This is a genomic window from Brevibacillus parabrevis, from assembly GCF_022701015.1.
Taxonomy (GTDB): Bacteria; Bacillota; Bacilli; order Brevibacillales; family Brevibacillaceae; genus Brevibacillus; species Brevibacillus parabrevis.
In genome coordinates this window covers 615,001-669,176 of sequence record NZ_CP064090.1, presented here as the reverse complement: position 1 = coordinate 669,176, position 54,176 = coordinate 615,001, and the positions used below count along the sequence as shown (strand labels likewise).

Annotated in this window: 73 protein-coding genes and 2 other annotated features (2 of these 75 only partly in view); of the genes, 69 read left to right on the top strand and 4 right to left on the bottom strand. The window is 49.5% G+C overall.

The window, feature by feature from the left end:
* Positions 1-269, top strand: partial view of a DNA integrity scanning diadenylate cyclase DisA gene (gene disA, locus IRJ17_RS03230; RefSeq protein ID WP_122966815.1) — the final stretch only. It extends 808 nt beyond the left edge of the window; the window shows 269 of its 1,077 coding nt (coding positions 809-1,077); the start codon falls outside the window, past its left edge; the stop codon is at positions 267-269.
* 117 nt (positions 270-386) lie between these two features.
* Positions 387-1,115 (top strand): CDP-diacylglycerol--serine O-phosphatidyltransferase, encoded by a 729-nt coding sequence (pssA, locus tag IRJ17_RS03225; RefSeq protein WP_063231134.1) that lies wholly within the window; start codon positions 387-389, stop codon positions 1,113-1,115.
* A gap of 93 nt (positions 1,116-1,208) precedes the next feature.
* Here pssA and IRJ17_RS03220 read toward each other — a convergent pair whose 3' ends face one another.
* Complete coding sequence (locus IRJ17_RS03220) at positions 1,209-1,604, bottom strand: nucleoside triphosphate pyrophosphohydrolase family protein (protein WP_063231133.1); 396 nt, start codon at positions 1,602-1,604, stop codon at positions 1,209-1,211.
* Positions 1,605-1,891: 287 nt separating this feature from the next.
* Between IRJ17_RS03220 and IRJ17_RS03215 the strand changes: the two genes are divergently transcribed.
* The 26 genes from IRJ17_RS03215 to IRJ17_RS03090 all read left to right on the top strand — a co-directional run bounded on the left by IRJ17_RS03215 (position 1,892) and on the right by IRJ17_RS03090 (position 28,651).
* Positions 1,892-2,980 carry a PIN/TRAM domain-containing protein gene (locus IRJ17_RS03215; RefSeq protein WP_122966814.1) on the top strand — a complete coding sequence of 363 codons (1,089 nt, stop codon included), beginning with the start codon at positions 1,892-1,894 and terminating at the stop codon, positions 2,978-2,980.
* Between the two features lie 38 nt (positions 2,981-3,018).
* A complete protein-coding gene (ispD, locus tag IRJ17_RS03210; protein ID WP_217023409.1) occupies positions 3,019-3,705 on the top strand; it encodes a 2-C-methyl-D-erythritol 4-phosphate cytidylyltransferase in 687 nt (228 codons plus the stop codon).
* Positions 3,706-3,708: 3 nt separating this feature from the next.
* Entirely contained in the window at positions 3,709-4,182 is a 474-nt protein-coding gene (gene ispF / locus IRJ17_RS03205) for a 2-C-methyl-D-erythritol 2,4-cyclodiphosphate synthase (protein ID WP_063231130.1), read from the top strand.
* 82 nt (positions 4,183-4,264) lie between these two features.
* Positions 4,265-5,731: a glutamate--tRNA ligase gene (gene gltX / locus IRJ17_RS03200; RefSeq protein WP_242773178.1), complete on the top strand. Its 1,467-nt coding sequence runs from the start codon at positions 4,265-4,267 to the stop codon at positions 5,729-5,731.
* Between the two features lie 25 nt (positions 5,732-5,756).
* Positions 5,757-6,018: a binding site (T-box leader), on the top strand.
* 88 nt (positions 6,019-6,106) lie between these two features.
* On the top strand, positions 6,107-6,772 hold the full coding sequence (gene cysE / locus IRJ17_RS03195) for a serine O-acetyltransferase (protein ID WP_063231128.1): 666 nt from the start codon (positions 6,107-6,109) through the stop codon (positions 6,770-6,772).
* Positions 6,753-8,159, top strand: coding sequence for a cysteine--tRNA ligase (gene cysS, locus IRJ17_RS03190; RefSeq protein WP_122966811.1), 1,407 nt, complete (start codon positions 6,753-6,755; stop codon positions 8,157-8,159). Before cysE ends, cysS begins: the two co-directional genes overlap by 20 nt.
* Positions 8,160-8,176: 17 nt before the next feature.
* Complete coding sequence (locus IRJ17_RS03185; protein WP_063231126.1) at positions 8,177-8,578, top strand: Mini-ribonuclease 3; 402 nt, start codon at positions 8,177-8,179, stop codon at positions 8,576-8,578.
* Between the two features lie 3 nt (positions 8,579-8,581).
* Entirely contained in the window at positions 8,582-9,337 is a 756-nt protein-coding gene (gene rlmB / locus IRJ17_RS03180) for a 23S rRNA (guanosine(2251)-2'-O)-methyltransferase RlmB (protein ID WP_063231125.1), read from the top strand.
* Position 9,338: 1 nt separating this feature from the next.
* Positions 9,339-9,863: an NYN domain-containing protein gene (locus tag IRJ17_RS03175; protein ID WP_122966810.1), complete on the top strand. Its 525-nt coding sequence runs from the start codon at positions 9,339-9,341 to the stop codon at positions 9,861-9,863.
* A gap of 82 nt (positions 9,864-9,945) precedes the next feature.
* Positions 9,946-10,596 carry an RNA polymerase sporulation sigma factor SigH gene (gene sigH / locus IRJ17_RS03170; protein WP_005828894.1) on the top strand — a complete coding sequence of 217 codons (651 nt, stop codon included), beginning with the start codon at positions 9,946-9,948 and terminating at the stop codon, positions 10,594-10,596.
* A gap of 293 nt (positions 10,597-10,889) precedes the next feature.
* Positions 10,890-11,039: a 50S ribosomal protein L33 gene (gene rpmG / locus IRJ17_RS03165; RefSeq protein ID WP_003392018.1), complete on the top strand. Its 150-nt coding sequence runs from the start codon at positions 10,890-10,892 to the stop codon at positions 11,037-11,039.
* Positions 11,039-11,287: a preprotein translocase subunit SecE gene (secE, locus tag IRJ17_RS03160; RefSeq protein ID WP_063231123.1), complete on the top strand. Its 249-nt coding sequence runs from the start codon at positions 11,039-11,041 to the stop codon at positions 11,285-11,287. The genes rpmG and secE overlap by 1 nt, the downstream gene beginning before the upstream one ends.
* Positions 11,288-11,332: 45 nt before the next feature.
* Positions 11,333-11,869, top strand: coding sequence for a transcription termination/antitermination protein NusG (nusG, locus tag IRJ17_RS03155; RefSeq protein WP_063231122.1), 537 nt, complete (start codon positions 11,333-11,335; stop codon positions 11,867-11,869).
* A gap of 183 nt (positions 11,870-12,052) precedes the next feature.
* Positions 12,053-12,478 carry a 50S ribosomal protein L11 gene (gene rplK / locus IRJ17_RS03150; protein WP_005828886.1) on the top strand — a complete coding sequence of 142 codons (426 nt, stop codon included), beginning with the start codon at positions 12,053-12,055 and terminating at the stop codon, positions 12,476-12,478.
* A gap of 90 nt (positions 12,479-12,568) precedes the next feature.
* Positions 12,569-13,252 carry a 50S ribosomal protein L1 gene (rplA, locus tag IRJ17_RS03145; RefSeq protein ID WP_122966809.1) on the top strand — a complete coding sequence of 228 codons (684 nt, stop codon included), beginning with the start codon at positions 12,569-12,571 and terminating at the stop codon, positions 13,250-13,252.
* A gap of 42 nt (positions 13,253-13,294) precedes the next feature.
* Positions 13,295-13,459, top strand: a sequence feature (ribosomal protein L10 leader region).
* A 24-nt stretch (positions 13,460-13,483) separates the two neighbouring features.
* A complete protein-coding gene (rplJ, locus tag IRJ17_RS03140; protein ID WP_063231120.1) occupies positions 13,484-13,999 on the top strand; it encodes a 50S ribosomal protein L10 in 516 nt (171 codons plus the stop codon).
* Between the two features lie 55 nt (positions 14,000-14,054).
* Positions 14,055-14,417, top strand: coding sequence for a 50S ribosomal protein L7/L12 (gene rplL / locus IRJ17_RS03135; protein WP_063231119.1), 363 nt, complete (start codon positions 14,055-14,057; stop codon positions 14,415-14,417).
* Between the two features lie 98 nt (positions 14,418-14,515).
* Positions 14,516-15,112, top strand: coding sequence for a class I SAM-dependent methyltransferase (locus IRJ17_RS03130; RefSeq protein ID WP_122966808.1), 597 nt, complete (start codon positions 14,516-14,518; stop codon positions 15,110-15,112).
* Positions 15,113-15,419: 307 nt separating this feature from the next.
* On the top strand, positions 15,420-18,959 hold the full coding sequence (gene rpoB / locus IRJ17_RS03125; protein WP_122966807.1) for a DNA-directed RNA polymerase subunit beta: 3,540 nt from the start codon (positions 15,420-15,422) through the stop codon (positions 18,957-18,959).
* Between the two features lie 29 nt (positions 18,960-18,988).
* Entirely contained in the window at positions 18,989-22,615 is a 3,627-nt protein-coding gene (rpoC, locus tag IRJ17_RS03120) for a DNA-directed RNA polymerase subunit beta' (protein ID WP_063231116.1), read from the top strand.
* 138 nt (positions 22,616-22,753) lie between these two features.
* A complete protein-coding gene (locus IRJ17_RS03115; protein WP_122966806.1) occupies positions 22,754-23,008 on the top strand; it encodes a 50S ribosomal protein L7ae-like protein in 255 nt (84 codons plus the stop codon).
* Between the two features lie 120 nt (positions 23,009-23,128).
* Positions 23,129-23,572: a 30S ribosomal protein S12 gene (gene rpsL / locus IRJ17_RS03110; RefSeq protein ID WP_005828873.1), complete on the top strand. Its 444-nt coding sequence runs from the start codon at positions 23,129-23,131 to the stop codon at positions 23,570-23,572.
* Between the two features lie 54 nt (positions 23,573-23,626).
* Positions 23,627-24,097, top strand: a complete 471-nt coding sequence (gene rpsG, locus IRJ17_RS03105) for a 30S ribosomal protein S7 (RefSeq protein WP_063231114.1) — start codon at positions 23,627-23,629, stop codon at positions 24,095-24,097.
* A gap of 71 nt (positions 24,098-24,168) precedes the next feature.
* Positions 24,169-26,247, top strand: a complete 2,079-nt coding sequence (gene fusA / locus IRJ17_RS03100) for an elongation factor G (RefSeq protein WP_063231113.1) — start codon at positions 24,169-24,171, stop codon at positions 26,245-26,247.
* A gap of 119 nt (positions 26,248-26,366) precedes the next feature.
* Positions 26,367-27,557 carry an elongation factor Tu gene (tuf, locus tag IRJ17_RS03095; RefSeq protein WP_122966804.1) on the top strand — a complete coding sequence of 397 codons (1,191 nt, stop codon included), beginning with the start codon at positions 26,367-26,369 and terminating at the stop codon, positions 27,555-27,557.
* A 161-nt stretch (positions 27,558-27,718) separates the two neighbouring features.
* Positions 27,719-28,651 carry a DMT family transporter gene (locus IRJ17_RS03090; protein ID WP_173598086.1) on the top strand — a complete coding sequence of 311 codons (933 nt, stop codon included), beginning with the start codon at positions 27,719-27,721 and terminating at the stop codon, positions 28,649-28,651.
* A gap of 8 nt (positions 28,652-28,659) precedes the next feature.
* Here the strand turns inward: IRJ17_RS03090 and IRJ17_RS03085 are convergent, their stop codons facing one another.
* The gene (locus tag IRJ17_RS03085; protein WP_122966802.1) at positions 28,660-29,058 is read right to left on the bottom strand and encodes a globin domain-containing protein; all 399 of its coding nucleotides are present in this window, start codon (positions 29,056-29,058) and stop codon (positions 28,660-28,662) included.
* A gap of 352 nt (positions 29,059-29,410) precedes the next feature.
* Between IRJ17_RS03085 and rpsJ the strand changes: the two genes are divergently transcribed.
* From rpsJ to IRJ17_RS02895, 38 genes are all read left to right on the top strand, one after another.
* Positions 29,411-29,719, top strand: a complete 309-nt coding sequence (gene rpsJ / locus IRJ17_RS03080) for a 30S ribosomal protein S10 (protein ID WP_005828858.1) — start codon at positions 29,411-29,413, stop codon at positions 29,717-29,719.
* A 151-nt stretch (positions 29,720-29,870) separates the two neighbouring features.
* Positions 29,871-30,500 (top strand): 50S ribosomal protein L3, encoded by a 630-nt coding sequence (gene rplC / locus IRJ17_RS03075; protein ID WP_122966800.1) that lies wholly within the window; start codon positions 29,871-29,873, stop codon positions 30,498-30,500.
* A 17-nt stretch (positions 30,501-30,517) separates the two neighbouring features.
* On the top strand, positions 30,518-31,141 hold the full coding sequence (gene rplD / locus IRJ17_RS03070) for a 50S ribosomal protein L4 (protein ID WP_063231108.1): 624 nt from the start codon (positions 30,518-30,520) through the stop codon (positions 31,139-31,141).
* Complete coding sequence (rplW, locus tag IRJ17_RS03065) at positions 31,141-31,431, top strand: 50S ribosomal protein L23 (protein ID WP_007716243.1); 291 nt, start codon at positions 31,141-31,143, stop codon at positions 31,429-31,431. Before rplD ends, rplW begins: the two co-directional genes overlap by 1 nt.
* A 32-nt stretch (positions 31,432-31,463) precedes the next feature.
* On the top strand, positions 31,464-32,294 hold the full coding sequence (gene rplB / locus IRJ17_RS03060; RefSeq protein ID WP_063231107.1) for a 50S ribosomal protein L2: 831 nt from the start codon (positions 31,464-31,466) through the stop codon (positions 32,292-32,294).
* 48 nt (positions 32,295-32,342) lie between these two features.
* Entirely contained in the window at positions 32,343-32,624 is a 282-nt protein-coding gene (rpsS, locus tag IRJ17_RS03055; protein ID WP_005828846.1) for a 30S ribosomal protein S19, read from the top strand.
* 29 nt (positions 32,625-32,653) lie between these two features.
* Positions 32,654-32,986, top strand: a complete 333-nt coding sequence (rplV, locus tag IRJ17_RS03050) for a 50S ribosomal protein L22 (protein WP_063231106.1) — start codon at positions 32,654-32,656, stop codon at positions 32,984-32,986.
* A 13-nt stretch (positions 32,987-32,999) separates the two neighbouring features.
* Positions 33,000-33,662, top strand: a complete 663-nt coding sequence (rpsC, locus tag IRJ17_RS03045; protein WP_063231105.1) for a 30S ribosomal protein S3 — start codon at positions 33,000-33,002, stop codon at positions 33,660-33,662.
* 2 nt (positions 33,663-33,664) lie between these two features.
* Positions 33,665-34,099, top strand: a complete 435-nt coding sequence (gene rplP / locus IRJ17_RS03040; RefSeq protein ID WP_063231104.1) for a 50S ribosomal protein L16 — start codon at positions 33,665-33,667, stop codon at positions 34,097-34,099.
* Complete coding sequence (gene rpmC, locus IRJ17_RS03035) at positions 34,089-34,286, top strand: 50S ribosomal protein L29 (protein WP_005828838.1); 198 nt, start codon at positions 34,089-34,091, stop codon at positions 34,284-34,286. The genes rplP and rpmC overlap by 11 nt, the downstream gene beginning before the upstream one ends.
* 22 nt (positions 34,287-34,308) lie before the next feature.
* On the top strand, positions 34,309-34,575 hold the full coding sequence (gene rpsQ, locus IRJ17_RS03030; RefSeq protein WP_005828837.1) for a 30S ribosomal protein S17: 267 nt from the start codon (positions 34,309-34,311) through the stop codon (positions 34,573-34,575).
* Between the two features lie 41 nt (positions 34,576-34,616).
* Complete coding sequence (gene rplN / locus IRJ17_RS03025; RefSeq protein WP_005828835.1) at positions 34,617-34,985, top strand: 50S ribosomal protein L14; 369 nt, start codon at positions 34,617-34,619, stop codon at positions 34,983-34,985.
* A gap of 49 nt (positions 34,986-35,034) precedes the next feature.
* Complete coding sequence (gene rplX, locus IRJ17_RS03020) at positions 35,035-35,349, top strand: 50S ribosomal protein L24 (RefSeq protein ID WP_005828833.1); 315 nt, start codon at positions 35,035-35,037, stop codon at positions 35,347-35,349.
* A gap of 26 nt (positions 35,350-35,375) precedes the next feature.
* A complete protein-coding gene (rplE, locus tag IRJ17_RS03015) occupies positions 35,376-35,918 on the top strand; it encodes a 50S ribosomal protein L5 (RefSeq protein ID WP_063231103.1) in 543 nt (180 codons plus the stop codon).
* A gap of 24 nt (positions 35,919-35,942) precedes the next feature.
* A complete protein-coding gene (locus tag IRJ17_RS03010) occupies positions 35,943-36,128 on the top strand; it encodes a type Z 30S ribosomal protein S14 (RefSeq protein ID WP_005828830.1) in 186 nt (61 codons plus the stop codon).
* Positions 36,129-36,155: 27 nt separating this feature from the next.
* Positions 36,156-36,554: a 30S ribosomal protein S8 gene (rpsH, locus tag IRJ17_RS03005; protein WP_047074701.1), complete on the top strand. Its 399-nt coding sequence runs from the start codon at positions 36,156-36,158 to the stop codon at positions 36,552-36,554.
* Positions 36,555-36,589: 35 nt separating this feature from the next.
* Complete coding sequence (gene rplF, locus IRJ17_RS03000) at positions 36,590-37,126, top strand: 50S ribosomal protein L6 (RefSeq protein ID WP_063231102.1); 537 nt, start codon at positions 36,590-36,592, stop codon at positions 37,124-37,126.
* A 32-nt stretch (positions 37,127-37,158) separates the two neighbouring features.
* A complete protein-coding gene (gene rplR / locus IRJ17_RS02995) occupies positions 37,159-37,521 on the top strand; it encodes a 50S ribosomal protein L18 (protein WP_063231101.1) in 363 nt (120 codons plus the stop codon).
* 18 nt (positions 37,522-37,539) lie between these two features.
* Positions 37,540-38,037, top strand: coding sequence for a 30S ribosomal protein S5 (gene rpsE / locus IRJ17_RS02990; protein WP_047074695.1), 498 nt, complete (start codon positions 37,540-37,542; stop codon positions 38,035-38,037).
* Positions 38,038-38,053: 16 nt separating this feature from the next.
* A complete protein-coding gene (rpmD, locus tag IRJ17_RS02985; RefSeq protein ID WP_007716270.1) occupies positions 38,054-38,239 on the top strand; it encodes a 50S ribosomal protein L30 in 186 nt (61 codons plus the stop codon).
* A gap of 33 nt (positions 38,240-38,272) precedes the next feature.
* Positions 38,273-38,713, top strand: a complete 441-nt coding sequence (rplO, locus tag IRJ17_RS02980) for a 50S ribosomal protein L15 (RefSeq protein ID WP_007716272.1) — start codon at positions 38,273-38,275, stop codon at positions 38,711-38,713.
* Complete coding sequence (gene secY, locus IRJ17_RS02975; RefSeq protein ID WP_122966799.1) at positions 38,713-40,008, top strand: preprotein translocase subunit SecY; 1,296 nt, start codon at positions 38,713-38,715, stop codon at positions 40,006-40,008. The genes rplO and secY overlap by 1 nt, the downstream gene beginning before the upstream one ends.
* A gap of 61 nt (positions 40,009-40,069) precedes the next feature.
* A complete protein-coding gene (locus tag IRJ17_RS02970; protein ID WP_063231099.1) occupies positions 40,070-40,714 on the top strand; it encodes an adenylate kinase in 645 nt (214 codons plus the stop codon).
* Between the two features lie 7 nt (positions 40,715-40,721).
* Complete coding sequence (map, locus tag IRJ17_RS02965; RefSeq protein ID WP_242773175.1) at positions 40,722-41,468, top strand: type I methionyl aminopeptidase; 747 nt, start codon at positions 40,722-40,724, stop codon at positions 41,466-41,468.
* Positions 41,469-41,585: 117 nt separating this feature from the next.
* Complete coding sequence (infA, locus tag IRJ17_RS02960; RefSeq protein WP_003333772.1) at positions 41,586-41,804, top strand: translation initiation factor IF-1; 219 nt, start codon at positions 41,586-41,588, stop codon at positions 41,802-41,804.
* A gap of 34 nt (positions 41,805-41,838) precedes the next feature.
* The gene (gene rpmJ, locus IRJ17_RS02955) at positions 41,839-41,952 is read left to right on the top strand and encodes a 50S ribosomal protein L36 (protein ID WP_003333770.1); all 114 of its coding nucleotides are present in this window, start codon (positions 41,839-41,841) and stop codon (positions 41,950-41,952) included.
* A gap of 21 nt (positions 41,953-41,973) precedes the next feature.
* Entirely contained in the window at positions 41,974-42,342 is a 369-nt protein-coding gene (gene rpsM, locus IRJ17_RS02950) for a 30S ribosomal protein S13 (RefSeq protein WP_063231098.1), read from the top strand.
* 16 nt (positions 42,343-42,358) lie between these two features.
* Positions 42,359-42,760 carry a 30S ribosomal protein S11 gene (rpsK, locus tag IRJ17_RS02945; protein ID WP_005828803.1) on the top strand — a complete coding sequence of 134 codons (402 nt, stop codon included), beginning with the start codon at positions 42,359-42,361 and terminating at the stop codon, positions 42,758-42,760.
* A 156-nt stretch (positions 42,761-42,916) separates the two neighbouring features.
* Positions 42,917-43,861, top strand: coding sequence for a DNA-directed RNA polymerase subunit alpha (locus IRJ17_RS02940; protein WP_005828801.1), 945 nt, complete (start codon positions 42,917-42,919; stop codon positions 43,859-43,861).
* Between the two features lie 127 nt (positions 43,862-43,988).
* Positions 43,989-44,348 carry a 50S ribosomal protein L17 gene (gene rplQ, locus IRJ17_RS02935; RefSeq protein ID WP_063231097.1) on the top strand — a complete coding sequence of 120 codons (360 nt, stop codon included), beginning with the start codon at positions 43,989-43,991 and terminating at the stop codon, positions 44,346-44,348.
* A gap of 181 nt (positions 44,349-44,529) precedes the next feature.
* Complete coding sequence (locus IRJ17_RS02930; RefSeq protein WP_242773172.1) at positions 44,530-45,381, top strand: energy-coupling factor transporter ATPase; 852 nt, start codon at positions 44,530-44,532, stop codon at positions 45,379-45,381.
* Positions 45,357-46,229 (top strand): energy-coupling factor transporter ATPase, encoded by an 873-nt coding sequence (locus IRJ17_RS02925; RefSeq protein ID WP_173599893.1) that lies wholly within the window; start codon positions 45,357-45,359, stop codon positions 46,227-46,229. The genes IRJ17_RS02930 and IRJ17_RS02925 overlap by 25 nt, the downstream gene beginning before the upstream one ends.
* 2 nt (positions 46,230-46,231) lie before the next feature.
* Positions 46,232-47,029, top strand: a complete 798-nt coding sequence (locus IRJ17_RS02920; protein ID WP_122966796.1) for an energy-coupling factor transporter transmembrane component T family protein — start codon at positions 46,232-46,234, stop codon at positions 47,027-47,029.
* Positions 47,026-47,760, top strand: a complete 735-nt coding sequence (truA, locus tag IRJ17_RS02915) for a tRNA pseudouridine(38-40) synthase TruA (protein WP_122966795.1) — start codon at positions 47,026-47,028, stop codon at positions 47,758-47,760. Before IRJ17_RS02920 ends, truA begins: the two co-directional genes overlap by 4 nt.
* A gap of 252 nt (positions 47,761-48,012) precedes the next feature.
* Positions 48,013-48,450, top strand: a complete 438-nt coding sequence (rplM, locus tag IRJ17_RS02910; RefSeq protein ID WP_005828789.1) for a 50S ribosomal protein L13 — start codon at positions 48,013-48,015, stop codon at positions 48,448-48,450.
* A 20-nt stretch (positions 48,451-48,470) separates the two neighbouring features.
* A complete protein-coding gene (rpsI, locus tag IRJ17_RS02905) occupies positions 48,471-48,863 on the top strand; it encodes a 30S ribosomal protein S9 (protein WP_005828788.1) in 393 nt (130 codons plus the stop codon).
* Between the two features lie 165 nt (positions 48,864-49,028).
* Positions 49,029-49,745: an N-acetylmuramoyl-L-alanine amidase CwlD gene (gene cwlD, locus IRJ17_RS02900; protein ID WP_267901874.1), complete on the top strand. Its 717-nt coding sequence runs from the start codon at positions 49,029-49,031 to the stop codon at positions 49,743-49,745.
* Positions 49,746-49,856: 111 nt separating this feature from the next.
* Positions 49,857-50,960, top strand: coding sequence for a P-loop NTPase (locus IRJ17_RS02895; RefSeq protein WP_122966794.1), 1,104 nt, complete (start codon positions 49,857-49,859; stop codon positions 50,958-50,960).
* A 54-nt stretch (positions 50,961-51,014) separates the two neighbouring features.
* Here IRJ17_RS02895 and gerD read toward each other — a convergent pair whose 3' ends face one another.
* The gene (gerD, locus tag IRJ17_RS02890; RefSeq protein ID WP_122966793.1) at positions 51,015-51,647 is read right to left on the bottom strand and encodes a spore germination lipoprotein GerD; all 633 of its coding nucleotides are present in this window, start codon (positions 51,645-51,647) and stop codon (positions 51,015-51,017) included.
* A 125-nt stretch (positions 51,648-51,772) separates the two neighbouring features.
* On the opposite strand from gerD, the gene IRJ17_RS02885 reads away from it, so the two are divergent.
* Entirely contained in the window at positions 51,773-52,360 is a 588-nt protein-coding gene (locus IRJ17_RS02885; protein WP_122966792.1) for a KinB-signaling pathway activation protein, read from the top strand.
* 52 nt (positions 52,361-52,412) lie between these two features.
* On the opposite strand, the gene pdaB is transcribed toward IRJ17_RS02885, so the two are convergent.
* Positions 52,413-53,183, bottom strand: coding sequence for a polysaccharide deacetylase family sporulation protein PdaB (gene pdaB, locus IRJ17_RS02880; RefSeq protein WP_122966791.1), 771 nt, complete (start codon positions 53,181-53,183; stop codon positions 52,413-52,415).
* 126 nt (positions 53,184-53,309) lie between these two features.
* Between pdaB and IRJ17_RS02875 the strand changes: the two genes are divergently transcribed.
* A complete protein-coding gene (locus IRJ17_RS02875; RefSeq protein ID WP_217023405.1) occupies positions 53,310-53,963 on the top strand; it encodes a stage II sporulation protein M in 654 nt (217 codons plus the stop codon).
* A gap of 114 nt (positions 53,964-54,077) precedes the next feature.
* Positions 54,078-54,176, top strand: partial view of a hypothetical protein gene (locus IRJ17_RS02870; protein WP_007787097.1) — the 5' end (the start) only. It continues 135 nt past the right edge of the window; 99 of the gene's 234 nt are visible here — the first part of the coding sequence; its start codon is at positions 54,078-54,080; its stop codon lies off the right edge, out of view.

Sequence of the window (54,176 nt, the reverse complement as noted above, 5' to 3'; positions counted from 1 at the left end):
TCCTGCGCGTTCTCGGATTTTCGGCAAGCGCCAGCATGCTGGAGGAGTCGGTGTCGCCCAGGGGCTACAGAATTTTGTACAAAATCCCCAGATTGCCAATTTCTATCATCACAAACCTCGTCGCACATTTCCATTATTTGCCCAGAATTATGATGGCAACGATTCAGGAATTAGACGAAGTAGAGGGGATTGGAGAGGTGCGGGCCAGGGCGATCAAAGAGGGTCTGAAACGGATTCAGGAACAAGTGTTCATTGACAGGCACATTTAAAGTAGAATAGGATAAAGGCATTATTTGTTATTCAACATTTGCCCAGGGGACTTGAAAGCGAAAGTCAGCTTGACAGGATACACTGTCTCCTCTGCAAAAGAAATCAGGAGGTAGTCTATGTTCGTGAAATCGTTGCCGAACATGCTAACCGTAAGCAACTTGTTTCTGGGAGTCTTGGCAATTATTCTTGCGTTTCGAGGAGATCATTACGTCGATTATGCGGCGATCACGGTGATCATCGGCATGCTGGCCGACGGGTTGGATGGACGCGTCGCTCGTATGTTGAATGCGCAAAGTGAGTTTGGAAAGGAACTCGATTCGCTTTCTGACGTCATTACGTTTGGGATAGCTCCGGCTTTCATCATGTATGTTGTTGTCCTTCAGCACTTCGATCTGCTGGGGATTCTCATTACGGCCATCTTCCCGATCTGTGGGGCGCTCCGTCTGGCGAGATTCAACGTCCAGGCCGGGGTTCCGGGATATTTCATCGGATTGCCAATCACAGCTGCCGGCGGTGTGCTGGCGACTCTTGCGCTTTATCACCAGGTTTTCAACCCGGTACTGCTTGCAGTGAGCATGCTGCTCCTCGCCTTCCTCATGGTATCGAAGGTCAAGTATCCCAACTTCAAAAAGGTCGGGATTCCAAAATCCGCTTACTGGATTACGCCCATTATTATCGCCATCGTCGTCGTTGTTGCGATCAAGTATCCGCAACAGTTTCCGAAGATCGTCTTCTTGCCGCTTGCCTTTTACGCCCTGTACGGAATAAAAAAAAACGTTGACTTTCTCGTCAAAAAATTACGCAAGCGGAAAAACAAAGAAGAAGAATCTGTGCCATTTGAATAAGCCAGGCAATGAAAAAACCCGCACTTCGATGTGCGGGTTTTTCGTTTTTGTATGCAACTTTTCGTAGGGTTCATTCGTAATACGAGTGTGGGGTTAAGAAAGATTGAACACGCCCAGGGTATTCAGCCGGTTTGCCTCTTTTTGCAGGACGTCTTCCAGTTTGATGTCTGTGATGTTGCACAAGGCGGTCAGGTAAAAAAGATTTTTGCCAAGCTCTGCTGTGACTACATCGCGACAATGCTCGCATAGTGGGCCGTTAAAGTGAGTGTCCAGGTGGGACTTGTTCTCCTCCAGGTTTTTGCTGGAATCGTAACTTTGCTTTTTGGCTACCACTTCAACACAACCGCATTCGGTGATGGCTTTGGTCAGGGAGCGATTGATGCGAGATGCCGTCTCCTGAACTTTGGACATGACGTCCAGTACGCTTCGATGTCGGATCAAAAGCTCTGATACTTGCGTTTGAAAGTCGTCTACATTTCGTTTGTCCATATCAATTCACCTCTGCTTTAGGCTGATCGTATCGTCACAATTTTCGCTCATTGTGTTACTGCCATTATAAGAAGGGAGTCTGGTCGCTGTCAATTTGCCCGAGAAGGAAACAGGTGTTTGAGGTTGACGGGAAAATGACAACTATGTTAAAATTTTTGGCTATTTGACATGGTAAAATCATTTTTGCTATAGTGAGGGAAAGCGACAATGAAGCAATTTCGCTATTTGGAAAGTTACAGGGTTTTACTCAAAGGCTTCTGTCTATATTAATAAAAGGAGGTGAAGGCATGGTACGCCGCATAGGAAAAATCTTTTTTGTCTTGGTTGGCGGTGGCTTGGGCTACCAATACGGTGCCGAACTGTTTTCGCTGCTTAACCCGCTTTTGAATTTTGGAGTAGTTGGTGGAGCGCAATATATTGGGGCGGTACTTGGTGCCATTCTGTTCTTCTTTTTAGCTAATTGGCTTTTGGACTACGTCTTGAAAGTAGTTCGCTGGGGAGAAGAGACTCTCGTCAAAATGCCGATTGTTGACGTGATGTTCGGAGCGATGGGGTTGATTAGTGGTCTTATTGTTGCCTTTTTATTATTCCTGCCCATCAGTAAAATTCCGTTTCCGGTAATAGGTGATCTGTTGCCGCTGGTTGTTTCCGGGTTGCTTGGCTATCTGGGCTTTCAGGTAGGATTTCGCAAGCGGGACGAGATTATGTCGGTTTTCTCGATTGGACGCAAGGATAAGAAAAAGGAACAGGCTGCAACAGCAACAAATGTCGAGCACAAAATTTTGGACACGAGCGTCATTATTGACGGACGCATTGCAGATATTTGCCGTACGGGCTTTTTGGAGGGCGTACTGGTCATTCCGGGCTTTGTCCTGGAGGAACTGCAACACATTGCCGATTCTTCTGATGTACTGAAACGAAATCGCGGCCGTCGAGGCTTGGATATTCTCAACAAGATTCAGAAGGAAATGAAGGTCAAGGTTCAAATCTGGGAAGGCGACTTTGAAGAAGTATCCGAAGTGGACAGCAAGCTGATCAAGCTGGCGAAGGTCATGAACGGGAAAGTCGTCACCAACGATTTCAACCTGAACAAAGTATGTGAATTGCAAGGCGTGGCTGTATTGAACATCAACGATTTGGCGAATGCCGTGAAGCCTGTCGTCTTGCCAGGGGAAGAAATGAACGTGCAGGTCATCAAGGATGGAAAAGAGCACGGTCAGGGCGTCGCGTATCTCGATGACGGCACGATGATCGTCGTGGAAGGCGGACGCGAATACATTGGCAACGACGTGGATGTACTGGTCACCAGTGTACTGCAAACATCTGCGGGACGAATGATTTTCGCGAAGCCGAAGCTCTTGGAAAGAGCACTGTAAGAAGAGACGAGAAGCAGACGACGGGAGAGAATGAAAAAGTGAGTACGGGTGTCGTGATCGTTGCTGCCGGTTCGGGGAAAAGAATGGGCGGCCAACGGAACAAACTATGGTTGCCGCTTGCCGGAGAACCGATTTTGGCTCACACAGTTCGCCTTTTCGCCTCGCATCAGGACATCGACCAGATCGTACTGGTAGTGAGCGAGCCGGACTACGCTGACGTGCTGGCCTTGCTCAAGGCCGAAAACTTGCCAGTAACGGTCGCCTTGGGCGGCAATGAGCGGCAGGACAGCGTCAGAAACGGTTTGGCTGCCTTGGCAACCTCCTGTACCTACGTGCTTGTTCACGATGCGGCACGGCCATTCGTTACCAAGCAGCAGATCAGTGACATGATCAGACAGGTGCAGCGCGATCAGGCTACGATCATGGCTGTACCTGTCAAAGATACGATAAAAGTGGTGGGGGCATCAGGCTTTGTGGAAGATACCCCGGCACGGGAAAGCTTGTGGGCGGTTCAAACCCCACAAGCTTTTCGTATGTCTTTGCTGCAAGAAGCGCATGAGGCGGCGAAAAAGGCGGGCAAGCTCGGTACGGATGATGCCATGCTGGTCGAATGGCTCGGCCATCCGGTTTCAGTCATGCAGGGAAGCTATGAGAATATCAAGATCACTACGCCGGATGACTTGTGGCTGGGTGAAGAGATTATGCGAAAGCGAAGGGGAGAGTAATTCATGCGTATTGGACAAGGATTTGACGTGCATCAACTGGTAGAAGGCCGTCCGTGCATTATCGGCGGCATCACCATTCCGTACGAAAAGGGGCTGCTCGGCCATTCTGACGCCGATGTGCTGCTTCACGCGATCAGTGACGCGATTCTCGGTGCGATTGGCGAAGGCGATATCGGCCGCCATTTCCCTGATACAGATCCTGCGTTCAAAGGAGCGGACAGTGTCGTGTTGCTTGAGCATGTGTGGAAGCTGGCAAAAGAGCGCGGCTATCGCCTGGGCAACGTCGATGCGACTATCATCGCGCAAGCTCCCAAAATGGCACCTTACATACCGCAAATGTGCGAAGTCATCGCTCGTGTACTGGAGGCAGAAGATGCTTCCCAGGTTAACGTGAAGGCGACAACATCGGAAAAGCTCGGTTTTACAGGCAGAGGAGAAGGAATCGCGGCCCAGGCTGTATGCTTGCTTGTCAAGTAAAGGGGCAAGGTGTAACATAAAGCCTTAGAAACGTATTCATGAAAGATCATAGCCTTTTACATTCACAAGGATGGTGCTATCAATGGCGAAAGAAATCCGCACGCGTTATGCGCCGAGTCCTACGGGGCATTTGCACATCGGCGGTGCGCGCACAGCGCTTTTTAACTATCTGTTTGCCAAACATCACGGCGGTTCGTTTATTGTCCGGATCGAGGATACAGACCAAACGCGCAATAAAGAAAATGCCGATGAAGAGCAAATGAAAAACTTGAAGTGGCTCGGAGTCGAATGGGAAGAAGGCACGGATGTGGGCGGCCCTTATGGCCCGTACCGCCAAACCGAGAGATTGGATATTTACCGCCAATATATCGATCAACTGCTTGCGGAAGGCAAGGCTTACTACTGTTACGCGACGAAGGAAGAGCTGGATGCAGAGCGCGAAGAGCAACTGGCGCGCGGGGAGACTCCGCGGATTTTGGAGAAGCATCGCCACGTGACGGAAGAACAGCGCGCGCAGTATGAAGCGGAAGGCCGCGTGCCGTCCATTCATTTCCTTGTGCCGGACAACCGCGAATACGTAGTAAACGACCTGATCCGCGGACAGGTGACATTCAACTCGAACGAAATGGGAGACTTCGTCATCTGTCGTCCTGACGGAATCCCTACCTATAACTTCGCTGTCGTAATCGACGACTACCTGATGAAAATCAGCCACGTCATTCGCGGCGAAGAGCATTTGTCCAACACGCCTCGACAACTGATGATCTACGAAGCTTTCGGTTGGGAAGCTCCTGACTTTGCTCACTTGGCGCTGATTCTCAATCAGGACGGCAAGAAGATGTCCAAGCGTGATGAGAGCATTTTGCAGTTCATCGAGCAATATCGCGATCTCGGCTTCTTGCCGGAGGCGATTGTGAACTTCCTCGTCCTGTTGGGCTGGTCGCCAGGCGGCGAAGAGGAAATTTTCCTCATCGATGATTTGGTCAAGCTGTTCTCCATGGAGCGCGTGAGCAAGTCGCCGGCTGTATTCGACGCAACCAAAATGAACTGGATGAACAACTACTACCTGAAGCGTCAACCGCTCGATCTGATTACAGATATGTGCGTGCCGCACCTGCAAAAAGCGGGCTTCATCGAAGAGACGCTGTCTGACGCCAAACGGGAATGGGTACGCAGCATTGTCGCCCTGTACCAGGAGCAAATGTCTTACTGTGCACAAATCGTTCCGCTGGCTGCCCTTTTCTTCCTGGACGAAGTGGTGTACGATGAAGAAGCGACAATGGTGCTGAAAGAACCGCAGCTTCCGGAAGTCCTCGCTTCTTTTGTGAAACACCTGTCAGCCCAAGATGCATATAATGTGGATGTCATCAAAGCGGCGTTGAAGGAAGTGCAAAAGGAAACAGGCCACAAAGGAAAGGCGCTGTTCATGCCTGTACGCGTTGGTACAACAGGCCAGGCGCATGGCCGCGATTTGGCTGAGACTTTGTTCCTGCTCGGACGTGACAAAGTATTGGCGCGCGCGCAGCGTGTGATTGAAAACGGAAAATAGCCTGTAACAAGGCACATGATATAAAACGAATGCGACGATCAGGAGAAGTACGTCAGGTTACACGTTTACAGAGAGGATGGTGGGGTGAGAACCATCCAGCGTGCCCTGTTCGGAAATGCGCCTGTGAGCAGTGAGCTGAACATGTCGGACTCTTCGGACGACACCAGTAGGTGACATCGGTTCCCGCCGTTATCGGGATGTAGAGCGAGATCGTTTGTCTGGCCGTTTTTAGCCAGAGGCCACAGCGATCTAAGCAGAGTGGAACCGCGGTATAACCCGTCTCTGTCCCTTCGTGTTGATGAAGGGGTAGGGGCGTTTTTTATTTTTCCGACCTTAGATCTAGCAGAAAATCCAGGCAGGAGGTGCCACCCAACTATGTTCGCACAGATGAAAGATGACATTCAGGCTGTATTTGAAAGAGACCCGGCAGCACGCAGTGCATTGGAAGTTGTCATGACCTATTCAGGTTTGCACGCCATTTGGGGGCACCGGATTGCTCACAAGCTCTGGAAGGCCGAGTGGTGTACACTCGCGCGGATTGTTTCGCAGGTCGCTCGCTTTTTCACAGGGATCGAAATTCACCCAGGCGCACGCATTGGCCGCGGACTGTTTATCGATCACGGTATGGGCGTGGTCATCGGGGAAACATGCGAAATCGGCGACAATGTTACGATCTACCAAGGTGTCACGCTCGGAGGAACCGGCAAGGAAAAAGGCAAGCGCCATCCCACAATCGGCAACGATGTGATTATCGCGACGGGTGCAAAAGTTTTGGGGTCTTTCAAAATTGGCGATAATTCAAAGATAGGGGCTGGCGCAGTCGTTTTGCAGGAAGTGCCGCCCAATTCGACCGTAGTAGGAATCAAGGCGCGCATCGTCATTCAGGATGGCAAACGCGTCAAACACGATCTGGACCACGTCAACATGCCTGACCCGGTTGCAGACACGATTCGTCTCATGCAAAAGGAAATTGATCACTTGCGCAAAGAATTGGATCTTTTGAGGGAGGATAAAAAGAACCATGGGCATTCAGCTGACTAACACAATGACACGCCGAAAGGAACCGTTCGTTCCTTTGGAGCCGGGCAAGGTGAAAATGTACGTGTGCGGCCCGACCGTGTACAATTACATTCACATCGGAAATGCTCGTCCGGCTATTGTTTTCGACACGCTTCGCCGTTATTTGAAGTATCGCGGTTATGAAGTGACTTTTGTACAAAATATCACGGATGTGGACGACAAGCTGATTCGGGTGGCGAACGAGGAAGGAACGACCGTCAAGGAAGTGGCTGACCGTTACACAGATGGATACAACCAAGACCTCGGCACATTGAATGTTCTGCCGCCTGACATTCAGCCGCGCGTGATGCAAACGATCCCGGAAATCATTTCGTTTGTCGAAGGGCTGATCGAAAAAGGCTATGCGTACGAGAGTGAGGGAGACGTGTACTTCCGCACCGGGCGTTTTCAGGAATACGGAAAACTTTCTCACCAGCCGCTGGACGATTTGCAGGCAGGCGCTCGCGTCGAGATCAACGAGAAAAAGGAACATCCGCTCGACTTCGTGCTCTGGAAAGCTGCCAAGCCAGGAGAAGTTACGTGGAGCAGCCCGTGGGGAGACGGCAGACCAGGCTGGCACATCGAATGCTCGGCTATGGCGCTGAAGTTCTTGGGCGAGGAAATTGACATCCACGCGGGTGGAACCGATCTTGTGTTCCCGCACCATGAAAATGAGATTGCCCAATCCGAATGCTTTACCGGAAAAGTGTTTGCCCGCTACTGGCTGCACAACGGGATGCTCAACATCGACAACGAAAAAATGTCCAAATCCCTCGGCAATTTTTTGCTTGCCCGCGATCTGGTAGGGAAGTTCGGAGGCCAGCTGATCCGCTTTTTCATGCTCCAGGGGCACTACCGCAACCCGATCAATTTCAGCTACGAATTGCTTGAACAAGCGGCGAACGGCCTTGATCGCATCAAAACAGCGTATACAAACCTCTCCCACCGTCTGGATACGGCAAGGGAAGAAGAGCCGAACGGACAATCCGGGGAGCAGGCGCGTATCATTTCGGAATTGCGGGATCGGTTCATCGCCGAAATGGACGACGACATCAATACAGCGAACGCGATCACTGTCATTTTCGACGTGGTGAAGGAAGCGAACCTGTACTTGCGCCATCAAAATGTAGGGGCGGCCGAGGTGCGCGCTTACATGGAGCTGATCGTGGAGTTGACAGAGGTTCTTGGGCTGATCGTTGCAGAAGAGCAAGAGCTGTTGGACAGCGAGATTGACGCATTGATCGCAGAGCGCACAGAGGCGCGCAAAGCGAAAAACTTTGCCCGTTCTGACGAAATTCGCGATTTGCTCGCGGCAAAAGGAATCGTGCTTGAGGACACGCCACAAGGTGTTCGCTGGCGCCGAAAATAAGGGGCCGAAGAAACAAGATGCAAAAAGAAGAATTGACCCGAGATCCCAACCTGACAAATCCACTCGTGCTCGCCTTTCTGGGCGATGCTACCTATGCGCATTGCGTGCGGTACCATCTGATCGCCAAGGGGCTGGTTAAACCTAACCAGCTCCACAAGGCGGCCAATCGTTACGTGTCAGCCAAGGCACAGGCCAATGTGCTGCTTACGCTGATGCCGACATTGCCGGAGGATGAGTTGAATGTGGTGAAGCGGGGACGGAATGCGAAGTCTGGTTCTACCGCCAAAAATGCCGACATTATCGACTACCGGCATGCCACGGCCTTTGAAGCGCTGATTGGCTACTTGTATTTGTGCGGAAAAGAAGAGCGGATCGCAGAAATTGTGCAACAGGCGTTTGCTATTGTGGAAGGAGAGTAAGGCATGAGTGAAGAGTGGATTTTGGGGAAAAACCCCGTCATTGAAGCGCTGCGGTCCGGGCGCACTATCAATAAAATCTGGGTTGCGGAAGGGACCAACAAAAATCTGATGGCACCCGTTTTTGCTTTGGCAAAAGAGAACGGGGTCATCGTGACGACAGCTAACCGCAAAAAGCTGGATCAGCTCGTATCGACGGACAACCACCAGGGAGTTGTGGCATCGGTAGCTGCTTATGATTATGTCGAAGTGGACGATATTTTGAAACGGGCAGAGGAAAAAGGCGAGCAGCCGTTTATTTTGCTGCTGGACGAGCTGGAGGACCCGCATAACCTCGGCTCGATCATGCGTACGGCGGATGCTGTGGGAGCGCATGGAGTCGTCATTCCGAAGCGCAGATCGGTCAGCCTGACCGCAACAGTGGCAAAAGCTTCTGCCGGAGCAATCAATTACGTGCCGGTTGCGCGCGTCACCAATCTCGTGCGCACGATGGAGGAATTGAAAGAACGGGGAGTCTGGATTGCAGGAACAGACGCGAGTGCCAAGCAGGACTTCCGCCAGGGCGATTACACGATGCCGCTCGCAATCGTCATCGGCAGCGAAGGAAAAGGGATGAGTCGCCTCGTACGGGAAAACTGTGATTTCCTTTACAGCCTTCCGATGGCGGGAAATGTGACCTCTCTGAACGCTTCTGTAGCTGCTGCTTTGTTGATGTATGAAGTATATCGCTCCAGGAGTCCACTTCCGACGCGGGTGAAGTAAAATGGCAAAAAGAAAAGCCAAGCAGCTGTTGATCGTAGACGGCTACAATATCATCGGTGCCTGGCCAGAGCTGCGCGTTTTGAAGGATCAGGAACGGATGGCTGAGGCGCGCGATCTGTTAATCTCCCAAATGGCAGAGTACCAAAGCTACACCGGGACAAAAGTGATTATCGTGTTCGACGCGTACAACGTCCCGGGTATCGGTCGGCAGATGGAAGACTTTCTGGTTGAAATTTATTTTACGAAGAAAAAGGAGACGGCTGACGAGAAAATTGAACAGCTTGTCTCCGAATTTAACCAAAAAAATCGACAAATTTATGTAGCGACTTCTGACTACACATCCCAACGTGTTATTTTTGGACAGGGAGCCTTGCGCAAATCCGCGAGGGAGTTATTGCTGGACATGGAAAACGCAGGCAAGGAAATCAAGCAACAGGTTCAAAAAACGCATGAAGAACGCTTCTCCAAACGGGTTGTGCTGAATGACGAAATAGCGAAAATATTCGAAAAATGGAGAAGGGAATAACTTGGATTCGGTTGACGCTTTTTTATGGCATCATGTATAATAGCGTCATCTATGGAGAAACCGGTTGGCGGAGGGATCATTTGTGAGCGTTGACCTCAAGGAGTTAAAACATGCCCAATATGAACTAATGACCGACGAAGAAGTAGTCGACCTGGTTCGCGATAATGATGCCGAAGCTCTGGAGTATTTGATCAACAAATACAAGAACTTTGTGCGTGCCAAAGCGAGATCCTATTTTCTTATTGGGGCTGACCGCGAAGACATTGTACAAGAAGGCATGATTGGTCTGTACAAGTCCATTCGCGACTTCAGAGGCGACAAGCTCACGTCGTTCAAGGCATTTGCCGAGCTTTGCATTACCCGTCAAATCATCACGGCGATCAAAACGGCGACCAGGCAGAAGCACATTCCGCTCAATTCGTACGTTTCGCTGGACAAGCCTATTTACGACGAGGATTCTGACCGTACGCTGCTTGATGTGATTTCTGGAACTAAAGTAACCGATCCCGAAGAGCTGTTCATCAATCGCGAAGAGTTTGATGACATCGAAGGGAAAATGAGTGAAATTTTAAGTGATTTGGAGCGGCAGGTGCTGATGCTCTATTTGGATGGACGATCCTATCAGCAAATTGCCGTTGAGCTAAAGCGCCATGTCAAATCTATCGATAATGCGTTGCAACGCGTCAAGCGCAAGCTGGAACGCTATCTGGAAGGCAGAGAGATTCATCTGTAAAACAGGGAATCTCTTTTTGTTTTTTCGCGTCATTGGGGCCAAAAAGCTTTGTACATAACGAGACTTCGGGTGAATATGGAAGCAAAAGCCCTTCTTTTTGTCAAGTCATTTTGTTTGACATGGGTATTTCGGTATGATAAATTTATTTAGGTAGCCATAGACTCTTATCTCTCTGTTCTATGGTTACTTTGATGAATGAAATGGTCAGGAAAAAGTAGCGGTTTTCCCGTACTATTTGTCATTGAGTACATTTAACGAATAGCAGGTTTGAAATGAGATGGAGGTGGCAATAAATGCGAGTAAACATCACGTTGGCGTGCACCGAGTGTGGCGAGCGTAACTATATCTCCACAAAAAACAAGCGAACCACTACTGAACGTGTTGAGCTGAAAAAGTATTGCTCCCGTGACAAGAAGCAAACCCTTCATCGCGAGACGAAGTAATGGTTGATGCGACGAAGTCAGGGGGTGGCAAAGTGGGTTTTTTAGCACGAATCGGAGCCAGTTTTCGCCGTACCGGTGATTTCTTTGGCGACGTAATGTCCGAACTAAAGAAAGTCCGTTGGCCGAACCGCAAGGAATTGACCACGTATACGCTGGTTGTTCTCATTACGGTTGTGCTTCTGGCAATATTCTTCTTCGTCGTTGATTTGGGAATCTCGCGCTTGATCGATTTGATTCTAGGAAAGTAATTTTGCAAGTCTTAGGAGGGACGGACGGTTAACGTCCTGGTGGATATGGAAAAAGCATGGTATGTCGTTCATACGTACTCAGGTTACGAAAACAAGGTTAAGACGAACCTGGAGAAGCGCGTCGAGTCGATGGGCATGGAAGACAAGATCTTTCGCGTTCTCGTTCCCACTGAGGAAGAAGTGGAGACTAAGGATGGCAAAAAGCGCACCGTCACGAAAAAGGTTTTTCCTGGATACGTCCTTGTTGAAATGGTGATGACGGACGACTCTTGGTATGTCGTGCGAAACACTCCTGGGGTTACCGGCTTTGTCGGATCCACGGGCGCTGGCTCTAAGCCGACAGCGCTGCGTCCTGAAGAGGCCGATACGATTCTCAAGCAAATGGGGATCGAAATTCCCAAGATCAGAGTCGATTTTGCTCTCCGCGATATGGTGCGCGTCACAGATGGTCCATTTTCTAATCGCACCGGGGAGATTATCGAGATTTACCCGGACAGACAGAAGGTTCGCGTATTGGTGGACATCTTCGGTCGCGAAACACCGGTGGAGCTAGACTTTACACAAGTTCAAAAATTGGATTAGGATTCAACTTGAAAAGTATCGCGCTATGTGGTACATTTCATTTTGTTTTAACAATCCCACAACAATATCTGGGGTTTCTTGCACTCTCACTATAGATCGAAAGTCTTTTACGAGACTTTCTTAATAAGGTGGGAGGGGGCATTCCCCCGTAATAACCACATGTGAAGTAAGGAGGTGTCTTACGTGGCTAAGAAGGTTATCCGCGTAATTAAATTACAAATCCCAGCAGGTAAAGCGAATCCTGCACCTCCAGTAGGTCCGGCACTCGGTCAAGCTGGTGTAAACATCATGGGGTTCTGTAAAGAATTCAATGCACGTACAGAAAGCGAAGTTGGCATGATCATTCCGGTGGAAATCACCGTGTTTGAAGACCGCTCTTTCACTTTTATTACAAAAACTCCTCCAGCTGCAGTTCTGTTGAAGAAAGCTGCTGGTATCGAGTCCGGATCCGGCGTACCGAACAAAACAAAAGTTGCTACGCTGAAACGTGATAAAGTTCGCGAAATCGCTGAACTGAAACGTCCTGACCTGAATGCTGCATCCGTGGAAGCGGCTATGCGCATGGTGGAAGGTACTGCACGTTCCATGGGTATCGTAATCGAAGACTAATTGTCTTGAGTGCAAGGGGGCACAGACGTTGTGCCCCCCTGTCTGTGGGAGGATTAACCGCTACGACCACATTGAAGGGAGATTTAAATCATGGCAAAAAAAGGTAAGAAATATCAAGAGGCTGTAAAGCTCGTTGATAAAAACAAAGTATACGAAGTAGTTGAAGGCATTGAGCTGGTTAAAAAAGCAGCTACTGCTAAATTCGACGAAACAGTTGAAGCAGCATTCCGTTTGGGTGTAGACCCTAAACGTGCTGACCAACAAATCCGTGGCGCTGTAGTACTGCCACACGGTACTGGTAAAGTACAACGCGTTCTCGTATTCGCTAAAGGCGAAAAAGCAAAAGAAGCAGAAGCTGCTGGCGCTGACTTCGTAGGCGATGCAGACATGATCGCGAAAATTCAAGGTGGCTGGTTCGACTTTGACGTCGTAGTAGCTACTCCTGACATGATGGGTGAAGTAGGTAAATTGGGTCGTGTACTCGGTCCAAAAGGCCTGATGCCAAACCCTAAAACCGGAACTGTTACTTTCGACGTAACAAAAGCGGTTAACGAAATCAAAGCAGGTAAAATTGAGTATCGCGTAGACAAAGCAGGTAACATCCACGCTCCTATCGGAAAAGCATCCTTCGATGCTGATAAGCTGGCTGAGAACCTGGCAGCTCTGACTGAAGCACTGAACCGTGCGAAACCAGCTGCGGCTAAAGGCGTTTACATGAAAAATGTAACCCTGAGCTCCACTATGGGCCCTGGCGTACGCGTAGCTGTAAAATAATGACACTTGACTTCCTTTTGGGAAGTTGTTAAGATAGTCCCTGTTGATGAAAAGAATATGCCGTAGACAGAAGGTGCGGTACTTGCGAGAGTAACGCTTAATATCCCTCCGAGGCGTGTAATGTACGAAAGAGGAAACATTGATTTCCTTTGACGATAGAGCATTATGCCCTCGTGATGTCTGCGAGGGCATTCTTCATTTTCTAGGATTAGAGCACGGGAGGTGTAAACAATGGCAGAAATTCGTCCAACCGTTATTCGTGAAGAGAAAGTACAAGCGATCAACGAAATCGCAGCCAAGCTCCGCGAGAGCCAAACCACAGTGGTGGCTGACTACCGCGGTCTGACTGTAGCCCAAGTTACTGAGCTCCGCAAACAACTGCGTGAAGCTGGTGTTGAGTTCCAGGTGTTGAAAAACTCCCTGACTCGTCTGGCTACTGAAAAAGAAAGCTTGACTGAACTGGATCAATATCTGACTGGCCCGAACGCTTTGGCGTTCTCCAAAGACGATATCATCGCTCCAGCGAAAGTTATTGCTGAATTCGCGAAGAAAAACGACAAGCTGGAAATCAAGGGTGGCGTGATCGAGGGCAAAGTAGTTGGTGCTGAACAAATTCATGCACTGGCAACTCTTCCTTCCCGCGAAGGTCTCTTGTCCATGCTTCTCTCCGTCCTGCAAGCTCCAATGCGCAACGTTGCACTGGCAGTCAAAGCAGTGGCCGAGCAAAAAGAAGGTCAAGGCGCTTAATCGTCTGATCGGCTGATGTTTCAATAAAACTATCCATTGAATGGAGGATTTCAAAATGTCTAAAGAGCAAATCTTGGAAGCCATCAAAGGCATGTCCGTTCTCGAATTGAACGACTTGGTAAAAGCAATTGAAGAAGAATTCGGTGTAACTGCTGCTGCTCCTGTAGCTGTAGTTGCTGGTGGCGCTGCTGAAGCTGCTGCTGAGCAAACTGAGTTCACTGTAAACCTGGTAAGCGGCGGAGCTTCCAAAATCAACGTTATTAAAGTTGTTCGCGAGCTGACTGGTCTGGGTCTGAAAGAAGCAAAAGACCTGGTAGACAACGCTCCAAAAACACTCAAAGAGGGCGTTTCCAAAGACGAAGCAGAAGCTCTCAAAGCAAAACTCGAAGAAGCTGGCGCACAAGTAGAAGTGAAGTAAGTTAGCTTTCTTTAGAAATTCCCCTTGCCTGCGGCAGGGGGTTTTTCTGTAAGAGGACGGCGAGTTTTTTTCAATCGATGAGGAAGGGTGAATCACACGTGGGAGATCACTATTACACCAGTCAACCGGGAACGGCGCATGACGAACAGCAATTTTCGTTTGTGCTTCGCGGGAGGGAGCTTCGCTTCACCACTGACGCCGGTGTTTTTTCCCGGGACCGGATTGATTTTGGCAGTGTATTGCTCATCGAAAACATGGAGATCGGCAGTCACGCTCGGGTTTTGGATGTGGGGTGCGGCTACGGGCCGATTGGCTTGACCGCTGCCACGCTGGCTGACCAAGGAAAAGTGACGATGATCGATGTGAACGAGCGTGCGGTTGACCTGGCTCGTCGGAATGCCGAAAGAAACGGAATCAAAAATATCGAAGTGCGGGTCAGTGATGTTTACAGTGCCGTGCAAGGTGAGCAGTACGACGTCATTTTGACCAATCCGCCGATTCGGGCGGGCAAAGAAATTGTACATCGCATTTTTACTGAAGGACATGAGTTGCTCGTTGAAGGTGGAGAGATGTGGGTAGTCATTCAGAAAAAGCAAGGCGCCCCGTCTGCATTGAAAAAGCTGCAAGAAACCTACCGTGAAGTGATAGAAGTGGATCGGGAAAAGGGCTACTCCATTTTTCGCGCAATCAAATAGTCAAGCGACAATCATTAGAAAACTTTTCTTGACGTGAATATTTGATTGTGGTAGCATTATAAAATGTCAATATGGGATAAATGTCTATTTTTCAGTAATTCCCTGTTTGTCAAGCGTTTCTACTTTTTTCCTGAAAGAGGAATGTTTGTGTAAAAACATGGGAATTCTTTTAAAATAGAGTTTCTCTGGGTTAAAAATGGTTGATGCTGCTTTAACCCATTTTTATTTTAAGGTGTTCGCCTGCAATTGCAAGATTGCCGAATGCCAAGTTTCTATGTGTGAAAACACAACCTGAGGGGTGAATAAGTTGGCAGGTAAAGTGATTCAAAGTGGCCGACACCGCCAGCGTCGTACGTATTCACGTATTAACGAAGTGCTGGGCCTTCCAAATCTCATCGAGATTCAGCAAAAGTCCTACCAATGGTTCCTTGATGAGGGGCTCCGTGAGATGTTCCAAGACATTTCGCCAATCCAGGACTTCACTGGCAATCTCGTGCTGGAGTTTATCGACTACAGCTTGGGAGAGCCAAAGTACGATGTTGACGAGTCGAAAGAACGTGACGTCACCTATGCGGCGCCTCTGCGTGTGAAGGTACGTTTGTTGAACAAAGAGACGGGAGAAGTGAAGGAACAAGAAGTCTTCATGGGGGATTTCCCGCTCATGACCGAAACGGGAACCTTCATTATTAATGGTGCTGAGCGCGTAATCGTCAGCCAGCTTGTTCGTTCCCCCAGTGTATATTACAACACCAAAGTGGACAAAAACGGCAAGCAGACGTTTACAGCTACGGTAATCCCGAACCGGGGTGCGTGGCTGGAGCTGGAGACCGATGCGAAAGACGTAATTTATGTCCGCATCGACCGTACGCGAAAAATCCCGGTAACGGTTCTTTTGCGTGCACTGGGCTTCGGTTCCGACATCGAGATTCTCAACTTGCTGGGTGAAGATGAGTACATCAAGAACACGCTGGAAAAAGACAACACCGACTCTACGGAAAAAGCGCTGATCGAGATTTACGAGCGCCTTCGTCCGGGTGAGCCGCCAACAGTCGAAAACGCGAAGAGCCTCTTGATCTCTCGTTTCTTCGATCCAAAACGTTACGACCTGGCTTCTGTAGGTCGCTACAAGATGAACAAAAAGCTTCATCTGAAAAACCGTCTGTACAACCAACGCTTGGCTGAAACATTGGTCGATACCAAAACCGGCGAAATTTTTGCCGAGGCGGGACAAATGATTGACCGCCGCGTACTGGATCGCATTGTGCCTGCGTTGGAAACCAACATTGGTTTCCTTGATGTTCGTACGCATGGCGGCGTTTTGGAAGAAGAGACGATTCATCTGCAATCCATTAATATTTTCTCTCCGATTGAAGATGGCAAGATCATCAAAGTCATCGGAAACGGAAATGTGGATAAATCCTTCAAGCATATTACGCCGGCGGATATCGTTTCGGCGATCAACTATTTCATGAACCTGCTTCATGGCGTTGGTTCCACTGACGATATTGACCACTTGGGCAACCGTCGTCTCCGTTCCGTGGGTGAGCTTTTGCAGAACCAGTTCCGTATCGGTTTGTCCCGTATGGAGCGCGTGGTTCGCGAGCGTATGTCCATTCAGGATCAGAACCAAATCACGCCGCAGGCTCTGATTAACATCCGTCCTGTTATTGCGTCGCTGAAAGAGTTCTTCGGAAGCTCCCAGCTGTCTCAGTTTATGGACCAAACAAACCCATTGGCTGAGCTGACGCACAAACGCCGTCTGTCCGCTCTCGGACCTGGTGGTTTGACGCGTGAGCGCGCGGGCTTTGAAGTGCGCGACGTTCACCACTCTCACTACGGTCGTATGTGTCCAATTGAGACGCCAGAGGGACCAAACATCGGTTTGATCAACTCGCTGTCGTCCTTTGCGCGCATTAACGACTACGGCTTCATTGAAACGCCACGCCGCAAGGTAGACCCGGAAACAGGCTTTGTGCTGAGGGACATCGTCTATCTGACTGCGGATGAAGAGGATGTTTTCAACGTGGCGCAGGCGAACCAGCCTCTCGATGATGATGGACGCTTCGTGAACGACATGGTTATCTGCCGTCGTAAAGGCGAGATCTTGAGCGTGCCTCGCGACAAGGTAGACTTCATGGACGTATCGCCTAAGCAAGTTGTATCCGTTGCGACGGCGCTCATTCCGTTCCTTGAGAACGATGACGCGAACCGCGCGCTGATGGGTTCAAACATGCAGCGGCAGGCCGTTCCGCTTTTGATTCCACAAGCACCGTTCGTCGGTACGGGTATGGAGCACAAAGCAGCGCAAGACTCCGGTGTGGCGATCGTTGCCAAGCATCCGGGTCAAGTTGAGCGTGTAACGGCTCGCGAAATCTGGATTCGCCGCTATAAAGAAATCGACGGCAAGAAAGTTGCTGGCGATATCGACAAATACAAAATGCACAAGTTCATCCGTTCCAACCAGGGAACCTGCATCAACCAGCGTCCGATCGTAAGCCGCGGAGACTGGATTGAAAAAGGCGACATCATTGGTGACGGTCCTTCCACCGAAAAAGGTGAATTGGCATTGGGTCGTAACGTAATCGTCGCGTTTATGACGTGGGAAGGTTACAACTACGAGGATGCGATTCTCCTGAGTGAGAAGCTTGTGAAGGATGACGTTTATACGTCGATCCATATTGAAGAATACGAGTCCGAAGCTCGCGACACCAAGCTGGGCCCAGAAGAGATCACCCGCGATATTCCAAACGTCGGGGAAGACGCTCTGAAAAACCTGGATGAGCGCGGTATTATCCGCGTCGGCGCTGAGATTCAAGACGGCGACATTCTCGTTGGTAAAGTAACGCCAAAAGGGGTTACCGAGCTGACTGCGGAAGAACGCCTCTTGCACGCCATTTTCGGGGAAAAAGCCCGTGAAGTTCGCGATACATCCCTGCGCGTACCGCATGGTGGTTCCGGTATTATCGTAGACGTGAAAGTATTTACGCGTGAGAACGGCGACGAGCTGCCTCCAGGCGTGAATCAACTGGTTCGTGTCTACATCGCCCAAAAACGGAAAATCTCCGTGGGTGACAAGATGGCCGGACGACATGGTAACAAAGGGGTTATTGCCCGGATCATGCCAGAAGAGGATATGCCATTCCTCCCAGACGGCTCTCCTGTTGAAATCGTACTGAACCCGTTGGGCGTACCTTCCCGTATGAACATCGGTCAGGTATTGGAGACTCACTTGGGTATGGCAGCGAAGCTTCTCGGCATCCATGTGGCGACACCTGTATTCGACGGTGCCCGTCAGGCAGAAGTATTCGAGACTTTGGAAGAGGCTGGCCTCGACCGTGATGGTAAAACCATCTTGTACGATGGACGTACAGGTGAACCGTTCGATCGTCGTGTAACGGTCGGATGCGTATACATGCTGAAACTGGCTCACTTGGTAGATGACAAGATTCACGCCCGTTCTACCGGTCCATACTCTCTCGTTACTCAACAGCCATTGGGTGGTAAAGCTCAATTCGGCGGACAGCGTTTCGGGGAGATGGAGGTTTGGGCATTGGAAGCTTACGGTGCAGCCTACACCTTGCAGGAAATTCTCACCGTCAAGTCGGATGACGTCGTGGGTCGCGTGAAGACGTACGAAGCGATTGTCAAAGGTGAAAACGTGCCAGAGCCAGGTGTTCCTGAATCGTTTAAGGTTCTGATCAAGGAACTGCAAAGCTTGGGTATGGACGTGAAAATCCTGTCCGGCGACGAGCAGGAGATTGAAATGCGTGAAATGGAAGATGAGGATGAAGGCAACGGTGAAAAACTGAACCTCGTTCTCGAAGGTGGAAGCTTGAACGACGAGTAAGATTCCGGTACAAAGGGAGGTAACGCCCTGTGATAGACGTGAACAACTTCGAATATATGAAGATCGGCTTGGCTTCCCCCGATAAGATCCGTTCGTGGTCTTTCGGGGAAGTGAAAAAGCCAGAGACGATCAACTACCGCACACTGAAACCGGAAAAAGACGGCTTGTTCTGCGAACGCATCTTTGGACCGACCAAAGACTGGGAGTGCCATTGCGGTAAGTACAAGCGTGTGCGTTATAAAGGTGTAGTGTGCGACCGTTGCGGCGTGGAAGTGACCCGCGCCAAAGTACGGCGTGAGCGCATGGGGCATATTGAACTGGCTGCCCCAGTTTCTCACATCTGGTATTTCAAAGGGATTCCAAGCCGCATGGGCTTGGTGCTCGACATGTCCCCGCGTTCCCTGGAAGAAGTTATCTACTTCGCTTCTTATGTAGTAACTGATCCAGGTGATACACCACTCGATAAAAAGCAGCTGCTCTCGGAAAAAGAGTACCGCAACTATCGTGAGAAGTACGGCCACTCTTTCCAAGCGATGATGGGAGCTGAGGCGATCAAACGCCTGCTCGCGGAAATCGATCTGGACAAAGATGTGGAAACGTTGAAAGAAGACCTGAAAACAGCACAAGGCCAACGTCGCAACCGTGCGATCAAACGTTTGGAAGTGCTGGAGGCATTCCGCAACTCCGGAAACCACCCGGATTGGATGGTTCTGGACGTACTGCCGGTAATCCCGCCAGAGCTTCGCCCAATGGTTCAACTCGATGGTGGACGTTTTGCCACTTCCGACTTGAATGACCTGTACCGTCGCGTAATCAACCGGAATAACCGTCTGAAGCGCCTGCTTGAACTGGGTGCTCCTGACATTATCGTACAAAACGAAAAACGGATGCTGCAGGAAGCAGTAGACGCACTTATCGACAACGGTCGTCGCGGCCGTCCGGTAACTGGACCAGGTAACCGTCCGCTGAAATCTCTCAGCCACATGCTGAAAGGTAAACAAGGACGTTTCCGCCAAAACTTGCTCGGTAAGCGCGTTGACTACTCCGGTCGTTCCGTTATCGTTGTAGGACCTAACCTGAAGATGTACCAGTGCGGTTTGCCAAAAGAAATGGCATTGGAACTCTTCAAACCGTTCGTGATGAAAGAGCTCGTTTCCAAAGGACTCGCTCATAACATCAAGAGCGCCAAGCGCAAGGTAGAGCGCGTTCAGCCTGAAGTATGGGACGTTCTCGAAGACGTGATTCGCGAGCATCCGGTGCTTCTGAACCGTGCCCCCACCTTGCACCGTCTGGGTATCCAGGCTTTCGAACCAGTATTGGTTGAAGGCCGTGCGATCCGTTTGCACCCGCTCGTTTGTACAGCGTACAACGCTGACTTCGACGGTGACCAAATGGCGGTTCACGTTCCGTTGTCCGCAGAGGCGCAGGCAGAAGCTCGTATCCTCATGCTGGCAGCGCAAAACATCTTGAACCCGAAAGACGGTAAACCAGTAGTAACGCCATCCCAGGACATGGTGCTTGGTTCTTACTATCTGACACTGGAACGTGAAGGCGACAAAGGCGAGGGTACGATCTATCGCGATCCTCATGATGCGATCGCTGCTTACCAGCAAGGCTTCATCAGCTTGCATACGCGCATCGTTTTGCCAGCGAGACGCCTGAACAAAACCAGCTTTACTGAACGCCAACAGAACGCGCTCATCGTAACGACAGTAGGGAAAGTGATCTTCAACGAGATCTTCCCTCCAGATTTGCCGTTCATCAACGTTCCGACCAAATCGAACCTGCAAAACATGGTTCCTGACGAATACTTTATTTTTGACAAAGGTACCAACGTAACCGAGTTTGTGCGCAACCTGCCAGATCCGGGTGCAGTGAAAAAAGGCTTCCTGGGAACGATCATTTCCGAGTGCTTCCGTCGCTTCGGCACGATGAAAACTTCCATGATTCTCGACAGAATCAAAGAGCTTGGCTTCACGTACTCCACTAAAGCGGGTATCACAATCGCGGTAGCGGACATTGCCGTACCTGGCAAGAAGAAAGACATCCTCGATGAAGCGGATCAAAAGGTTGCAACTGTCATGACGCAGTTCCGCCGTGGTCTGATTACTGAGGATGAGCGTTATGACCGCGTTATCTCCATCTGGTCCAAAGCCAAGGATGAGGTAACCGAGGTACTCATGAAGTCCATGGATAAGTTCAATGCGATCTTCATGATGGCGAACTCCGGTGCCCGCGGTAACGTATCCCAGATCACTCAGCTCGCTGGTATGCGCGGTCTGATGGCGAACCCATCCGGTCGAATCATCGAGTTGCCGATCAAATCCAACTTCCGTGAAGGTCTGACTGTATTGGAGTACTTTATCTCCACGCACGGTGCGCGGAAAGGTCTCGCCGATACGGCGCTGCGTACTGCGGACTCGGGTTACTTGACCCGTCGTCTCGTAGACGTTGCCCAAGACGTGATCGTCCGCGAAAAAGATTGCGGTACAGATAAAGGTATTCGTGTTACAGCGATCAAGGATGGCCGTGAAGAAATCGAGAAGCTGTCTGACCGTCTGGTTGGACGTACATGCTTCGAGACACTCCGCCACCCGGAAACAAAAGAAGTCATCATCGGCCGCAACGAGGAAATTTCCGAAGAGGTTGCCGAGTATATCGAAAAAGTGGGCATCACAAGTGTCTACATCCGTAACGTACTTGCTTGCCGCACCAGCCATGGTGTCTGCAAACTTTGCTACGGACGCAACCTGGCAACAGGAGCCGAAGTGGAAGTTGGGGAAGCGGTTGGTATTATTGCCGCTCAGTCCATTGGTGAGCCGGGTACCCAGCTGACCATGCGTACCTTCCATACCGGTGGGGTTGCGGGAGACGATATTACCCAAGGTTTGCCGCGTATTCAAGAGTTGTTCGAAGCGCGCAATCCGAAAGGTCAAGCCGTTATTTCTGAAATCGACGGGGAAGTTGTCGACATTCGTGAAGGTAAAGACCGTCGTGAAATCGAAGTTCGCGGTGAAGCGGAAAACAAAGTGTACGCTGCTCCATACGGCTCGCGCATCAAAGTATCTGTTGGTGTCAAGCTGAGCGCTGGTGACGAGCTCACGGAAGGTTCCGTCGACCCGAAAGAAATGCTCAAAGTTCGCGGCATGCGCGGCGTTTCCAACTACATTTTGCAAGAGGTACAAAAAGTTTACCGCATGCAGGGTGTAGAAATTAACGACAAGCACGTTGAGGTTATGATCCGTCAGATGCTCCGCAAGCTGCGCGTCATCGACAGCGGAGATACAGACCTCTTGCCAGGCTCCTATGTGGAAGTTCCTGAGTTTGAGCAAGCGAACGCAAAAGTTCTCATCGAAGGCAAAAATCCAGCAGTGGGTCGTCCGGTTCTTTTGGGGATTACAAAAGCATCCCTGGAAACCGACTCCTTCCTGTCGGCGGCTTCCTTCCAGGAGACAACGCGCGTTCTCACAGACGCAGCGATCAAAGGAAAAGTGGATCGCCTGCTCGGTCTGAAAGAAAACGTGATTATCGGGAAACTTGTTCCGGCAGGTACCGGTATGTCTCGCTATCGCAATGTAAAAGTAGCAAGTCAGGTTGATTACGAAGCAGAACTCGAAGCTCTCAAAGCTGAGCAAGAAGCGGTTTCTGTAGAGTAATTGTGGGGGTGGCGTCCGCCAGATTTTGGCGGGCGCCTTCCTGAATAAAAAATATGAGTTGGGCGTTGACAACAGCGAACCCACCTGATATTATATTCAAGTGTGCCTGATATCTGTACTTTGGAGGATATGAGAATCATGTCTTATGAAAAAGTAGAGCGGGCCAAGGAGTTGACGATCGGTGTTAAGCAAACGATGAAAGCTGTAGAAAACCAGCAGGTTGAAGCAGTGTACATCGCGGTTGATGCTGATAGACGTTTGACCCAAAAAGTCGAGCTCCTTTGCAAAGAGAAGGGTGTTCCAGTCATTCATGTAGATTCCATGCGCCGTCTAGGCAAAGCGTGCGGAATTGAAGTGGGAGCGGCTACCGCTGCGATTAAGAAAAGTGGTTAACGATGTTTTTGTCTGTTGCGCGATGCGTAAAAGATGGACAAGAACTTTCTATTTGGCCTAAAAATGACTCACCTGGATCTGTGGTCTTGAAGATTGGGTATTAAGAAGGGAGGTAACATCATGCCTACAATTAACCAATTGGTGCGTAAAGGTCGCGAGGACAAGGTTGTGAAGTCTAAGTCCCCAGCTTTGCAAAAAGGGTACAACAGCTTCAAGAAAAGCCAAACCAACCAAAGCTCTCCTCAAAAACGTGGTGTTTGCACTCGTGTAGGTACCATGACTCCGAAAAAACCGAACTCCGCGTTGCGTAAATACGCTCGTGTGCGTTTGACAAACGGAATCGAGGTAACAGCTTACATCGGTGGTATTGGCCACAACCTGCAAGAGCATAGCGTCGTGCTGGTGCGCGGCGGTCGTGTAAAAGACTTGCCAGGGGTACGCTACCATATCGTTCGTGGTGCACTTGACACTGCTGGCGTAAACAACCGTAAACAAGGTCGTTCCAAATACGGTACAAAACGTCCAAAACCAGGTCAAGCAGCTGCAGCAGCGAAAAAGAAATAAGAAAAGCGCCTTTGAAGTGGCGTGAATTTATACCGAAAAGAAGGAGGGAATACGATGCCTCGTAAAGGTCCTGTAACCCGTCGTGACGTGTTGCCAGATCCTATTTACAACAGCAAGCTGGTTACTCGCTTGATTAACCGTCTGATGTTGGATGGCAAACGCGGTGTAGCGCAAAATATTCTCTACAACGCATTCACCATCATTCAGGAGCGCACAAGCCGCAACCCGATGGAAGTGTTTGAAGAAGCACTGAAAAACGTAATGCCTGTACTGGAAGTTAAAGCTCGCCGTGTAGGTGGTGCTAACTACCAAGTACCGATCGAAGTAAAACCGGAGCGCCGTACCACTCTTGGTCTGCGTTGGTTGGTTAACTACTCCCGTAACCGTGGAGAGAAAACCATGGAACAACGCCTGGCTAACGAGATCATGGACGCTGCTAACAACACCGGTGCAGCAGTTAAAAAGCGTGAAGACACGCACAAGATGGCTGAAGCGAACAAAGCGTTTGCTCACTATCGCTGGTAGGAAATTGAATCGGGTGTCCGTCTTGGATACCCGTTTATTCAAAAACTCGAGTATGGAAGGAGCATACCTGAATGGCTCGCGAGTTCTCTTTGCCGAATACGCGTAATATCGGTATCATGGCTCACATCGATGCTGGTAAAACGACAACGACTGAGCGTATTCTGTTCTACACCGGTCGCGTTCACAAAATTGGTGAGGTGCACGAAGGTGCAGCAACCATGGACTGGATGGAACAAGAGCAAGAGCGCGGTATCACCATCACTTCGGCTGCTACTACTGCTCAATGGGATGGCCATCGTATCAACATTATCGACACGCCAGGCCACGTAGACTTCACTGTAGAAGTTGAGCGCTCCCTGCGCGTTCTTGACGGTGCTGTAACCGTTTTTGACGCAAAAGGTGGCGTTGAGCCGCAAACCGAAACCGTATGGCGCCAAGCTGACCGCTACGGCGTACCGCGTATGTGCTACATCAACAAAATGGATATCTTGGGTGCTAACTTCGATATGTGCTTGGGACAGATCAAATCTCGTCTGGGTGCAAATCCTGTAGCAGTTCAATATCCAATCGGTGCTGAAGACCAATTCAAAGGTATGGTTGACCTGATCGAAATGAAGGCAATCATCTATACCGATGACCTGGGCAAAACTTCTGACGCTACCGAAATCCCAGCTGACCTGAAAGACAAATGCGAAGAGCTGCGTCTTGCACTGGTTGAAGCAGCTGCGGAACAAGACGAAGAGCTCATGATGAAGTACTTGGAAGGCGAAGAGCTGACCAACGACGAAATCCGCGCAGCTCTGCGTAAAGGTACAATTGAGTGCAAACTGACTCCTGTAATGTGCGGATCTTCTTACCGTAACAAAGGTGTTCAGCCTATGCTGGACAACGTTGTTCGTTATCTGCCATCTCCAGTAGACATTCCTGCAATCAAAGGTACTTTGCCTGACACTGAAGATGAAGTTGAACGTCCAGCTGACGACAACGGTCCGTTCTCTGCTCTTGCTTTCAAGATCATGACTGACCCGTATGTTGGCCGTCTGACTTTCTTCCGCGTTTACTCCGGCGTACTGAACTCCGGTTCTTACGTTCTGAACTCCACAAAAGGTAAACGTGAGCGTGTAGGTCGTATCCTGCAAATGCACGCAAACCACCGCGAAGAGATTCAAATCGTTTACTCCGGTGACATTGCTGCAGCTGTAGGTTTGAAAGACACAACAACTGGTGATACTCTGTGTGATGAAAAGGCTCCAGTAATCCTTGAGTCTATGGAGTTCCCAGAGCCAGTTATCTCTGTTGCGATCGAACCAAAATCCAAAGCAGACCAAGACAAGATGGGTATCGGCCTGTCCAAACTGGCTGAAGAGGATCCAACGTTCAGAACCCGCACAGACGAAGAGACTGGTCAAACGATCATCTCCGGTATGGGTGAGCTTCACCTGGAGATCATTGTTGACCGTCTGAAACGCGAATTTAAAGTCGAGTCGAACGTAGGTGCACCACAAGTAGCTTACCGTGAAACATTCCGGAAAGAAGCGAAAGTGGAAGGTAAATTCGTTCGCCAGTCCGGTGGTCGTGGTCAATACGGTCACGTTTGGGTGGAGTTCGCTCCTCTCGAACCAGGTCAAGGCTTCCAATTCGAAAACAAAATCGTCGGTGGTGTGGTACCGCGCGAATACATCCCTGCTGTACAAGCGGGTATCGAAGAAGCGATGAAAAATGGTGTTATCGCCGGCTTCCCGCTGGTTGATATCAAAGCTACTATCGTAGACGGTAGCTACCATGATGTCGACTCCTCCGAGATGGCATTTAAAGTAGCAGGTTCTCTCGCTCTGAAAGAAGCTGCGAAAAAATGTGGCGCTGTATTGCTTGAGCCAATCATGAAAGTAGAAGTTACAATGCCTGAAGAGTACATGGGCGACGTAATGGGTGACCTGAACTCCCGCCGCGGTCGTATCGAAGGTATGGAAGCTCGTGCAAATGCACAAGTAATCCGTGCAATGGTACCACTGTCCGAGATGTTCGGATACTCCACAGTTCTTCGTTCCCGTACCCAAGGCCGTGGCGTTTACTCCATGGTGATCGACCACTACGAAGAAGTACCTAAATTTATCGCTGAAGAAATCGTTAAGAAATCTAAAGGCGAATAATTTACGGTTCCGCTTTATCTTGAATCAGGAAAGGTTTACAATATTTAAGGTACAACCCTTGGTAGGGTAAACCTTTCTTACCTATAAAACCCTTATCATTTAAGGAGGCTTTAGCTCTCATGGCAAAAGAAAAATTTGAGCGTAATAAACCACACGTTAACATCGGTACTATTGGTCACGTTGACCACGGTAAAACTACCCTGACTGCTGCCATCACTACTGTATTGGCAACACAAGGTAAAGCAAAAGCAATGAACTATGCTGCGATTGACGCTGCTCCAGAAGAAAAAGAGCGCGGTATCACAATCAACACAGCACACGTTGAGTACGAAACTGACAACCGTCACTATGCACACGTTGACTGCCCTGGTCACGCGGACTATGTGAAAAACATGATTACTGGTGCTGCTCAAATGGACGGAGCTATCCTGGTTGTATCCGCAGCTGATGGCCCAATGCCACAAACTCGCGAGCACATCCTGCTCTCCAAACAAGTAGGCGTACCTTACATCGTAGTATTCATGAACAAATGCGACATGGTAGACGATGAAGAGTTGCTCGAACTGGTTGAAATGGAAATCCGTGACCTGCTGTCTCAATACGAGTTCCCAGGTGACGACACTCCAGTAATCAAAGGTTCTGCTAAAGAAGCTTTGGACAACCCAACTGGTGACTGGGCTAAGAAAATCGTTGAACTGATGGACGCTGTTGACAGCTACATCCCAACTCCTGAGCGCGCAACTGACAAGCCTTTCCTGATGCCAGTTGAGGACGTGTTCACAATCACTGGCCGTGGTACAGTTGCTACTGGTCGTGTAGAGCGCGGTATCGTTAAAGTTGGTGACCCAGTTGAGATCATCGGTCTGGCTGAAGAAACAAAAACTTCCACTGTAACTGGTGTTGAGATGTTCCGCAAATTGCTGGATCAAGCTCAAGCTGGTGACAACATCGGTGCTCTCTTGCGCGGTGTAGACCGTAAAGACATCGAGCGTGGACAATGCTTGGCGAAACCAGGTTCCGTTAAGCCTTACACCAAGTTCAAAGCAGAAGTTTACGTTCTGTCCAAAGAAGAGGGCGGACGTCACACTCCTTTCTTTGCTAACTACCGTCCACAATTCTACTTCCGTACAACTGACGTTACAGGTATCATCCAACTGCCAGAAGGCGTTGAAATGATCATGCCTGGCGACAACACTGAGTTCACCGTTGAACTGATCGCTCCAGTAGCGATGGAACAAGGTACTCGCTTCGCGATCCGCGAAGGTGGCCGTACAGTAGGCGCTGGCGTTGTAGCTTCTATCGACGCGTAGGATTTACTGATACGTACAAAAACCCGACAGCATATGTTGTCGGGTTTTTCTTTTTGCCTGTTTACTCTCATCGATTTTCTGCATGGCTCCCATCAAAATGATTCAATAAGCCAATAGATGACCGTGTGCTACAATACGATCAGCGGATGGGGGATAGAGAAATGAAAAACAATGAAAAGCTGTTATTTTTCATGCTGGCTGGCGTAGTCATACTTTGGGGCTTGAACGTGGTAATGGTAAAGTATCTCACGTCGTTTCCGCCGCTGTATGTAGCAGCTATTCGCATGACGGTCGCAGGAATTTGCTTGGCGCCAATCATTTATAAATACAGAACGAGTTTGCGGCTGAAAAAAACAGATTGGCTGTTGATTGCCGGAGTAGGGGCCAGCTCTATTGCGTTGCACCAGATCACATTGGCAGCAGGTGTGCAGACGACTACAGCAGGCAATGCGTCGCTGATCCTCGGATTGAACCCACTGGCAACAGCTCTGCTGGCTATGCTTTTCCTCGGAGAACACATGTCGTGGCAAAAAGGACTCGGCATTGGCGTAGGGTTTGCGGGAGTGTTGATTGTCGTCATTTCGCAACATGGCGGAATCCATATGAACGGCTGGGGAGATGCGATCATGTTTTTCTCCATGCTGATGTACGTCACTGGCGGCTTATTGATTCGCAAGCTTGTCGTCCGGGGAGTTCCTGTGCTGCTGATCACAGCCTTGTCGCAAATGTTCGGAATCGCGTTTTTGTGGGCGACAGCTCTCACACTGCAACCGGCATCCTACTACTTGTCGCTTGAAGTGTCTGCGTTCCAATGGCTGGTGATCTTCATTTCCGGGGCGCTTTCTACAGCCTTGGGTTCGGTAGGCTGGAATTATGGTATTCGCCAACTGGGAGCAAGCCGAACTGCCTTGTTCTTGAACGGAATGCCAATGGCGAGCCTGTTCTTTGCAGCGCTGTTCCTGGGGGAACAATTAAAGCTGGTCCACATGCTCGCGCTGTTAATGATTGTGGCCGGGGTGTACCTCGGATCAAGAAACCTCGTCAAGACGAAGTCCAGCTCAGCAAAAACGATGGCTAAAATAACAAAAGCGTAGGGAGATCCCTACGCTTTTTCTTCTTGGTCCCACTTGTTCACCATATGATAAGCGGTCAAACGCAGACGCTCAAAAATTTGCTCGCGTATCTCGCCCTCAAGTCCGGTTTTGTCCATCGCCGTTTTCATACAAGCCAACCAGGCTTCTGCCTGTACAGGGCCAATGGGGAACCGAATGTGGCGTGCACGCAGCATCGGATGTCCGTGGCGGTTTGAATAGAGGGTAGGCCCACCGAGAAACTGGGTAAGAAACATATATTGGCGCTCTTTCACTTCCGTAAAGTCTTCGGGGAAGAGCGGAGCAAGGTCAGGGTGCCGGGCAACCAGGTCGTAAAATGTATCAACCAGACGGGACAAAGTATCAGCCCCGCCGATCATCTCATAGGGAGTGCGCATGGTCTCAGACATACAAATAACCTCCTTTGCAATGACGAATCCCTTTAAGTATAACGTGTTCTTTCTATTATAGATAGAACAGTGGCGAGTTGGCAGGGAATCCCGCTTGCCTTTCTGCTCAGAAATCAGTAAGATGTTCAAGGTGAGTCTTTCAGTAGGCTCGCGTGTACAAAAAAATGTGCGGGAAACTAAGAAATCACTTGCGTAGCCCAAATATTTTTAGTACAATATTGAATGTTGGTCATGGACTTGCGATGATGTGGGAGGTTGCTGACACACCCGGCCCCTTTGCCATGACCGGGGTGCAGGATATTTCCACGGAGAAATGTCTGTTTAATAAATGGGCGAAAAAGGAGGGACTAAAATGGCAAAGCAAAAGATTCGTATTCGTTTGAAGGCGTATGATCACAAAATCCTCGATCAATCCGCGGAGAAAATCGTGGACACAGCGAAGCGTTCCGGTGCAAACGTATCCGGTCCAATTCCGCTTCCTACCGAGAAAGCAGTTTATACGATCCTGCGTGCGGTGCATAAGTACAAAGATTCTCGTGAGCAATTCGAGATGCGTACTCACAAACGTTTGATCGACATCTTGAACCCTACACCACAAACAGTAGATGCTTTGATGCGTCTGGATCTGCCGTCTGGTGTAGATATCGAGATCAAACTGTAAGGTCCCAAAAAGCGATACACGCGCAGACGTTGTCTTGATAAGCGTGTTATACCAAGCAACAAACCCTTAAAATGGCACCCCTGCGCATCGATGGGGACTTGATACAACATAAAAAAACGTTTTACTGAAATAAGCACAGGAGGTGGCACAAATGACCAAAGGAATCTTAGGGAAAAAACTTGGAATGACTCAAGTTTTTGGTCCAAACGGAACAGCGATCGCTGTAACGGTTATCGAAGCAGGTTCTAACGTGGTTCTTCAAAAGAAAGACGTGGAGAACGACGGCTACGAAGCGATCCAAATCGGCTTCGAAGACAAAAAAGAACAGCGCGCTAACAAGCCGGAAAAAGGCCATGCAGCAAAAGCTAACACTGCTCCTAAGCGCTTCGTTCGCGAAATTCGCGGAATTAACCTCGCTGATTACGAGGTTGGTCAAGAGTTGAAAGTAGACATTTTTGCCGAGGGAGAAATCGTTGACGTATCCGGCGTAACCAAGGGTAAAGGTTTCCAAGGTGCGATCAAACGTCACAACCAATCCCGCGGTCCTATGGCTCACGGTTCGCGTTACCATCGCGGTCCTGGTTCCATGGGTGCTGTCGCTCCAAACCGCGTTTTCAAAGGTCAAACCCTGCCAGGTCAAATGGGTGGCGACAACGTAACCATTCAAAACCTGGAAGTAGTTAAAGTAGATGCTGCTCGCAACCTGATTCTCGTTAAAGGCTCCGTGCCTGGCCCGAAAAACAGCTGCGTGCTCGTATCGACGGCAGTCAAGAAACACTAAGGAAAGGAGGAACTGACATGCCGAAAGTAGCTCTTTATAACCAAACTGGTTCTCAAGTTGGCGAAATCGAATTGGCAGATAGCGTGTTCGGGATTGAGCCTAACAACGCTGTTCTGTACGATGCGATCGTGATGCAACAAGCATCCCAACGTCAAGGAACACACGATGTAAAGAACCGCTCTGAAGTACGTGGTGGTGGCCGCAAGCCATGGCGCCAAAAAGGTACAGGTCGCGCACGCCAAGGTTCCATTCGCTCTCCGCAATGGAAAGGTGGCGGTGTTGTATTCGGTCCAACTCCGCGCAAATACGGTTACAAACTGAACCGTAAAGTTCGCCGTTTGGCTCTGAAATCCGCACTGTCCGCGAAAGTACAAAACAACGAACTCCTGGTTCTGGAAGCTCTGAACTTCGCAGCTCCTAAAACCAAGGAAATGACAGCTGTTCTGAACAGCTTGAAAGCAGATCGCAAAGTTCTGATCGTGACTTCCGAGTACGATCAAAACGTAGCTCTCTCTTCCCGTAACATCCCAGGTGCCAAATTCGTAGATGCTGCAGGCATTAACGTTCTGGATCTGGTAGCGCATGACAAAGTAATCGTGACGAAAGAAGCGGTTGCGAAAGTAGAGGAGGTGCTCGCATAATGAAGAGCCTTCATGATGTCCTTAAACGCCCTGTCATTACCGAGCGCACCACTGACATGATGGCTGAGAAGAAGTACGTTTTCGAAGTACCTCTCAAAGCTAACAAAACAGAAATCAAGCAAGCTGTTGAAAAAGTATTTGGCGTAAAAGTAGAAGCAGTAAACACTGTTCGTGTTCCTGCGAAACCAAAACGCTACGGAAAATACTCCGGTTACACATCCGAGTGGAAGAAAGCAATCGTTAAGCTGACTGATGACAGCAAAGAATTGGCCTTCTACGAGGGAGTATAACCTCGACGACTACCGAAAAGGAGGGTAATAACATGGGTATCAAAAAGTTTAAACCGACTTCTCCTGGTCGTCGCCAAATGACGGTTTCTACTTTCGAGGAGATCACCACATCGACTCCCGAAAAATCCTTGTTGGCGCCTCTCAGCAAAAAAGCTGGTCGCAACAACCAAGGTAGAATTACCGTTCGTCATCAAGGTGGCGGTCATAAACGTAAATACCGTATTATCGACTTCAAGCGTAACAAAGATGGTATCGTAGGTCGCGTAGCTACTATCGAGTACGATCCAAACCGTTCCGCTAACATCGCGCTGATCAACTATGTTGACGGTGAAAAACGTTACATCCTCGCTCCACACAACCTGAAAGTGGGCGACGAGATCGTATCCGGAGCAGATGCCGACATCAAAATCGGTAACGCGCTGCCACTGGAGAAAATCCCGGTAGGTACTACCATCCACAACATCGAGTTGAAACCTGGTAAAGGTGGACAACTGGTGCGTGCAGCTGGTGCTTCTGCTCAACTGCTCGGTCGTGATGGTGAGTTCGTAATCGTTCGCCTGTCTTCCGGTGAAACTCGCCGCATCCATAACGTATGCCGCGCTACCATCGGTCAAGTAGGTAACCTGGATCACGAACTGCTGAACATCGGTAAAGCAGGACGTTCCCGCTGGTTGGGTATCCGTCCAACTGTACGCGGTAGCGTAATGAACCCTAACGATCACCCGCACGGTGGTGGTGAAGGTCGCGCTCCAATCGGTCGTAAAGCACCTGTTACTCCTTGGGGTAAACCAACCCTGGGTCTCAAGACTCGCAAGAAGAAGAACAAGTCCGACCAATACATCATCCGCCGCCGCAAGAAATAAGGTAGGCTGATATAATACCGAACGCCTTTGGCGAAGGGAGGTTCACTAATGGGACGTAGCTTAAAAAAGGGTCCTTTCGTGGATGACCACTTGATGAAAAAAGTTGACGAGCAAAATGAAAAGAACGAGAAACGCGTGATCAAAACTTGGTCTCGCCGTTCCACCATCTTCCCTGAGTTCGTAGGACACACGTTTGCAGTATACGATGGCCGCAAACATGTACCAGTATACGTATCGGAAGACATGGTTGGTCATAAATTGGGTGAATTCGCACCAACTCGTACCTTCAAGGGTCACGTCGACAACGACAAGAAATCCAAGAAGCGCTAAATTTCTCTTGACAGAGAGGAGGTACAAAGATGGAAGCTAAAGCAGTTGCTCGCAATATTCGCATCGCGTCTCGTAAAGTCCGCCTGGTTGTTGACTTGATCAGAGGCAAGCAAGTAGGTGAAGCGTTGGCGATCCTGAAACACACGCCAAAAGCAGCTTCTCCAGTTGTTGAAAAGCTCCTGAAGTCGGCTATTGCAAACGCTGAGCACAACTACGAAATGGATCCTAACAGCCTCGTAGTGAGCAAAATCTTCGTAGACCAAGGTCCTACGTTGAAGCGTTTCCGTCCGCGCGCTATGGGTCGCGCAAGCCGCATCCATAAACGCACAAGCCACATCACAGTGGTACTAAACGAGAAATAAGGAGGGATTACGTGTGGGTCAAAAGGTAAGCCCGGTAGGACTTCGGATCGGTGTCATTCGTGACTGGGAGTCCAAATGGTACGCTGACAAGGACTTCGCAACTCTGTTGCACGAAGACTTGAAAATCCGCAAGTTTGTAAAAGGGCGTCTGAAAGACGCTGCTGTATCCACTATCGAAATCGAACGCGCAGCTAATCGCGTGAACGTTACGATTCACACCGCTAAGCCTGGTATGGTAATTGGTAAAGGTGGAGCTGAGGTTGAAACTCTGCGCAAATCCTTGACTGATCTGACTGGCAAACGCGTTCATATCAATATCAACGAAGTAAAACGTCCGGATCTGGATGCTACTCTGGTAGCTGAAAACATCGCACGTCAACTGGAAAACCGCATTTCCTTCCGCCGTGCGCAAAAGCAATCGATCACTCGTACGCTGCGCGCTGGTGCAAAAGGTATCAAAACTTTGGTAAGCGGTCGTCTTGGCGGCGCGGACATCGCACGTTCTGAAGGTTACAGCGAAGGTACTGTTCCGCTCCATACGCTGCGTGCTGACATCGACTACGGTACTGCTGAAGCACATACCACTTATGGTCGTATCGGTGTAAAAGTATGGATCTATCGTGGAGAAGTCCTTCCAGCGAGAAAGAACGTCGCTACTGAGGAAGGAGGCAAGTAATCATGTTGACGCCAAAACGCGTGAAACACCGTAAACAACACCGCGGGAAAATGGCTGGTAACGCAAAAGGCGGTACTACTGTTGCGTTCGGTGAATACGGATTGCAAGCAATGGAGCCATCTTGGGTAACTAACCGTCAGATCGAGGCTGCTCGTATCGCGATGACTCGTTACATCAAACGTGGCGGTAAAGTATGGATTAAAATCTTCCCTGACAAGCCAATTACACAAAAACCGCTCGAAGTACGGATGGGTTCCGGTAAAGGTTCTCCTGAGAAATGGGTAGCGGTAGTGAAGCCAGGCAAGATCATGTTTGAACTTGCTGGCGTACCTGAAGAAGTCGCTCGCGAAGCTATGCGCCTTGCTATGCACAAGCTGCCTATCAAGTGCAAATTCGTGAAGCGTGAAGAAGTGGGTGGTGACGCACATGAAGGCTAATGAGTTCCGTAATTTGACCACTGCCGAGATCGAACAAAACGTCGCTTCTTTGAAAGAAGAGTTGTTCAACCTTCGTTTCCAGTTGGCTACGGGTCAACTCGAAACCACATCTCGCATTAAACAAGTGCGTAAGGATATTGCTCGTGCGAAAACCATCCTGCGCCAGAGAGAATTGGGAATCGGCTAATTAAAGGAAGGAGGTTTGAACGATGACCGCAGAACGCAATATGCGTCGATCCGTTGTAGGTCGCGTTGTTTCCGACAAAATGGATAAAACCATTGTTGTGCTTGTTGAAACTTACAAGACACACCCGTTGTACGGCAAACGCGTGAAATACTCCAAAAAGTTCAAGGCTCACGACGAGAACAACACGGCAAAAGTGGGCGACATCGTAGAATTGATGGAAACTCGTCCTTTGTCCAAAGATAAACGTTTCCGTTTGGTACGTATCGTCGAAGAGGCAGTAATCGTATAAGTCAGATTTTCGGATATCAAATCCGAAAGGAGGAACAGTAAATGATCCAAACTCAGACGAGATTGGCTGTTGCTGACAACTCCGGTGCAAAGGAACTCATGTGCATCAAGGTTCTGGGTGGTTCCGGTCGCAAAACGGCGAACATCGGTGATGTTATCGTGTGCTCCGTAAAATCCGCTACACCCGGCGGCGTTGTCAAGAAAGGTCAAGTAGTTAAAGCAGTTGTAGTTCGTACTGTAAGTGGCGTTCGTCGTCAAGATGGTTCTTACATTCGTTTTGATGAAAATGCAGCTGTAGTCATCAAAGAAGATAAGTCCCCACGTGGTACTCGTATCTTTGGACCAGTAGCTCGTGAGCTCCGCGACAAAGATTTCATGAAGATCATCTCTCTGGCTCCAGAGGTTATCTAATTGAACGGAAAAACTCAGGCAGTTTGTTCGATAGGAGGTGCACCAAGCGATGCACGTTAAAAAAGGCGACACTGTTATCGTAATTGCGGGCAAAGATAAAGGCAAAAAAGGTCGCGTTCTCGCTGCTTATCCGAAGAAAGAACGCGTACTGGTTGAAGGTATCAACCTCGTGAAGAAACACAGCCGTCCGTCCCAAGCTAACCCGCAAGGTGGCATTGTGACTCAAGAAGCAGCGATTCACGTTTCCAACGTATCTTTGATCGATCCGAAGTCCGGAAAAGCTACTCGCATCGGTTACAAAGTTTTGGATAACGGTAAGAAAGTACGGTATGCGAAAAAGTCTGGCGAAGTACTCGACAAGTAGTCAGGTTGGAAAGGAGGATATCCTAGATGGCAACAAGATTGAAAGAAAAGTACACTAACGAAATCGTGCCTGGTTTGATGAGCAAGTTCAACTACACTTCCATCATGCAAGTGCCGAAAGTAGAAAAGATCATCATCAATATGGGTGTTGGCGAAGCGGTAGGCAACGCTAAATCCTTGGATACTGCGGTTGAAGACCTGCAAATTATCGCTGGTCAAAAGCCTGTAGTAACTCGCGCTAAGAAGTCCATCGCTGGCTTCAAATTGCGTGAAGGTATGCCGATCGGTGCGAAGGTTACCCTGCGCGGCGAGCGTATGTACCACTTCCTCGACAAATTGATGAACGTATCTCTCCCGCGTGTTCGTGACTTCCGTGGAATTTCTTCCAAGGCATTTGACGGTCGCGGTAACTACACACTTGGTCTGAAGGAACAACTGATCTTCCCTGAGATCGAGTACGATAAAATCGACAAAGTTCGCGGTATGGACATCGTAATTGTTACTTCCGCGAAAACGGATGAGGAAGCTCGTGAGTTGCTGACTCAAATGGGTATGCCATTCCGTAAATAAACCCACTCGTAAGGAGGGAAGAATGTGGCAAAGAAATCTATGATCATCAAGCAACAGCGGCAGCCGAAGTTTGCAGTACGCGCGTACACTCGTTGCGAGCGTTGCGGACGTCCTCACTCCGTATTGCGCAAATTCAAACTCTGCCGTATTTGCTTCCGTGAACTTGCTTATAAAGGTCAAATTCCAGGCGTGAAAAAAGCAAGCTGGTAATTTGAAACGGGAAGGAGGTTTTCTCTCATGGTTATGACTGATCCAATCGCAGATATGTTGACACGTATTCGTAACGCCAACATGGTTCGCCACGAGAAAGTGGAAATCCCGGCGTCCACCATCAAGAAGGAAATCGCGCGCATTCTGAAAGAAGAAGGCTTCATCCGCGATGCGGAGTTTGTTGAAGACAACAAACAAGGAATCATCCGCGTATTCCTGAAATATGGTGCGAACAACGAGCGCGTCATCACAGGTCTGAAACGTATCTCCAAACCAGGACTTCGTGTTTATGCAAAAAACAATGAAGTACCTAAGGTTTTGGGTGGCCTCGGTTGCGCGATCATCTCTACATCCACTGGCGTTATGACTGACAAGCAAGCTCGTCAAGCTCATGTTGGTGGAGAAGTTCTTGCATACGTTTGGTAATCAACAGAATGTAAAAAGCACAGGAGGTGCACCACATGTCTCGTGTCGGTAGAAAACCGATCGTGGTACCTGCAGGCGTTACCCTCACTCTGAACGGAACTGAGCTGACGGTAAAGGGCCCTAAGGGTCAACTCGTTCGTAACTTCCATGAAGATATTAAAATCAACATCGCTGAAAACGAAGTAGTAGTAGAGCGTCCAAGCGATAACAAACTTCACCGTTCCCTGCACGGTACAACTCGTGCGCTTGTTGCCAACATGGTAAAAGGCGTATCCGAAGGCTTCACTCGTACCTTGGAACTGGTCGGTGTAGGTTACCGTGCTGCCAAAACTGGCAACGGCGTTACTCTTTCTCTTGGTTTCTCCCACCCAGTGGAAGTTACTCCAGAAGCGGGTATCGAAATCGATGTACCAAACCAAACCACTCTGGTGGTTAAAGGCATCAACAAAGAGCGCGTAGGTCAAGTTGCTGCTGAAATTCGTTCGCTGCGTAAACCCGAGCCTTACAAAGGTAAAGGTATTAAGTACAGTGATGAAGTGGTTCGTCGTAAAGAAGGTAAAAAAGGTAAATAAGCTTCTAGCTTCATGAGAAAGGAGGCCGCTTAATGTTTACGAAAGCTGATAAAAACAAAGCTCGGAAAAAACGTCACCTGCGTATCCGCAAACGTGTGATTGGTACTGCCATTCGCCCACGTCTGAACGTATTCCGTTCTTCTAAGCACATCTACGCTCAACTGATTGATGATGCAACTGGCGTAACACTGGCATCTGCATCTTCTTTGGATAAAGAGCTGGGCCTGAAAAATGGCGCTAACGTGGAAGCTGCTACAGCTGTTGGCACACTGATCGCTAAGCGTGCACAAGAAAAAGGTGCGACTGAAGTGATTTTTGACCGCGGTGGTTACATCTATCATGGACGTATTAAAGCACTGGCAGAAGCAGCTCGTGAAGCTGGTCTGCAATTCTAACAACAAGGAGGGTAAGGAATGCGTATCGACCCTAGCAAATTAGAGCTCGAAGAAAAAGTAGTCGCTGTTAACCGCGTAGCTAAAACGGTTAAAGGTGGACGTCGTATGAGCTTCAGCGCCCTGGTTGTTGTGGGAGACCGTAACGGCCACGTAGGTGCTGGTATGGGTAAAGCTCAAGAAGTTCCAGACGCCATTCGCAAAGCGATTGACGACGCTAAGAAAAAATTGATCCGTGTACCGATGAGAGGAACAACTGTTCCACACGAAGTTATGTGCCAATTCGGTGCTGGTAAAGTTCTCATCAAACCTGCTGCCCCTGGTACAGGTGTTATCGCCGGCGGACCTGTTCGTGCCGTACTCGAACTGGCTGGTGTAGGCGATATCTTGAGTAAGTCTCTTGGTTCCAACAATCCTATCAACATGGTCAACGCTACGCTGGAAGGCCTTGGTCGCCTGAAAACAGCGGAAGATGTCGCGAAATTGCGCGGTAAGACTGTTGACGAGTTGTTGGGTTAATAAGGAGGGAATGAACATGGCAAAATTGCAAATCACCCTCAAACGTAGCCTGATCGGTCGCACTGTAGACCAACAAGATACTGTAAAAGCTCTTGGTCTTCGCAAAATCAACTCCACTGTAGTGAAGGAAGACAACGCTGCAATTCGTGGAATGGTTTTCAAAGTGAAGCACTTGGTTGAAGTGAAAGAAGTAGAAGCATAATTGAACATCTCAATCAGTTAGGAGGTGCAACGTATGAAATTGCATGAACTGCAACCTGCAGAAGGATCCCGTCACACTCGTAAGCGCATCGGTCGCGGTATCGGTAGCGGTACTGGCAAAACTGCTGGTAAAGGTCACAAAGGTCAAAACGCTCGTTCCGGTGGCGGTGTACGCCCAGGTTTCGAGGGTGGTCAAAACCCATTGTACCGTCGTCTGCCTAAGCGTGGTTTCACTAACATCAGCCGCAAAGAATTTGCGATTGTTAGCCTGGACGCGCTGAACCGTTTCGAAGAGGGTACTGTAGTAACGCCTGAACTGTTGAAAGAAACAGGTGTTATCAGCGCGCTGCGCGACGGTGTTAAGGTTCTTGCTAACGGTGAACTGACTGTGAAGCTGACCGTTAAAGCTCACAAGTTCTCCGGAGCTGCTGCTGAGAAGATCGCTCAAGTCGGTGGAACAACCGAGGTGATCTAATGTTAGCGTCCTTAACTAACATTTTTAAGATTGGCGACTTACGTCGTAAGATCCTTTTTACTCTCATGATGTTGGTCGTCTTCCGGATCGGAAGCTTTGTACCCGTTCCTAACGTAAACGTCGAGCTGTTTCAGCAGAACACAAACCACTTGTTGGGCTTGTTGAACACCTTCTCTGGTGGAGCACTGCAAAACTTCTCGATTTTTGCCATGGGTATCATGCCATACATTACGGCCTCGATTATCATGCAGCTGATGTCGATGGATGTAGTGCCTAAGCTGACGCAATGGGCACGCGAAGGGGAAGTTGGCCGTCGCAAGATTGCTACTGTTACCCGTTACGCTACGATCATCCTCGGCTTGATTCAGTCTGTTGGTATGACGATCGGTTTTAATAATATGGCGCCTGGCTTGCTCAAGGACACTTCCGTTGGCAGCTATGCACTCATTGCGTTGACACTGACGGCTGGGACCGCATTCATGATGTGGATGGGGGAACAGATTACGGAAAAGGGTATCGGTAACGGGATTTCGATCCTGATCGTTGCTGGTATCGTCGCGAACATTCCACACGGAATCACGACGATTTACACTACGCAATTCGCTGACCCTTCTCAAAACGTATTCTTCAGCATCGTCAAAGTTGTGATCATTCTGCTGGTGATCCTCGCTATTATCGTCGGGGTTATCTTTATGCAGCAAGGGATTCGTAAAATTCCAGTGCAATACGCGAAGCGAGTGGTTGGACGTAAAATGTACGGTGGTCAATCCACACACATTCCACTGAAAATCAACTCTGCGGGTGTTATTCCTGTAATCTTTGCGGTCTCGCTCGTACTGTTCCCTTCGACAATCGCACAGTTCTGGGTGGATTCATCCGGTACAGGGTTCGCCAACTGGATCTATCGCAACTTCCAAGTCAATGAACCGTTGGGAATGACGTTGTACGCTATCTTGATTCTCGGGTTCACCTATTTCTACACATTTGTTCAGATCAATCCTGTGCAAATGGCAGAGAACATGAGAAAAAATGGCGGTTACATTCCTGGTATCCGACCCGGTAAAAACACTGAGGTTTACATTACTCGTACACTAAACCGCCTTACATTGGCTGGCGCTTTGTTCTTGATGGCAATTGCTATCTTGCCATTCTTCTTCAGTAAGCTGGCTAACTTGCCGCAGCAGATTTACATCGGCGGCACTTCACTCTTGATTGTGATCGGGGTAGCCCTTGATACAATGAAGCAGATCGAAAGCCAGATGATCAAACGCCACTACCAAGGGTTTATCAAGTAATGACTTAGATGTTTACAGAAAAGCCTCTGTAGCTTTTCTTTATGGGACGGAGGGAATGGACGTGAATATAATTCTGATGGGGCTGCCTGGTGCCGGTAAAGGAACACAGGCAGAACGTATCGTAAAAGAGTTTGATATCCCGCACATTTCGACTGGCGACATGTTCCGGGCTGCGGTTAAAAACGAAACGCCGCTCGGACTGCAAGCCAAATCCTTTATGGATAAAGGTTTGCTTGTTCCCGATGAAGTAGTCATCGGAATTGTGCGGGAGCGCCTCTCGATGGAAGACTGCGCAAAGGGTTTCCTGTTGGATGGATTTCCGCGCACAGTTCCACAGGCGGAAGCGTTGACAGCTACCGTAAAAGAGCTGGGACGCGAAATTGATCATGTGATTAATATCAACGTTCATCGCGAGCAATTGATTGAACGTCTGACCGGTCGCTGGATCTGCCCTGTATGTGGAGCTAGCTATCACACGATGTTCAATCCTCCAAAAGAGGCTGGCGTGTGTGACAAAGATGGTGGTAAGCTGTATCAGCGTGAAGATGACAAGATCGAAGTGGTAACACAACGTCTTGACGTCAACATCGCGCAGACTCAGCCACTCATCGACTACTACTCCGCACAGGAACTCCTGCGAGATATCAATGGGGAACAAGATATCCAGGTAGTGTTTGCGGAAATTAAGTCATTGCTAAGAGGGTAATTGCCGAATGATTATCCTGAAGTCGAAAGCAGAACTTGAGGTTATGCGCGAAGCTGGTCGTATCGTCGCACTCACCCATCAAGAACTGGCCAAGGCAATTAAGCCTGGTGTCACGACAAAGCAGCTAGACGAAATTGCCGAGACATTTATTCGCAGCATGGGAGCAGTTCCATCATTTAAAGGCTACGGTGGCTTTCCAGGTAGTATCTGTGCTTCAGTCAATGAAGAACTCGTACACGGGATCCCAGGGAAACGGGCGTTGCAAGAGGGAGACATCATCAGTATCGACATCGGTGCTCAGTTCCAAGGGTACCATGGAGACTCCGCTTGGACGTATCCGGTCGGCAAAATTTCAGCAGAGAATGAAAAGCTGTTGCGGGTAACGGAAGAATCGCTCTTCAAGGGGCTTGAAAAAGCTATTCCTGGTGGACGATTGTCTGATATCTCACATGCGATTCAAGTTCATGCAGAAGCTGCCGGCTTCACACTCGTCCGCGAGTATGTGGGGCATGGGATTGGGCAAAACTTGCACGAAGATCCGCAGGTTCCTAACTACGGTCCTCCTGATCGGGGGCCGAGGTTAAAACCAGGCATGGTGTTGGCAATTGAGCCAATGGTAAATGCCGGCGAACGTTATGTCCGCACATTGGAGGACAATTGGACGGTAGTAACATTGGATCGGAAAACATGTGCTCATTTTGAACACACCATCGCGATTACGGAAGATGGCTATGAGATTTTTACACGAACATAAAGCGGGAGTTCCGAGTGATTCGGGATTGTCGTCCAACGTGTCGACGATAAGTTCGTTGTGTGATCATTTCGCAAAACTCATGGTCCGACTGAAGAGCAGAAGAAAGGAGAGTTTACCATGGCAAAAGATGATGTAATTGAGGTAGAAGGCACAGTAATTGAGCCTTTGCCGAATGCTATGTTTCGAGTAGAATTGGAGAATGGACACAAAGTCCTTGCTCACGTGTCCGGAAAAATCCGCATGCACTTTATCCGTATCCTGCCGGGGGATAAAGTAACTGTTGAACTGTCGCCGTACGACTTGACCCGCGGACGTATTACGTACCGCTATAAATAGTAAGCAAAACCCCTAGAAAAGGGAGGCAAGAACCATGAAAGTGAGACCTTCGGTTAAACCGATCTGCGAGAAATGCAAGGTTATCCGTCGTAAAGGTAACGTAATGGTTATTTGTGAAAATCCTAAGCATAAGCAAAAACAAGGGTAAACAAGGAGGTGCTTCTGACACATGGCACGTATTGCAGGCGTAGACTTGCCGCGCGAAAAACGCGTTGAAGTTGCTCTTACCTACATTTTTGGTATTGGCCGCCCCACGTCTAAAAAAATTCTGTCTGCCACTGGCGTAGACGTGAACACTCGTGTTCGCGATCTGACAGAAGATGAAGTTAGCAAACTGCGTGAGTACATCGACAAAACCGTTAAGGTGGAAGGCGATCTCCGTCGTGAGATTTCCCTGAACATCAAACGTTTGATGGAAATCGGATGCTTCCGTGGAATCCGTCACCGTCGTGGACTGCCAGTTCGTGGTCAACGCTCTAAAACAAATGCTCGTACACGTAAAGGTCCACGTCGTACGGTAGCAAACAAGAAGAAGTAAAGGAGGGTAAACTGACATGGCGAAAAGAAAACAGGCTACAGCAACTCGTACCCGTCGTCGTGATCGTAAAAATGTTGAAGTCGGCGTAGCACATATCCGCTCTACTTTCAACAACACGATCGTAACCATTACAGATCCACACGGTAACGCGATCTCTTGGTCCAGCGCTGGTTCCCTCGGCTTCAAAGGCTCCCGTAAAAGCACTCCATTTGCTGCACAAATGGCTGCTGAAGCGGCTGCACGTGTTGCTATGGAACATGGCATGCGTTCCCTTGAAGTATCGGTAAAAGGCCCAGGTGCTGGTCGTGAAGCAGCGATCCGTTCCCTGCAAGCAACTGGTCTTGAAGTGAACATGATTAAAGACGTGACGCCAATTCCGCACAACGGTTGCCGTCCACCAAAACGTCGCCGCGTGTAACTGGTTTATATTGTTCAGAACATGTCCATACTAGAATGGTAAATTCTGATTTATAGCTTGTCATGCACGCAAACGGTAAACCGCCGGGGAAATTCCTGAGTGGGCACGTATGCGGCCCACCCAAGGATTTCGACGTTTTGAAGGAGGGTTTGTTTAATGATAGAAATAGAAAAACCAAAAATCGAGGTTGTGGAAGTAAGCGACGACAACTCGTATGGGAAATTTGTTGTAGAACCTCTGGAGCGCGGATACGGAACTACCCTTGGCAACTCGCTGAGACGAATTCTTCTTTCGTCCTTGCCAGGCGCGGCAGTTCGTACTGTTCAAATCGATGGGGTTCTTCACGAGTTCTCGACAGTGGAAGGCGTCGTTGAAGATGTAACCGAGATCATCCTGAACATCAAAGGCTTGGCGCTGAAGATCCATTCCGATGAAGAAAAAGTAATCGAGATCGATGCAGAAGGCGAAGGCGTTGTCAAAGCGGGAGATATCCGTGCTGACAGTGATGTGGAGGTCTTAAACCCTGATCTTCATATTGCAACGTTGGCCAATGGCGGTCGTCTGCATATCCGCATGACAGCTGGACGTGGTCGTGGTTATGTTCAATCAGATGGAAACAAATCCGAGGATCTGCCTATTGGTGTGATTCCGATTGATTCGATCTACACGCCGATCAAGCGCGTTAACTATCAAGTGGAAAATACCCGCGTAGGGCAAATGACCAACTATGATAAGTTGACACTTGAGGTTTGGACAAACGGCAGTATCAGTCCGGAAGAAGCCGTAAGTCTCGGCGCCAAAATCATGACGGAGCACTTGAACCTGTTTGTCGGTCTGACCGATGAGGCGAAAGATGCTGAAATCATGGTTGAAAAAGAGGAAGACAAAAAGGAAAAAGTTTTGGAGATGACTATCGAAGAGCTGGACCTTTCTGTTCGTTCCTACAACTGCTTGAAGCGTGCCGGTATCAACACCGTGCAAGAGCTGACGCAGAAGACCGAAGAGGACATGATGAAAGTGCGCAACTTGGGTCGCAAATCTCTGGAAGAAGTGCAGGAAAAGCTGGCTGAGCTGGGACTTTCCCTGCGTAGCGACGACTAGAGTAGCAATTCCAAAAGGCAAGCTTTTGTTCTCTCAAGTCAGTCCCTTTAGGGGGATTACAGATCTGGCTTCCCGACAGTAGAGGTTTCTACGTAGTGTTGCCAGCTTGAAAAGGGAGGTAAAGACAATGGCATACCGTAAATTGGGTCGTCGTAGTTCAGCTCGTAAAGCGTTGTTCCGCGACTTGGTAACTGACCTGATCATCAACGAGCGTATCGAAACTACAGAGATGAAGGCGAAAGAACTGCGCCCAATCGCTGAGAAAATGATCACGCTCGCGAAACGCGGCGATCTGCATGCTCGTCGTCAAGTGGCTGCTTACGTTCGTAAAGAAGTTGCGAACGCAGAAGGTCGCGATGCTGTACAAAAACTGTTCGATGAAATCGCGCCACGCTTCAAAGAGCGCAACGGTGGATACACTCGTATCCTGAAAGCCGGCCCTCGCCGCGGCGACGCTGCTCCAATGGCGTACATCGAATTCGTTTAATAGTGGATAGAAATTGGTCGTTTGACATTGGGAGCGAGACACAACCTCGGCACCGGTGGTAATTGACCGTGAAAAGGGTGGGGGCAGATCTGGTCATAGGCTGGACTCTGATTCAACCCTTTTTTTCTTTCTGTCTGGAGAAATCCTGCTGGTCTGTTGAAGGCTGGGGAGGAAACACCTCATGAATGAAGAGAGCCTGCTGGCACTGCAAGATGTTTCGTATTCCTACGATGGAGAGAATGGCAGTCACGTTCTTGTATTGAAGGATGTCGATCTGACCATTCAAAAAGGTTCCTTTGTGTCCGTACTGGGCCATAACGGGTCCGGCAAGTCTACGATGGCGAAGCTGATGAACGCCTTATTGCTTCCTGAAGGCGGGAGGGTACTTGTCGCTGGCATGGATACTGCCAAGGGAGAGATGGTCTGGGAGATACGCCGTCATGTAGGCATGGTCTTCCAAAACCCTGACAATCAGATTGTCGGGGCTACCGTGGAAGATGATGTCGCCTTCGGGCTTGAAAACATGGGGGTTGATCCCGAGCAGATGCGGCAGCGTATTGATGAGGCATTGGCTTCGGTAGGGATGGCAGCGTACTTGCTGGCACAGCCGCACCGCTTGTCAGGGGGACAAAAGCAGCGCGTGGCGATTGCCGGAATCATGGCAATGCGGCCATCGGTCATCATTTTGGATGAAGCGACAGCTATGCTGGACCCCCAGGGCAGACAGGAAGTGCTGCAACTGGTGAAGACCTTGAATCGTGACGAAGGGATTACCATCATCAATATTACGCATTTCCCGGATGAAGCGATCTACTCAGACCGGGTCGTCGTGATGAATGCCGGAGAAGTTCTGATGGAAGGAACGCCTGAAGAGGTGTTTAATCAGGTCGAGCGTTTGAAGAAAGTCGGACTGGATGTTCCATTCGCTGTCCGGGTTCGGCATGTGCTGGCTTCCAAAGGAATTGATCTCCCGTTTGTACTGCACCAAGAGGAGCTGGTGGAGCACGTATGCAGATTACTTTTGACCAGGTAAGCCATGTTTACGGAAAAGGAACACCGTTTGAGCGTATAGCCTTGCACGACATCTCGTTTACGATTCCATCGGGGGCTTTTGTAGGGATTATCGGGCAAACAGGCTCCGGCAAGTCGACATTGATCCAGCATTTGAACGGCTTGCTTTTGCCAAGCGCCGGGAAAATAACCTTGGGTGATACGGTAATCACCGCGAAGCAGCGATTGCCGCATGAGCAAAGGCGGGATATCGGTCTTGTTTTCCAGTACCCGGAACATCAATTGTTTGAGGAAACGGTAGCCAAGGATGTTGCCTTTGGGCCTTCAAACTTTGAATTGCCGGAAGCGATGGTGGATGCCAGGGTGCGGGAAGCTCTTGAGATCGTTGGTCTGGATTACGAAAAAGTCAAGGATCGCTCCCCGTTTCACATGAGCGGAGGGCAAATGCGGCGTGTAGCGCTGGCGGGTGTTCTGGCCATGCAGCCGAAAGTTCTCGTTTTGGACGAGCCGACAGCCGGTTTGGACCCAGAAGGGCGCAATTTGATCCTCGAAGCGATCTACCGCATTCATCAGGAGCAGAAGCTGACGACGCTCCTGGTCACTCACAGCATGGAAGAGGCGGCGAGGTATGCCGACTATATGCTCGTGCTCGCGCAGGGAAAAGTGGCTTTGCAGGGCAAGCCGGATGAAGTCTTCATGCAGGCAGAACGACTCCGCGAGCTGGCTATGGATGTGCCTGAGACGGTTGCGTTTGTGTCGAGGCTGAATCAGATGCTGCCGGACAAGGAAGGTCTGCCGAACTCCGTCTATCGGGAAGAAGAGTTGATTGCCCATCTGCTGGAACGTCTTTCCGTACCAAAGGAGGGCTAGGCATGCTGCAAAATATAGCCATTGGTCAATACGTACCTGGGCATTCCTTTTTACATCGCGCTGATCCGCGAAGCAAACTGCTCTTTATTATTCTTTTTGCCACGTTAGTCTTTTTGGCTAACAATGCGTTAACGTACGCGGTATTGATCGCTTTTACGCTGTATGCCGGACTGCTGTCCAGGCTTTCGCTTGGCTATATTCTGAAAAGCTTGAAGCCTGTCTGGATACTGATCGTGTTCACCATCGTCCTGCACATTTTCATGACCAAAGGCGGTACCGTCTACTTCCAGTGGGGCTGGTTTACTGTGGAGGAACGCGGGGTGCAGCAAGCAATCTTCATTTCCTTCCGTCTTGGGTTGCTGGTGATCATCAGTTCTTTGCTGACGCTGACTACCTCGCCCATCGATTTGACGGAGGGGCTTGAACGTCTGCTTGGCCCATTTGCCCGGATTGGCGTCCCTGTGCACGATATTGCCCTGATGATGTCGATTGCGATCCGTTTCATACCTACCTTGATGGAAGAGACGGACAAAATCATCAAGGCGCAGACTGCCAGAGGAGCCAACTTTACGAGTGGCAGCCTGATAAAACGCGCGCAGAATCTGATACCGATCGCGATTCCGCTGTTCGTCAGCGCGTTTCGCCGGGCAGAGGATCTTGCTCTCGCTATGGAAGCCAGAGGATATCGCGGAGGTGTCGGACGGACCCGACTGCACAAGCTTGCCTTTTCCTGGCGAGATGCAGGAATGGCCGTTGCAGGCGTTTTGCTGGCGATTACGATTGGATGGTGGCGAGCATGAGACGGCTGCGCTGTGTTTTAGGATACGACGGAACAGACTTCAGCGGCTTTCAGGTGCAGCCAGACCAGGTGACGGTGCAAGGGGAGATTGAAGCGGCGTTGACGAGAATTACGGGGGAATCGATCCAGATTCACGGCTCAGGACGAACGGACGCAGGCGTGCATGCACGCGGCCAGGTGATTCATTTTGATACGGGCAGCCATATTCCTTTGGATAAATGGCGATTCGTGCTGAATAACCAGTTGCCTGATGCCATCGTGATCCGCTCTGTGGAAGAGGTGGCAGAGTCCTTTCACGCCCGTTTTGACGTGCAGGTGAAGGAGTATCGGTATTGCATCGACAACAACCCTGCGCCGGATGTGTTTCGTCATCGCTATGCGGATCATATTCGTTTTCCGCTGGACGTTGCGGCCATGCAGCAAGCTGCCTGTCATTTGGTAGGAGAACATGACTTTACGTCATTTTGCTCAGCCAAAACGTTTGTCGAGGACAAGGTCCGCACGATTTACAGCCTGACAGTAGAGCGCAGCGGCGGCGAAGTATGGGTAACGTGCCGGGGCAATGGCTTTTTGTACAACATGGTGCGCATTATTGTGGGCACCTTGGTGGAAGTCGGGCAGGGCAAACGCCATCCCGATGAACTCAAAAAGATTCTTGCCGCACGCGATCGGGAAATGGCAGGGAAGACAGCGCCAGCCAAAGGTTTGACGATGTGGGAAGTCGTCTATTAACAGACAGATTTCCAACTATTAGACCAAGTGGAGGCACTTGACTACGAGACTGCGATGTAGTACGATATTCCTTGGTATTTTAACCCCGCCTAGCCCCACTCTAGCCCCGGGATTGAAAGACAAGATCGTGATTAATGGAACACCTGGAAGAGTTGCTCACCCGTAACAGCAATTATCTTCCATTGCAAGTTTCGGTTGTTTTGGTTATAAGTAGATGGACATGTAAAGGTAAGATATTTAGGAGGGACAAAAATGCGTACCACATATATGGCGAAACCGCTCGAAGTTGAGCGCAAATGGTACATCGTTGACGCAGAAGGCCAAACGCTGGGCCGTCTGGCAAGCGAAGTAGCTTCTATCCTGCGCGGCAAATTGAAACCTGAATTCACTCCTCACGTTGACGCTGGCGATTTCGTAATCGTAATCAACGCTGACAAAGTGAAACTGACAGGTAACAAGCTGCAAGACAAAATTTACTACACTCACTCCCTGTATCCAGGTGGTTTGAAAAAGACTACTGCTGGCGACATGCTGAACAAAAAACCAGCTCGTATGTTCGAACTGGCGGTAAAAGGTATGCTGCCTAAAAACAGCTTGGGACGTCAAATGTTCACTAAGCTGAAAGTTTACGCTGGTACTGAGCATCCACATGCAGCACAAAAACCAGAAGTTTGGCAAATTCGCGGTTAAGGTAAAGGGAGGAAATATACGTGGCACAAGTACAATACTACGGTACAGGTCGTCGTAAGCACTCCGTAGCACGTGTTCGCCTGGTTCCAGGTGAAGGTCGCATCGTGATCAACAAACGTGAAATGGATACTTACTTTGGTTTGGAAACACTGAAATTGATCGTAAAACAACCACTCGTTCTGACTGAGACTCTTGGTCGTTACGATGTACTGGTTAACGTAAACGGCGGCGGAACAACTGGCCAAGCTGGTGCAATCCGTCACGGCGTTGCTCGCGCTCTGCTGAAAGCAGATCCAGAACTGCGCGGCGCTCTGAAACGCGCTGGCTTCCTGACTCGCGACCCACGCATGAAAGAACGTAAAAAATACGGCTTGAAAGCTGCTCGTCGCGCACCTCAGTTCTCCAAACGTTAATTTTTGTTTGGCAAGGCTCTCGAACCTTTTTGGTTCGGGAGCTTTTTTGCATTTTGTCCCAGCGCATGATCAGCCTTTTGGTTCCAGGCTACTGACCTACGGAATATTTGTCCATGTTTGTCCATATGATGAAACGAGAGAATGGGACAAAGGGGACGATACGCCGTGACACGAAAAGGGGTAGGCTGGATACTGGCTTTCGCTTTACTGGTGGTGTTGTTCACCTACGAATCGCCGGACCGTTCGTCGTGGACGGCATGGTCATTGCCGTTGACCGGAACCGTTATTGCCATCGACCCGGGACACGGGGGCAAAGATGGCGGGGCTACGTCCAGTTCAGGCGATGTGGTGGAAAAAGAGGTGACGCTGGCAATCAGTATGTACTTGCGCGATTTTCTCCAGCAGTCAGGTGCATTTGTCATCATGACAAGGGAGGAAGACAAGGATCTCGCTTCACCGGAAGCTGATCGGGCCAAAAAAAGAAAGTCGGAAGATATCCGTAACCGGGTGAAACTGGTGAACGACAGCTCTCCCGATTTTCTGGTCAGCATCCATGTAAATTCGATTCCTTCGCCCAAGTGGTCGGGTGCGCAAACTTTTTACTCGCCGACTTTCAAAAAAAGCGGAGAGGTATCGTACCTGATTCAGGATGAGATCAAACGGGTGCTGGGCAATACCGATCGTGTTCCAAGCAAGACGAACAACGTGTTTTTGATTCGCGAGGTAAACTGCCCCGCGGTATTGGTCGAGGTTGGGTTTGTCAGCAATACGGAAGAGGCAAAACGGCTACAGAGCACGGAGTACCAAAAAGCTATGGCGAATGCGATTTACCAGGGGATTTTGCGGCAGTATTCCGGAGAAAAAGCGCCAATTGCACCTTGAGCGGGCGGCGACTGTGTGCCGCTCGTCTGAATGTGCTATAATGAACGCGCAAACTACCTTGTAAGAACGGTATGAAATCAATTGCCAAGACTATAGATGAGGTGAACAAGCATGTTGACCAGAGAACAAATTTTGGAAGCGCTGCGCGATGTAAAAGACCCTGAGATCAATCGCAGCCTGGTCGAGTTGAACATGATCAGAGACATACGTGTTGAAGGCGCTACAGTTAGCCTGACAGTCGTATTGACGATCTCCGGCTGTCCTCTCAAGGCCAAGATCGAAGACGACGTCATAGGGGCCGTTAAAGCGCTTGGAGCGGAGGAAGTACGTGTCCAGTTTGGCTCGATGACGGACGAGGAGCGTGCGGCTCTCAGCGCCCAGCTCCGCAATACTCAGGGAGGTCAAACCCACAACATGACGCCGGGACAAGCACCTCTGCTCAATCCGATTTTGGCCAAGGATTCGAACACGACCTTCATCGCGATTACTTCCGGTAAAGGCGGAGTTGGAAAATCGACAGTGACGGTCAACCTGGCAGTCGCGCTTGCCCGCCTGGGTAACAAGGTCGGGATTATCGATGCTGACATCTACGGCTTCAGCGTGCCTGACATGATGAACATCGACCAGCGTCCAACCGTTATCGGAGAAACAATCCTTCCGGTAGAAAAGCAAAACGTGAAGGTCATGTCCATGGGCTTCTTCGTAGAGGACAACTCGCCGATCATTTGGCGTGGACCGATGCTCGGCAAAATGCTGCGCAACTTCTTTACGGAAGTTCACTGGGGCGAAGAGCTGGACTACTTGCTGCTGGACTTGCCGCCAGGAACGGGTGACATGGCTTTGGATGTGCACACGATGATTCCGCAGAGCATGGAGATCGTTGTGACGACCCCACACGCTACGGCAGCCTTTGTAGCGGCGCGTGCCGGTGCGATGGCAAAGCGGACGGGACACGAGATTCTTGGCATCGTGGAGAACATGGCGTGGTACGAGGCGAAAGATGGTTCCAAAGAATACGTATTTGGACGCGGTGGCGGAGCGAAGCTGGCGGAGACACTGACTACCGAGCTTTTGGCGCAAATTCCGCTGGGACAACCTGAGAATCATCCGTCTGAACCAGATTACTCTCCATCTGTTTATCGCGAGGACAGCGCAATCGGGCAGCTGTATATGGATATGGCGAAACGCGTTATGGCAAAATGTGAACAGCAGTAAGCACAAAAGACAGGAAAAAGGTGGGCCCGCCCTTCGGGAGCTCACCTTTTTTTGTTAGGAAGAGGAGTCGCCAGAATCTCCACCGCTATCCCCGCCGCTTTTGCCTTTTTTCTTCGGTTTCAGTTCTTTCGGTTTGGTCATGTCTTCGGAGACTTTGGTCATTAGCTTCATCAACTCGGCTTGAAACAGCGGGCTTTGCAAAGACTCCTTCATGACCTGCATCGTTTGTTGGCGGTAAGCTGCGCTTTTCATCAAGTCCATGAGGTTTTTTTCGAACTCAGGGTCTTTCATTACGCTGATAAGCTGCTTTTGGTACTCGGGGTCTTTCATCAAGTCCTTCATCAAAGTTTTTTGCTCATCCTTCATTGATTTGGCCAAGGTGCTGGCGAATTTCGGATCTTTGAAGGCCTCCTTGATGTGGGGGCTGTTCGGATTGGTCATGCTTTGTATCAACGTGGTTCGAACAGTGGACTCGTCAATCATCAGGTTTTGCTTGAACTTCTCATCTTTCATCATTTTGCCAACAGATTGTTTGGCTTCGTCAGTCTGCAATATGTCCAGCACCATGTCTTTGACACTCTTATAATCAGGCTGAGACGAACTTTGCGCTTGTCCGCCGCTTGAGCAACTGGAAAGGACCAGACAGACAAATGCGGATAGCCAAAAAGACAATGCCTTCTTTCTCATGGGGTGGACACCTCCTTCTTTACTCTGCCTAAGAGTAACGTGCGCATTTTGTTTTGTTCTTACGCTAGTATTTTCTTGTATCCATTGGTACAATCATATTCGATGTGGAATGGAGGGAATGTTTGGTGAGTTTGCGAAAGTATGGCTGGCTCTTTGTCACCACGTTGCTCTTGGGTGGATTGGGCGGAGTCCTGGTCGCCTTTATTTTTGACTTGGACAAGCTGTTGGAAGGCAGCGCGGGCAACTTTTTTGTCGGCACGCTGATGTATCTTTTGTACGGGATGACCATTAGCATTGTGGCCCAAATGGGTTTTTTCGCCTATATGACGATTAATTATTTTGCCAAAACGATTTTCAAAACGCCGTCCATGTGGAAGAGCGTTCAAGTGTTTTTGATCCTCTTTGTCTTTTTTGATATGATTTACCTCCGTTACACGTCGCTTGGCGAAGGAAAAGGAATCGGGACATACTTTATCGAGCCGATCCTGCTCTTGATCGTTGCTTTGGCTACCGCTTACGGAAAAGTGAAGCTGACGAACAGAACGGCATGGATTCCCACGATGTTTTTCATGTTTGTGGTGACGTCACTGGAATGGATTCCAGCCTTGAAGGAAGACAACGTGCATGCGACCTTGTCCATGCTGGTTCCGTTGCTTTTTTGCAACGTATGGCAAGTGATGCATCTGCACCGCCTGGTAAAAAGAGAAAGCTGACCTCATCGAACATGAGTCAGCTTTTTGCTTTTTGTAGGGAGTAGTCTGGCGCTCAGTTGATTTCTTTACTCTGGATATTGGTGCCGGCGATCAGTTCGGACACCGTGACAAATTCGTATCCTTGCTTGCGCAGCTGGTCAATGATGATAGGGAGGGCAAGGTGTGTTTCCTTGGCCGAGTCACTGGCGTGCAGCAGGACGATATCGCCTGGGTGTGCTTTCGACAGGACGTTTTGAACAATGACATCCTTTTTCGGCTCGATCCAGTCTTTGGAGTCTGTATCCCATTGAACGACCGTGTAACCCAAACGGTTGGCGATTTCCAGAACCCGTTTATCAAAATCACCGTTTGGCATGCGCAAAAGCGTCGGCTTTTTCCCCGTCATCTCGGTCAGGATGGAATCGGCTTTGGTAATTTGCGTGCGAATTTCCTCGTCTGTATATTTGCTGTAGTTGTCGTGTTTATGACCGTGCGAGCCAATTTCCAGCCCGTCCTCCTTGATTCTCTTGACGATTTCCGGGTGGCGCTGACTCCAGGGGGAGGAGAGAAACAGAGTTGCTTTGTTCACATTTTTTTCTTTTAACACGTCGAGGATGGGGAGTGCGCGTGTTTCGCCCCAGCTGATGTCAAAGGTGAGGGCAATTTTTTTGTCTTTGGTATCCACCTTGTAGATGGCTTGGGGGCCTTGCTTATTGCCATTGCTGGAAAAAGCCGCAATCGTATCGCGCTCGGCATAGCCGATGCCCGCGGTTAGCAAAATGGCCGCAGCGATAATGAGAATTTGCTTCAAGCGCTGAGCGCTCACGACGTAAATAAATTTCATCGTTAGGCACCTCCTTTGTCCGATAACAGTTTATGCAGGGGAGACAAGGATATTCTTTGGCCTCGTGGCTATAGTTGAGGTACAATGCATATAGTGAAAGTAAGAGGCAGTAAAGGAGCGTGGCTCATGAAGAAAAAACTGCAGCGTCTGTGGTTTGATAACAAACGGTTTTTCTTGGCCGCTTGTCTTATTTTTCTCGGGGGCGGTTTAATTGGCTACTTCCAGGCTCCTGCGGTGGAAACCGTGGTGCAGAGCTTGATGGGACAATTGAAAGAAATAGCGGAGCGAATCAAAGAGAGCGGCGGGGGAGTGCTGGCTACGTTTTGGATGATTTTTTCCAACAATGTGCTCAGCTCCTTGATGATGATGGCTCTCGGGTTGTTTTTTGCATTCTTTCCCATAATTGGGATGCTGGCGAATGGCGTGCTGCTCGGATTCATCATCGCGAAGTACAGTGCTGCCGGAGTTGATCCATGGGTGATTTTTAGCGCGGGAATTTTGCCGCACGGGATATTTGAACTGCCAGCTGTGCTGTTTGCTGCTGGTATTGGGATCAGACTCGGTTTGCTCAGCTTGCGCTCTGTCGGTTTGCTGTTTGCGCCGCATAATGGGGAACGGGTGAAAAATGATTGGTATGACACCCTCAAGCAATTTCCAGTTGCCGTGTTGACTGTAATTGTCGCGCTCTTTATCGCAGCGGTCGTCGAGAGCTCGATTACGCCACTGATCCTCAAGGCAACACTCGGGGAGCAGCTGCAGCAATTAAACTTGCTGAAATAATTCTGATTTGCCAAGAAATTGAAGCCTTCCTAAACGGGAGGCTTTTTAATTTGAATAGGGTTGAATTGTGATGGAAAGGATAGAGGAGAGACTCGTAAGGCGGAGGCGATATCGTTGTTAGGGTTTTTGTTTAATGCCAAAGAAGTGCAAGAACTAGAGTATTTGCTGAAGCGGGAGCTGGAAGAAATGCTGCTCGACTTTAGCGACAAGCGA

What these genes read in the sequence shown, in the direction of transcription:
- pssA (WP_063231134.1), top strand. Translation starts at nt 387, where the DNA reads ATGTTCGTGAAATCGTTGCCGAACATGCTAACCGTAAGCAACTTGTTT.
- IRJ17_RS03220 (WP_063231133.1), bottom strand. Translation starts at nt 1,604, where the DNA reads ATGGACAAACGAAATGTAGACGACTTTCAAACGCAAGTATCAGAGCTT.
- IRJ17_RS03215 (WP_122966814.1), top strand. Translation starts at nt 1,892, where the DNA reads ATGGTACGCCGCATAGGAAAAATCTTTTTTGTCTTGGTTGGCGGTGGC.
- ispF (WP_063231130.1), top strand. Translation starts at nt 3,709, where the DNA reads ATGCGTATTGGACAAGGATTTGACGTGCATCAACTGGTAGAAGGCCGT.
- gltX (WP_242773178.1), top strand. Translation starts at nt 4,265, where the DNA reads ATGGCGAAAGAAATCCGCACGCGTTATGCGCCGAGTCCTACGGGGCAT.
- cysE (WP_063231128.1), top strand. Translation starts at nt 6,107, where the DNA reads ATGTTCGCACAGATGAAAGATGACATTCAGGCTGTATTTGAAAGAGAC.
- cysS (WP_122966811.1), top strand. Translation starts at nt 6,753, where the DNA reads ATGGGCATTCAGCTGACTAACACAATGACACGCCGAAAGGAACCGTTC.
- IRJ17_RS03185 (WP_063231126.1), top strand. Translation starts at nt 8,177, where the DNA reads ATGCAAAAAGAAGAATTGACCCGAGATCCCAACCTGACAAATCCACTC.
- rlmB (WP_063231125.1), top strand. Translation starts at nt 8,582, where the DNA reads ATGAGTGAAGAGTGGATTTTGGGGAAAAACCCCGTCATTGAAGCGCTG.
- IRJ17_RS03175 (WP_122966810.1), top strand. Translation starts at nt 9,339, where the DNA reads ATGGCAAAAAGAAAAGCCAAGCAGCTGTTGATCGTAGACGGCTACAAT.
- rpmG (WP_003392018.1), top strand. Translation starts at nt 10,890, where the DNA reads ATGCGAGTAAACATCACGTTGGCGTGCACCGAGTGTGGCGAGCGTAAC.
- secE (WP_063231123.1), top strand. Translation starts at nt 11,039, where the DNA reads ATGGTTGATGCGACGAAGTCAGGGGGTGGCAAAGTGGGTTTTTTAGCA.
- nusG (WP_063231122.1), top strand. Translation starts at nt 11,333, where the DNA reads ATGGAAAAAGCATGGTATGTCGTTCATACGTACTCAGGTTACGAAAAC.
- rplA (WP_122966809.1), top strand. Translation starts at nt 12,569, where the DNA reads ATGGCAAAAAAAGGTAAGAAATATCAAGAGGCTGTAAAGCTCGTTGAT.
- rplJ (WP_063231120.1), top strand. Translation starts at nt 13,484, where the DNA reads ATGGCAGAAATTCGTCCAACCGTTATTCGTGAAGAGAAAGTACAAGCG.
- rplL (WP_063231119.1), top strand. Translation starts at nt 14,055, where the DNA reads ATGTCTAAAGAGCAAATCTTGGAAGCCATCAAAGGCATGTCCGTTCTC.
- IRJ17_RS03115 (WP_122966806.1), top strand. Translation starts at nt 22,754, where the DNA reads ATGTCTTATGAAAAAGTAGAGCGGGCCAAGGAGTTGACGATCGGTGTT.
- rpsL (WP_005828873.1), top strand. Translation starts at nt 23,129, where the DNA reads ATGCCTACAATTAACCAATTGGTGCGTAAAGGTCGCGAGGACAAGGTT.
- rpsG (WP_063231114.1), top strand. Translation starts at nt 23,627, where the DNA reads ATGCCTCGTAAAGGTCCTGTAACCCGTCGTGACGTGTTGCCAGATCCT.
- fusA (WP_063231113.1), top strand. Translation starts at nt 24,169, where the DNA reads ATGGCTCGCGAGTTCTCTTTGCCGAATACGCGTAATATCGGTATCATG.
- tuf (WP_122966804.1), top strand. Translation starts at nt 26,367, where the DNA reads ATGGCAAAAGAAAAATTTGAGCGTAATAAACCACACGTTAACATCGGT.
- IRJ17_RS03090 (WP_173598086.1), top strand. Translation starts at nt 27,719, where the DNA reads ATGAAAAACAATGAAAAGCTGTTATTTTTCATGCTGGCTGGCGTAGTC.
- IRJ17_RS03085 (WP_122966802.1), bottom strand. Translation starts at nt 29,058, where the DNA reads ATGTCTGAGACCATGCGCACTCCCTATGAGATGATCGGCGGGGCTGAT.
- rpsJ (WP_005828858.1), top strand. Translation starts at nt 29,411, where the DNA reads ATGGCAAAGCAAAAGATTCGTATTCGTTTGAAGGCGTATGATCACAAA.
- rplC (WP_122966800.1), top strand. Translation starts at nt 29,871, where the DNA reads ATGACCAAAGGAATCTTAGGGAAAAAACTTGGAATGACTCAAGTTTTT.
- rplD (WP_063231108.1), top strand. Translation starts at nt 30,518, where the DNA reads ATGCCGAAAGTAGCTCTTTATAACCAAACTGGTTCTCAAGTTGGCGAA.
- rplW (WP_007716243.1), top strand. Translation starts at nt 31,141, where the DNA reads ATGAAGAGCCTTCATGATGTCCTTAAACGCCCTGTCATTACCGAGCGC.
- rplB (WP_063231107.1), top strand. Translation starts at nt 31,464, where the DNA reads ATGGGTATCAAAAAGTTTAAACCGACTTCTCCTGGTCGTCGCCAAATG.
- rpsS (WP_005828846.1), top strand. Translation starts at nt 32,343, where the DNA reads ATGGGACGTAGCTTAAAAAAGGGTCCTTTCGTGGATGACCACTTGATG.
- rplV (WP_063231106.1), top strand. Translation starts at nt 32,654, where the DNA reads ATGGAAGCTAAAGCAGTTGCTCGCAATATTCGCATCGCGTCTCGTAAA.
- rplP (WP_063231104.1), top strand. Translation starts at nt 33,665, where the DNA reads ATGTTGACGCCAAAACGCGTGAAACACCGTAAACAACACCGCGGGAAA.
- rpmC (WP_005828838.1), top strand. Translation starts at nt 34,089, where the DNA reads ATGAAGGCTAATGAGTTCCGTAATTTGACCACTGCCGAGATCGAACAA.
- rpsQ (WP_005828837.1), top strand. Translation starts at nt 34,309, where the DNA reads ATGACCGCAGAACGCAATATGCGTCGATCCGTTGTAGGTCGCGTTGTT.
- rplN (WP_005828835.1), top strand. Translation starts at nt 34,617, where the DNA reads ATGATCCAAACTCAGACGAGATTGGCTGTTGCTGACAACTCCGGTGCA.
- rplX (WP_005828833.1), top strand. Translation starts at nt 35,035, where the DNA reads ATGCACGTTAAAAAAGGCGACACTGTTATCGTAATTGCGGGCAAAGAT.
- rplE (WP_063231103.1), top strand. Translation starts at nt 35,376, where the DNA reads ATGGCAACAAGATTGAAAGAAAAGTACACTAACGAAATCGTGCCTGGT.
- rpsH (WP_047074701.1), top strand. Translation starts at nt 36,156, where the DNA reads ATGGTTATGACTGATCCAATCGCAGATATGTTGACACGTATTCGTAAC.
- rplF (WP_063231102.1), top strand. Translation starts at nt 36,590, where the DNA reads ATGTCTCGTGTCGGTAGAAAACCGATCGTGGTACCTGCAGGCGTTACC.
- rplR (WP_063231101.1), top strand. Translation starts at nt 37,159, where the DNA reads ATGTTTACGAAAGCTGATAAAAACAAAGCTCGGAAAAAACGTCACCTG.
- rpsE (WP_047074695.1), top strand. Translation starts at nt 37,540, where the DNA reads ATGCGTATCGACCCTAGCAAATTAGAGCTCGAAGAAAAAGTAGTCGCT.
- rpmD (WP_007716270.1), top strand. Translation starts at nt 38,054, where the DNA reads ATGGCAAAATTGCAAATCACCCTCAAACGTAGCCTGATCGGTCGCACT.
- rplO (WP_007716272.1), top strand. Translation starts at nt 38,273, where the DNA reads ATGAAATTGCATGAACTGCAACCTGCAGAAGGATCCCGTCACACTCGT.
- secY (WP_122966799.1), top strand. Translation starts at nt 38,713, where the DNA reads ATGTTAGCGTCCTTAACTAACATTTTTAAGATTGGCGACTTACGTCGT.
- map (WP_242773175.1), top strand. Translation starts at nt 40,722, where the DNA reads ATGATTATCCTGAAGTCGAAAGCAGAACTTGAGGTTATGCGCGAAGCT.
- infA (WP_003333772.1), top strand. Translation starts at nt 41,586, where the DNA reads ATGGCAAAAGATGATGTAATTGAGGTAGAAGGCACAGTAATTGAGCCT.
- rpmJ (WP_003333770.1), top strand. Translation starts at nt 41,839, where the DNA reads ATGAAAGTGAGACCTTCGGTTAAACCGATCTGCGAGAAATGCAAGGTT.
- rpsM (WP_063231098.1), top strand. Translation starts at nt 41,974, where the DNA reads ATGGCACGTATTGCAGGCGTAGACTTGCCGCGCGAAAAACGCGTTGAA.
- rpsK (WP_005828803.1), top strand. Translation starts at nt 42,359, where the DNA reads ATGGCGAAAAGAAAACAGGCTACAGCAACTCGTACCCGTCGTCGTGAT.
- IRJ17_RS02940 (WP_005828801.1), top strand. Translation starts at nt 42,917, where the DNA reads ATGATAGAAATAGAAAAACCAAAAATCGAGGTTGTGGAAGTAAGCGAC.
- rplQ (WP_063231097.1), top strand. Translation starts at nt 43,989, where the DNA reads ATGGCATACCGTAAATTGGGTCGTCGTAGTTCAGCTCGTAAAGCGTTG.
- IRJ17_RS02930 (WP_242773172.1), top strand. Translation starts at nt 44,530, where the DNA reads ATGAATGAAGAGAGCCTGCTGGCACTGCAAGATGTTTCGTATTCCTAC.
- IRJ17_RS02925 (WP_173599893.1), top strand. Translation starts at nt 45,357, where the DNA reads ATGCAGATTACTTTTGACCAGGTAAGCCATGTTTACGGAAAAGGAACA.
- IRJ17_RS02920 (WP_122966796.1), top strand. Translation starts at nt 46,232, where the DNA reads ATGCTGCAAAATATAGCCATTGGTCAATACGTACCTGGGCATTCCTTT.
- truA (WP_122966795.1), top strand. Translation starts at nt 47,026, where the DNA reads ATGAGACGGCTGCGCTGTGTTTTAGGATACGACGGAACAGACTTCAGC.
- rplM (WP_005828789.1), top strand. Translation starts at nt 48,013, where the DNA reads ATGCGTACCACATATATGGCGAAACCGCTCGAAGTTGAGCGCAAATGG.
- IRJ17_RS02895 (WP_122966794.1), top strand. Translation starts at nt 49,857, where the DNA reads ATGTTGACCAGAGAACAAATTTTGGAAGCGCTGCGCGATGTAAAAGAC.
- gerD (WP_122966793.1), bottom strand. Translation starts at nt 51,647, where the DNA reads ATGAGAAAGAAGGCATTGTCTTTTTGGCTATCCGCATTTGTCTGTCTG.
- pdaB (WP_122966791.1), bottom strand. Translation starts at nt 53,183, where the DNA reads ATGAAATTTATTTACGTCGTGAGCGCTCAGCGCTTGAAGCAAATTCTC.
- IRJ17_RS02875 (WP_217023405.1), top strand. Translation starts at nt 53,310, where the DNA reads ATGAAGAAAAAACTGCAGCGTCTGTGGTTTGATAACAAACGGTTTTTC.